Genomic DNA, 55456 nt, shown 5'->3' on the forward strand with positions numbered 1-55456 from the left:
AGGCGAAGGTGGACGCGCACTTCGACCGGATAGCCGAGCTGGCGATGAGGTCGTGGCAGGAGCGCGGTGGTGACGCGGCGGCCAGGATCGCGGACCTCACCCGGCAGAACAACCTGCTGCGCCAGGCGAACCAGCAGCTGCGCAAGCGGCAGATCGCGGAACGCCGGGTGCTCGTCGACCGGGTCGAGGAGACCCGCGACGAGCTGGACCAGCTCAGCGCGCGGTGGAACGCCGCCGTCGACGAGATCAACAACCGCTACCAGCACGACAGCAAGGAGCTGCAGGCCCTGCAGAACACCAAGCTGATCCGGTGGAGCCAGCCGCTGCGCTCGGTCTACGGCCGGATCCGGAGGTCCGGCTCGTGACCGACACGGCCTACGACGCCGAGGTCCCCCCGAGAGTCTCGATCGTGCTGGTGTCCTACGGCGGTCGCAGCATGCTCAACGCCTGCCTCTACCTGGTCGCCGAGCACACGCCGCTGCCGCACGAGGTCATCGTGGTGGACAGCGGTTCCAAGGACGGCACGGACCAGTGGGTCGCCGAGCACATGCGCGGCGCCCGCGGCCACGTGGTCGGCCGCAACATCGGCTTCGGCTCGGGCTGCAACCTCGGTGTGGTCGACGCCCGCGCGCCGTACGTGCTGTTCCTCAACGCGGACGTCGAGGTCGGCCCCGGCTGGCTCGAACCGCTGGTGGACGTGCTCGACACGCAGGAGCACGTCGCCGCGGTCGCGCCGATCATGCGCGACCAGACCGGTGCGATCCAGGAGTACGGGTCCGTCGTCGGCGCGGACGGCTGGTGCCGCGCGTGGGGCGACGGCGCGCCGCTGGTGAACCAGGACGCGCTGTTCCCGCACGCCGTCGACTACGCGTCGGCCGCGTGCCTGCTGGTGCGGCGGCGGGCGTTCAACGCCGTCGGCGGGTTCTCCACCGAGTACGACACCGCCTACTTCGAGGACGTCGACCTGGCTTTCCTGCTGCGGCGGGCGGGGTGGGACGTGGCGGTCGACCCGCGCAGCACCGTGGTGCACCAGCGGCACGGCTCGTCGGACGGCTCGACGGCCAAGGACCTGATGGAGCTCAACCGCAGCACCTTCCTGCGCCGCTGGGGTTCCACGCTCGCCGGGCGGCCGATGCTGCCCGCCCCGGACAAGGGCTCGCACACGTTCTACTACGCCCGCGACATCCTGGCCGACGCCCGGATCCTGGTCGTGGACGACCGGGTGCCCAACGCCGACCGCGGCAGCGGGGACCCGCGCACGCAACGGCTCCTGGAGACGTTGGCCGCGCCCGACCGCCGGGTCACGTTCCTCGCCAGGGACATCCTGCGGGCCGAGGCCTACGCGCCCGCGCTGCTGGAGCTGGGCGTGGAAGCGGTGTGGCAGCACGCGAACCCGTTCCAGGTGCTGCGCGAACGCGCCGGGCTGTACGACGTCGTGATCGTCATGCGGCCGCACAACTACTCGTGGATCGCCGAGGCCGTGGCGGAGAGCCAGCCGCAGGCGGTCAAGGTCTACGACTCGGAGTCGCTGTTCTTCCGCCGCGCCGAGCAGTACGTCGGCGTCGCGAAGACCGCGGCCGAGCGGGAGAGGCTGCGCCGCGAGGCGGACGAGCAGCGCGAGGTCGAGGAGGCCGCGTTCCGCTGGGCCGACGTCGGCGTGTGCGTGACGGAGGTGGAGGCCGAGTGGGCGGCGAAGATCGCGCCCGACGCGTCGATCCGCGTCGCGGGCTACCCGGTGGACATCGCCGACCAGGTGCCCGGTCTCGGTGAGCGCGACGGGATCGCGTTCTTCGGCGGGTTCATGGGCGGTGCGGGCAGTCCGAACGAGGTCGCCGTGCTGGAGCTGGTCGACGAGGTGCTGCCCGCGCTGTGGCGCGAGCACCCCGGCCTCAAGCTGGCCGTCGTCGGCGCCGACCCGACCCCTTCGGTGCGGGCGCTGGAGTCCGACCTGGTCGACGTCGTCGGCCGGGTGCCGAACCCGGCGTGGTGGCTCGGGCGGCTGCGGGTCCAGGTCGTGCCGATGCGCCTGGGCGCCGGGATCAAGCTGAAGTTCCTCGACTCCATGGCCGCCGGGCTGCCGTTCGTGACGACCCCGGTCGGCGCGGAAGGCCTGCGGCTGGGCGACCTGACGAAGCACCTCGTCGGCACGTCCAACGCGGAGCTGGTCGAGCTCACCAGCGCGTTGCTGTCCGACGACGCGCTGTGGACCGACGTGCAGCAGGAGCTGCTGGGGATCGCGCGGAACTGGTTCTCCCGCACGGCGTTCCGCAACGAGATCGACGAGGTCCTCGCCGACTGCGGCGTCGTGCCGACCGGGGTCGTGCGGACCCGCTGAACGCGGAAGCGGCGCCCCACCCGGATCGGGTGGGGCGCCGCTTCGCGGGACCGGTCAGCTCGTGGCCGGGTACTTGTCCAGCTGGCGCTTGAGCAGCGCGTCGAACGCCGCCTTCACCGCGGCCTCGTCGGCGCCGTAGGCCTCGACGCGCACCACGAACTCCTTGCTGATGTAGTGCGCGCGGTAGGTCGCGGTCGTGTTGAACGCCGTGATCGGCAGGTGCCGGACGGGCACGTTCTTCGCGCTCGTCGGCAGCAGCTCGAACTGCGCGGACTGGTACAGGTTCTCGACCGCCGTCAGCGTGGCGGCGGGGTTGTTGCTCTTGAACGCCCAGATCCCCTGCGACAGCTTGGCCGCCTCGTCCTGGCCGACCGCGAACCGCACGTCGGTCACGCCGGACTGCTGGAGCAGCTGCGCTTCCTCGAACGTCGGCACCTTCGCGACCAGCGCGTCGGCGATGTCCAGCGTCTTGAACTGGTTCGTCTTGCCCTGCACCTCGACGAACGGCCCGTCCGGCGTCTTGCGCACCGGCGGCGGGGACGGCGGGGTGCTGGAGGTCGGCGGCGGGGTGGAGCTGGTGCTCTGGCCGCCCGCGTTGTTGCTGCTGTTGCCGCGCCCCCACAGGAAGTACGCGCCGACGCCACCGCCCACGAGCAGCAGCACCACCAGGACGATCGCGATGATCTTGCCCTTGCCACCACCGCTGTCGCTGTCGGTGAACACCTCGGGGCCCTGGACGTTCGCCCAGACGTTGCCGTCGGAACCGTCCGACGACCCCCACGGCGGGGCGGACGCGTCCTGCCACGCGGGTGCGGGCGGCTGCTGCGGGAAGATCTGCGCCGGGAAGCCGCCGCTGGGCGTCCCGGTCGGCACGACCTGGGTGCGCTCGCTGTCGTTGGGCTGGACCGGCCGCACGAACTGGGTGCGCTCGGAGTCCGGGTTCCCCGAGGACGGTGGCTGCGCCGGGGTGGTGCCCGGCCGCACGACCTGGGTCTTCTCGGCGTCACCCGGCTGCACGACCTGGGTCGCCTCGGACGGCTCGGTCTGGCCCCACCGGAACGGGGGCGGGAACGGGCCGGGAGGCGGCTGCGGCGGTTGTTGCTGCTGCTGAGGGGCCCCGCCGGGTAGTGCTTGCGCGGCGGTGGCAAGGACTTCATCGCGGCGAAGACGGTAGTCGTCCGCGGAGATCTGCCCTGCTGCCAGCGCTCGATCGAGCTGTTGCAGGTCCTCTTGCCAGGACATCTGGCCCCTTCCACGTAGCGATAGCAGAGGCCATTGTTACCGAGCCCGTCCTGCTACTCACATCGAATGCCCTACATCGCAATCATGTTGGTGTCCGGAGGCGGTCTCAATTGGCGGCCGAGCCGTCAACCAGCCTTGATCACCAGACTGATGCGGTAGAGCTGATCTTCTGATCCCACGAGTACAACGCCATCTTCGACTCCCGGTCGCGCGACGGCGTTCCAGCCCCCGCGTCCGGTGCCGCGAGTGGTGCTCGCCACATCGGCACGGGGCACGTCCACCGCACCACCGCCGACCACCTCGCTGCTCCCGTCGACCACCAGGACGCAGTCGGCGGCCTCCCCGTCGAGCACCGCCCAGCCTGCGATCTTGCTGTTGCCCACCACCGGTCCGGTCTCCACCGCACCGGCCGTCCTGGAGACGCCCGACGGACCGGGCAGCTCCTTGACGCGGCTCATGTCGACCAGCGAGCCGAGCTCGTACCGACCGCACCCCAGCGTGAAGTCGTCCGAGAACGGGTAGGCCTTCATCGAGCGCAGCACCGGCAGGACCTTCGTGCTCCAGTTCATCGAGTCGATGACCGCGCGCGCGTCGACCCGCATGGCCACCGCGAGCATCGGTTGCCGGGGGTAGTTCTCCCGCACCGCCGTCGCCTGCGCGCTGCCCACCGCGTACGTCATCACGGCCACGGTGAGAGCGAGCGGCACGACATGGTGCCGCGCGAGCCTGGGTCCGCGCAACACCAGCAGCACCAGCAAAGCACAGGCGCCCAGCAGCGCCACCATCGCGTAGCGCGGACCGAGCGCCTCGGCGGTGCCCAGCCGCGACCGGCTGAACCCGACCATGATCGCCACCAGCACGACGTGGAACGCGAGCGCGAACCAGCCCGAGTCGTCCACAGTGGACTGAGCGGGTCGGGCACCCTTCTTCGGCAGGGCTTGGAACACGACGAACGCGAACACGGCCGCGGTGAGCGTGCCGGTCGCGAACGCCACGTCCGTGCTGCGCGCCGCCCACACCTGGCCGAGCATCGCGAGTGCCGTGCCGAGCATCGTGTCCACGCCGACGAGCGTCGACGACGGGTAGCCCGGCTGGCGCGACGGCAGCAGCCAGAGCGCCAGCGTGAGCACGCCGAAACCGATCGGCAGCACGAAGCGCCACAGCTCGTCGCGGCGCAGCCACGCCATCATCGCCAGCGAGACCCAGATCGGGAACGCGGCGCCGTGGCCGAAGCAGCCGATCACGCCGAACACGACGGCCACCGCGGTGTTGCCGCGGTGCGCGAACCGCAGCGCCAGCACCGCGGGCACGATGCCGACCAGCCAGTGCACACCGCTCATGCCCATGCCGAAGAACTCGAGCGCGCTGGAGGAGAACAGCAGCGCGGACAGGCACGCGATCACGGCGACGCGGGCGTTCCCGGTCAGCCGGGCGGGGAGCATCGACACCAGGGTCGCGAACAGCACCAGCACCAGCGCGACGCTGAACAGGCCGAGCGCCTGGTTGGCCGCGTCGAAGAGCTTGGCGTCCAACCAGAAGACCGGCCCGACCAGCGCGATCGGGTGTTCGTTGTACAGCTTGAACAACGCGAGCGGCCGCAGGACCCCGTCGTCGCCGGTGACCTTCGCGAGGATCGCCCAGTAGTCGTTGAAGTTCATCTTCGGCGAGCGGATCGCCTCGGCCGTGGCCAGCAGGACCGGGATGGGGACGAGCAGCCAGAGGAGCGCGCGCGGCGCCCGTGGAGCCCGGTCCACCGGACGGAGCACTTCCGTCCGCTGGTCTTCGACCGCCGTCATCAACCGACCCGGACCGTTCCGAGCACCTTCTGCACGAACTCGTTGAACTTCTTCGCCACGTCCTGGTCCGGGATCGTGCTGGGCCCCGCGGTGGCGACGCGGACCGTGACCGGGCCCGAGGTGTAGATGCCGCGGTACATGAACTGGTCGGACACCGCGAGCTTCATCAGCGACACCGACTCCGGCACGTCGATCTGCTCCACAGTGGACATCCCCGCCGCGACCTGGTTGTCCACCAGCGTCGAGGAGAGCTTCTTCGCCGAGTCCGCGTCCTTGGCCACGTACACCGCCACCGCGTACGCCAGACCGCTGTCGGTGCTCGACTTGTCGTAGATCTTGTCGACGCCCGCGGCCTCCAGCGCCTTGACGTCCTTGTCCGACAGGATCTTCGCGTCCTTGGCCTTCGCCAGCGTGTACTCGCCGTTCTTCGCGTTCGCCTTGCCGGGCGGCTCCGGCACCGCGGCCAGGTTCGCGGGCGGACCGGGCGGCGTGGCCGACGACGACGCGGCCGTGCTCGACGCGGCCGTGGTCGTGTCGCCCATGCCGCCGTTGAGGCCGAACCAGAACACGCCGCCGCCGATCACGACGAACGCCAGCACACCGATCAGCACGTACACGGCGACCTTCGGGCTCTTGCCCGAACCCGAGTCGAACACCTCCGGCCCGTGCATCCCCGGCATCCCGCGCGGCGGGCTCTGCTCGCCCCACGGCGGCGGCGTCTGCTGGGGCCCGAACTGCTGCGGTCCGGTGGGAAACCCGACCGGCCGCACCTTCTGCGTCTGCTCGGGGTCGGAGAACTGGTTGGTCCGAATGATCCCGGTCTGCTCCGGGTCGGACGGCTGGCTGGCCTGCCACCGCATGGGTGCAGGTCCTCCGCCGGACGCCGCGGCAAGTAGCTCGTCGCGACGTGACCGATGCTGGTCCGGGGTGATCCGCCCGGCGGCCAGCGCCTCGTCCAGAGCGCTCAGCTCTTCCTGCCAGCCCATCTGAAAACCCTCTCGGCGATCTGTCCGCGACACCGCGCGGACGGGCCCGTGTTGTGGCCGTTCGGAACCAAGTCCATCAAGTGGCCAAGCCGAGTGAGCGTATCTTGATCCGCCCTCCGCACACAGACCAGCCGGTCCAGCAAACCCGCAGGTGAAGCGGGCTACCACCGGACGACTTCGGCAAGGCGCCGCGGACGCCGCGGCCTGGCGCGCAACGGGGCAAGAGCGAGCTCTCCGACGGGGCTTGCGCCAGCGTCGGTCGCCCGGTCGACCTCGGAGCTCGCGTACGGCTGAGCAGTCGGTCGATCGGGTGGACGGCACCCAGGCGCTGGACCACCGGCTTGTCGCAGGACTAGCCGCGACAAGCCGGTGGTGTGTAGTGGTCCGCACGCGCCGATCGGAGAAACCTGTTCCAGGTGAACGGGGGGAATGCCAGGATCTCGCCGTGCTTGTTCCGTGAATTGCGCACCAAGGCTGAATTGTTCGCCATTGCGACCTCCACGCAGTCACCGGTCGCGTTGCTGGCCGAACTCTTCCGCCAAGAACTGTCCGGAACCTCCGCCGCGTATCGTTCCACCGTTGTCCCCCTCCGTTTGGCCGTCACCGTTCCGGATGGGCTTCCCGGTACGACGTGACCAGTGCTGCAACGGTAGGCAGGCACAACCCGGCCATGCGTCAGCCGCGCTCCTCTGCTCCCCGTGGCTGCGGATCGCTCCAAGACAAACGTATGACGCCTTAGACGGCCTTTCTACCGCCGGGAGGGGGAGCGTCGATAGAAGTGACAAGGGTTGCGGTTACTAGTGGTGAGTATGCCGGACTGCGTTGTGCCGATCGGTAGAGCGGTCTAGTCCTTTTGCTGTGACCGCAAATCTGCGGTGGGCGGGTTGTCAGGTCGGTAGTTCGGCGATCAACCGGTCGATGGTGGCGTCGAACTGGTCGCCCGCGATCGACAAACCCTCCAGTGTCACGAAGTACTCGACGTACTGACTGGCGGTCTGGGGCTCGTTCTCGAGGAGGATGTCGCGCGTGGCCTGCTCGATCTGCACCACGTAGTCGGTGTTCTCGTAGTCGTCCGGCAGGAACTCGAGTACCGAGAAGGAGTTCTCCATACCTGGGCGAACGCCGATGCTGAACGGGAGTACGTGGATGTCCACCGACGGGTACCTGCTCACTTCCTTCAGGTGGAGGAGCTGTTCCCGCATTACCGTAGCTCCACCTATTTGCCGCCGAAGCGTCGATTCGTCCAGGACGAAGGAGAACCGGGGCCCGTTCTCCCTGGTGAGCAGATGCTGACGTTGCATTCGCACTTCGACTCTGGACTGGGTGACCTCAGGGTCGGTTTCGTACGAGTCGAACATCGCTTCAGCGTATTCCCTGGTCTGCAGCAGGCCGGGAATGAAGAGGAACTGGAACTGGCGAACCAGGGATGCGGACTCCTGAAATCCCAGGAACTGGATGAAGTCGGGCTTCAAGTGGTTCTTGTACTTGTCCCACCACGAGCTCTTCTTGCTCGACCTGGCCATGTCCAGTAGTTCATTAGTCTTTTTTGCATCAGTTACCTTGTATTGCCCGAGCAATGCCTTCAGGTCGGTGATTCCGATTCCGACGGCGCCGGTCTCAATTCTGATGATTTTCGAGGCTGACCATTCTAGTAAATCTGCCACCTCCTTTTGCGTGAGACCCGCGTGCTCGCGCGCGCGACGGAGTTCGGCCCGAAGCTTGCGCTGCTGCGCTACTGGGTTGAGCTGGTGTGTCATGCCGACCCTCCTGTCGACCGCCAGCTGCCTGTGTGCCACATAGCTACTTGGCACCTGACAGCTATGGACGTAGCAGACAGCGAGCATCTATCGTGCTTACTAACACAACGTAGCGTGTCGGTCCAGCTGCTCCCACTCCGGCCCCTCTCACTCCGGTTCCTCCACTTGATCTTCAGCTCTCCACCTGATCTTCAGATCGTCGGATCCCCCGTGCTTGATCGGAGTTGCTCATGCGCGTCTGGCGAAAGCGCTCTCCGGAGCCGCAGGTGGAGAAGAAAGTCGTCTTGATCGTGGTCCGGACCCTCACCTGCTGCGATCGGGTGCGCGACATCCTCCCCCTGTGCGACTCGGACCGCAGGCTGGAGATCCACTGGGTGGTGGAGCCCGGTTCGGCCTACAGGGACGGGGTCGACGACTACCTCAAGAACTTGGACGTCAGGCTGCTGAGGTGGGCGCAGGCGCGGAGGCGCAGGTTCGACCTGATCCTGGCCGCCCACGTCGACCGGAGGCTGGGAAGGCTGCGCGGTCCGATCTTCGTCTTCCCGCACGGTGCGGGCTTCAACCGAATCCTCCCCAAGCGCACCAAGAGCGTTGTCGAGCCGGTCGGGCTGTCCCGACACGAACACCGCACCTTGCTCGGCAGGCTCGTCGCCTCCGTCGTGGGGCTCTCCCACCCGGATCAGAAAGCGCAACTCGCCAACGCGGTACCCGGAGCGGAGCACCGCAGCCGCGTCATCGGCGACCCGACCTTCGACCGGATCACGGCAAACATGCCGCTGCGGGAGGAGTTCCGCCGCGGCCTTGGTGTGGCCCCCTGGCAGCGACTGGTCGTGGTGACTTCCACCTGGGGGGACCACTGCCTGGTCAAGAGCCCCGGCCTCGTCGACCAGTTGCTGTCGCAGCTCCCCCAGGACGAGTTCAAGGTCGCTCTGGTGCTGCACCCCAACGTCTGGCGGCTTCACGGGGAGGCGACTGTGCGGGCGCACTTCCGCGATGCCCTGGACAGCGGACTGCTGTTGCTCAAGCACGACGACGGATGGCAGGTCGGGATCGTCGCGGGTGACATCTGCATCGGGGACCACGGGAGCGTGGCATTTTACGCCGCTGCGCTCGGACGGCCGTTCCTCAAAGCCGTCGCTGCTCCCGCCGACCTGCTGCGGGAGTCGCCGACCGCGCGGTTCATCGAGGCCGCGACACCGGTCGACCGCGACTCGGACCTACACCAGCAGATCCTCGGAGCCATGTCACGGCACGACCCGGCCGAACTCATCGCCATCACGGCGAAGTCGCTGGGTCTGTCAGGGGACAACGGGGTGACTTTCCAGCGCACGGTGTACGAACTGCTGGACCTCACTCCGCCCGCCCTGCCGCGGGTGCTGCGCTACAAGGCTCCCCAGCCGATCATCGGCGATGAGATGGTCTCGGTGCTGCTCACCCTCGATGTGTCCGCGACGAACGCGAACGCGGGCCGGGTCGACATCCGGCGCTACCCGGTGATCCTCGAACGCCACCACCCTCCTGATGACCGCCGCGACTACGTGTTGCTGGGCAAGGACACCGAGGTCGACACCCGACTGCGGCAGAGCGCCGAGATCGTGGTGTCCGCGGTGCGACTGGGCGAGCAGGAAGCCCTGGGGTGGATGAAGGCAAGACTGGAGTCCACCGGCGTCAAACTCCTGGTAGCGGCCCTTTCCGACACGAGGTGCGTGCTCCGGCTGCGGGACGGTCCGCTCTTCGAGGCGAACACCACGCCCCTCACCGCGAGCGGCACCTCACCGCCGGATCCGTGGATCACAGCGGCGGCGGTCTACGCGTGGTTGGTCGAGGGCGGGACCTTCGACCAACCGGTGGACCTCGTCATCAGGCTGACCGACTCACCGATGCGCGACATCGGGATCTCCGTCACGACGCTCTTTGGAAGCGCTCTCACACCTTAGGTCCCCAGCCCTCCACCCCGGATCCAGCCGCTCACCTCGTGCACGCGTGGATTCCCGGATTCCCGGTACAACTCCAGCAGGCGTTGGGCCGAATCGCGGAACAGACCGACATCCTGACCGCGTCGGGCCACCACCACGAGGACTTCCAACGCCTGCGCTTCCTTGATCGGCTGGCGCCTTTCCCTGGTGGTGGTGATCGCCGAGTCGAGAACCACTCGTGCGTCGGCATCCCGCTTGAGCGCCTCGTAGGCAGAGCCGAGGACGATCTTCGTCCGGGCGACGGCCATCTCGTCGTTCAACGCTTCGGACGTGTCCAAGGCGGCGTCGAGCACTTCCACGGCGTCAGCGGAGTTGCCGCTTCGCACGAGCACCTCGCCCAGGTGGTAGTTCTGCATGGCGATCGCCCGGCTGTCGTCGAGCTCCTCGCTGATCGCCCGCGCTTCCCGGAAGTTGTTCGCGGCTTCGGCGAACCGGCGCTGATCGCGGTGGAGCAGACCGAAGGATTCGAGTACCGCGGCTTGCGCCCGTGAACTTGCGGATTCTTTCGCGGCGGACCATGCCACGTCGAGCTCTTTGTTCGCCTGGGGAAGCTGCCCGAGTTCAAGATGTGCTCGTGCGAGGTGGTTGTGCATGCGCGCGAGTGCGACGGTGTTGTGGCTGCGCGCGGCGGCCAGTGCTCCCAGCTCGTGCGCCTCCAACCAGTCGGTGAAGAGTTTTCGGCCGTGGTAAAAAGCCCACAGCGCTTCGCACAGCTGCCAGGTGACGTCGTCCCAATTGTTCTGCGCCGCCACTCGCACGGCCGCGAGGAGATTCGCCCGTTCCGTTTCGAACCACGCCATTCCGCTGGCCGCCGTGAACGGTGTGCGCCAATTGGTCAAATCGTGTTCTGCAAGTCGCCATCGCGTCGCACCGAGCACTGCGTAGTCGGCGGCCGCCGCTCCGAGCAGGTACCATTTTGTTATCCTGTTCAACGTCGCCGAGCGGTCTTCCTGCGTTTCGCCTTCTTCGGCTTTGCGCTGGGCGTGGAGTCGGACGAGGTCGTGCAGCCGGTAGCGTTCTCCGCCCATCTCTTCGAGGAGGTTCGCCTCACCGAGTTCGACCAGGGCGTCGTCGACTTCGTCGATGGTCATGGCCGCGGCGGCGGAAACCACCTGAGGACCGAAATCGAGCCCTGGGTGGACGCCGAGGACTCGGTAGACCCGTCGTGCCGATTCCGGGAGGTCCTGGAACGCGAGGTCGAAAACCCTGTTCACGCGCTGACCGCCTTCCGGTGAAAGCCTTTCGAGCCGCAGGTTGTCGTCGGACAGGTAGCGGACCAGCCGGGACACCGTCCAGTGGCGGCGTCGCACCAGTCGGGCGCCCGCCACGCGCAGCGCGACCGGAAGTCCCGCGCAAAGACGGATCAATTCGTGAAGGGCTTCGGGATCGGAGTCCACCTGCTCGGGCGGCAGCATCCGCGCGACCAAGGCCGAGCTGTCCAACGGCGTAAGCGGATGCAGCTCCACCATCACAGCGCCGTCCATCACCAGCCCACTAAGTCTGTTTCGGCTGGTCACCAACACCACGCTGCCAGCGGACCCGGGTATCAGCGGACGCACTTCGGCGGCTTGGCCGACGTCGTCGAGCATGATCAGCACGCGGGTCTCGGCGGTTTTCGTGCGGAACAGCGCCGCTCGTTCAGGCAGGTCGATCGGGATGAACTGCTCGTGCACGCCCAGCGCCCGCAAGAATGCGGCCAGCACGTCGCTCACGCCCACTCCGCCGTGGTGCCGGTAGGCGGACAGGTCGGCGTAGAGCTGGCCGCCTTCGAACCGATCGCGGTGCTTGTGGGCCCAATGGACGCCGATGGCCGTCTTGCCCACACCGCTCATCCCGCTGAGCACGAGCACCACAGGGCGCGACTCAGACGTTCGGCCTTCGACTGATCGGGTCAACCTGTGCAGTTCGTGCGTGCGGTTGACGAACTCGTGCGGTGTCGGTGGAAGCTGCTTCGGAACGGACGCGGGTGCGGTGGTAGGCGTTGTCACGGTCACCTCTCCGATGACTTGCGCCTGAATTACGCTACCCGCAACACCGCTCGATACGCCATTGTGGACGGTACTTGACCACGCGGACCTGGCACGACGACGAGCATCGTTTTCCGGTTCGCTCGCGTCCATCCGCTCACCCCCTGGCAAAGCCACCGCTTCGCGGCACCTCTAGCTTCGCCGGAGAGCTGCTCAGCCGCAACGAAACCTACGGCATCCGCACCCCAGTCCTCTGAGATGCACAGATGGCCTGCGACGGCCACTCCATCGGCGCCCCACCGATGACTGAGCGTGAGGCGTATCGACGTGATCGGATCGATGCCCAACGGTGACCATTATGTCGCAGATCAATCACGGCACGTGTGTTTATCGGTCAAGTTCGACAAATGTTACACAAAGTAAATTCGAGAAATTTTCACCCCAATAGTGGTGCAAAGAACATGGTTAGCGTGTTTATGACCCATGGTCAATCCGCTGGACCCTCTTGGATCACCAGTTGAGATCCGCTAGGTTGCCCCGTGTCGTCCGGAGCCGGGGTCCGTCCCGGTCGGGTGCGCGGGTGTCGGGGGATGGGCGCGCGTTCGGGACCGGTTGGGCTGGGGAGATCATGGTCGCCTTTTCGGCGCGCGGGTCGGTTGTGCTCGCGCTGGTCGTGGTGCTCGGTGGTGGGGCGTCCGCCGCCGCCGTGGGGCAGGAGCCCGGTGGGCGGGCTGACCTGGCGGTGAGCGCGGTCGTCGAGGACAAGCAGTTCGACGTCGGGGCAGAGGTGCCGGTGACGGTGACCATCAAGAACGTCGGCACGGCGGACGCGACGGTGGTCAAGGCCTCGATCGCGTCGAAGTCGGGGTCCGGGTTCGTGGTGGACGCGGCGCAGTGGGGTGACCTCGGCTCGGGCGGGACGATCGCGTCCGGTACCAGTCGGACGGTGAAGCTGACCGGGGTCACGCAGAAGTGGCAGAACGACAACCCGGTGGTGCGGGTGGCCGTCCAGTCAGCCGACGACGCCGAGCCCGCCAACGACTTCGCGGACTTCACGGTCCGCTACCTGCCGACCGGCACCAAGAGCGAGGTCGGCGGGTACGTGTTCGGCGACCGCAACGGCAACGGCGTGCCCGACTCGGGCGAGGGTTTCGCCGGGGTGCGGGTGCGGCTGGGGTCGAAGGAGCTGAACAGCGACGCGCTGACCGACGAGAAGGGGCACTTCACGTTCGGCGAGCGGCCGGCCCAGGAGTACTCGCTGACCGTGACCGGCGTGCCCGAGGGCTGGCTGTTCACGGGGTCGCGCACCATCGTGGTCGACGGGACGCCGGCGAGCGCGGACGTGCGGTTCGCGGCGGTGCGGCCGTTGCGCGAGTCGCTCACGGCGAAGGCGGAGTTCACCAAGGCCGAGTACGCGCCGGGCGCGAAGGCGACCGTGCGGGTCGCGCTGGCCAACACCGGCGCGAACGCGCTGACCGGGATCACCGCGGCCTGCACCGGCGAAGGGCCGCAGCTGGCGGTCGCGTCGTGGGGCGAGCTGGGCACCGGCGCCGCGATCGGCGCTGGCGAGACCAGGACGTTCGAGGTCGACGGGACCGTGCCCACCACCGCGTTGGAGCTCGGCTCGGTCGGCCTGTCGTGCGACTTCGGCGCCGACCGCGCGTTCCCCGGCAGCCTGCCCACGGCGTCGGCCACCGCGAAGGTCGCGAACCCGCAGTCGAGCACGCCGCCCGCGTCGAGCACCACGCCGACGTCGAGCAGCACCACCGCACCGACCAGCACGACGGACTCGAGCACGCCGCCGCCCGTCGCGGACACGCCGGACGGTCCGCTGGCGAGCACCGGTGCGAGCGTCCTGGGCATCTCGGTCCTCGGCCTGCTGGCGCTGGTCGCCGGTGCCGTCGCCGTGCTGTTCGCCCGCAGGCGCAAGTCCGCCTAGACGGTCACCGGGTGGTCCGCCCGCGGGCGGACCACCCGTGCGGATGAGTAGCGGTACTCAAGACAAAGGCCCTGGTGGCGCGGGAAAATGGGCCATGGCAACCACCAAGAAGGGCACGCCGAACACGACGGCGTTCTACGTGCAAGCCGTGATCTCGTTCGCCGTCTCGCTCGGGGCCGTCGGCCTCGGTCTGGTCTACCTGCCCGTCGACGGGTGGGTGCGCGCGTTCCTGGCGCTCGGCCTGCTGTTCACGGTCACGTCGGCGTTCACGCTGGCCAAGTGCATCCGCGACCGCCAGGAGGAGGGGTACCTCGTCAACCGGGTCGACCAGGCCCGGTTGGAGAAGCTCCTGGCCCAGCACGACCCGTTCAAGGTGGACGCGGTCTGACGCGTCAGTTCTTCTTGGTCATCAGGGTCGGGCCGAGGATGCGGCGCGCGATGCGCCGGGCCGTGCTGCGCGGCTTCGCGGGCGCCTGAGCGGGCTTCGGGGCTTGCGCGGCGGGAGCCTGCGGGGCCTGGGTCTGCGGAGCTTGGGGTTGCTGAGCCGGCGCCTGTGGAGCCTGGGGTTGCGGTGCGACAGGTGCCTGCGGTGCGACGGGGGCCGCTTGGACCTGGGGTGCCACCGGGATGTGCGGCGGCGAGGGCTGGACCTGCAACGACGGGGGCAGCGGAGGCGCCGGGGGCATCTGCGGAGGCCCGGACTGGACCGGCGGTGACGCGGGGAACGGCTGGTAGTCCTCTGGCATCGGGACCGCGGGCTGGAACAGCGATCCGGGCGCCGACGGCGGGTACGCGGCCGGGGCCGGTGCCGGTGTGACTGGTTGGAACTTCACCGTCGCGTCGCTGTGGAACTTGACCGTCGGATCGTTCCTGGGCGTGAACTGCTGGTGCTCCTGGCTCAACGTCACCCCTCGGATTCTGCCGGCTGCAACGCGTGGACTTCCAGGGGGAAGAGACCTGGACGACACGCGGACGGCATCGGGTGGGTACGGCTCGACCGGGTCGGCCGAGCCGGTCCACATCGTTGTCCGGATCAGACGAGCGTCGCGTCGAGCGTGATCGTCGTGCCCGCGAGCGCCTGGCTGACCGGGCAGTTCTTCTTCGCGCCCTCAGCGGCCTCGGCGAAGGCGGCGGCGTCCAGGCCGGGCACGGAGGCGTGCACGGTCAGGTGGATGCCGGTGATGCCGGTGCCGGGCTGGAAGGTCACCTCGGCCGAGGTGTCGACCGAGGTCGGCGGGGTGCCCGCCTGGGCGAGGCCGTGCGACAGCGCCATCGAGTAGCACGACGAGTGCGCCGCGGCGATCAGCTCTTCCGGGCTGGTCTTGCCGTTGGCGGCCTCGGCGCGGGAGGGCCAGCTGACGTCGTAGGTGCCGACGCCGGAGGACTCGAGCGTCACAGCGCCCTTGCCCTCCAACAGGTTGCCTTCCCAGTGCGTGGTCGCCTTGCGCGTGGTGGCCATCTGAAAGCTCCGTCTCGAAGAGGGTTCCTCAGTACGGACCAAACCTAACCGCGATGGCTTCCGCGCGGCGGTTGAGGGGGGGCTCGCCCCGACCATGATGGTGACCACGCGGGGGGTTGAGGGGGCTTGCCCCCTCACCGGGGTCTGGGGGTTGGCCCCCCAGTGTGATTCGAAAGCAAGAAGGCGAGTGCTCATTGCGAGCACTCGCCTTCATTGCTGCAGAGCGGACGACGAGATTCGAACTCGCGACCCTCACCTTGGCAAGGTGATGCGCTACCAGCTGCGCCACGTCCGCACCGGTGTTCTTTGGTGCGAGGTAACTATAACCCAGGTTCAAACCGCGTTTCGACCGGGGGTCCCGTCACCCTCGAACAGCGCGTCCACCTCGGCCAACCGCTCCGTCGACCACCGCCACTCCCACAGCGGGCGCACCTTCGCGACGACCTCGGGCGTCAGCCGGTGCGCCACGTCGTCGCGCAGCTCCCAGTCGTCGAACACGTGCTCGTAGAAGCTCACCATGATCGCGTTGGAGAGGAACTGCTCCGGCTGCTGGAAGCACCACAGCGCGAACCCGTAGACGCGGCGCAGGGTCTCCTCGTCGCCCGCGCGGTGCGCTTCGAGGGCGAGGTGCCACAGTTCGCCGAAGTACACGTGGCACGACCACGACTCGCGGTCGACGACGGCGCTCAGCTCGGGGACAAGAGCTGCAGCTTTCGATCGCCAGTCGGCCACACGGCGGAAGATTACCGGTTCGCGGACCCGCTTCCGACGACCCCGAGGTCACCTGACGCCGAGCCGTGACCGCGTCGTCACCGGCGGTAGGGCAATCCGGTGCGTCCGAATGGCTCACGACGACCGGCTGGTATTCAGTACCGGGTATCTCGCGTGGCCGGGGTGCGGGACCGGTTTGTGGCATGTTGACCTGGGAGCACGTGGGCGCTGGGAGGTGTCGGGTCGGATGGCCGAGGACGCTGACGGCACCGAGGTCGACCGGGAACTCCTCGCCAGGGTTCGCGCCGGGGAGGACGCCGCGTACGGTGAGCTGTTCTCGCGGCACGCGGACGCCGTGCGGAGGTTCTCGCTGCGGCACGTCCGCGAGCCCGCCGAGGCCGACGACCTGACCGCCGAGGCGTTCTTCCGGGTCCTCCAGGCGATCCGCCGCGGCACGGGCCCCACCGACCACGTCCGCACGTACCTGCTGACCGTCGCGCGCCGGGTGGCGTGGGAGTGGAGCGGGCGCCGCCGTGACGTCCCGGTGGACGACGAGGAGCTGAACAGGCGGGTCGAGCCGTACGCGGACGCCACCGCGCAGCGCGCCGAGTACTCGCTGATCGGCCGCGCGTTCACCAGCCTCCCCGAACGCTGGCGCACGGTCCTGTGGCAGGTCGAGGTCGAGGGCGAACGGCCGTCCGCGGTCGCGCCGCTGTTCGGGCTCAGCGCCAACGCCATGTCCGCGCTCGCCCGCCGGGCCCGTGAAGGCCTGCGCGCGGCCTACCTCCAGGCGCACCTGGCCGAGGACAACGGCGCCGAGTCGTGCTCGTCGGTGCTGTCGAAGCTCGGCGCGTACACGGCGGGTGGCGTCCAGGGCGCCGAGCAGCGCCGGATCCGCAAGCACCTCCAGACCTGCGCGCGCTGCAACGCCCTGCACTCCGAACTGGCCGAGGTCTGCTCCACGTTGCGCGCGCACGCCGGGATGCTCGGCGTCCCGGTCGCCGCGACCGCGCTGGTCGGCGCCCAGGTCGCCTCGGTCGCCGTCGCGGGCAAGGCCGCGCTGCTCGGCGGTCGGATCAAGTTCGTGCTCGCAGGGGTCGCGTCGGCGGCGGCCGTCGGCCTGTTCAGCCTGCTCGCGGGCCTGTTCACGAACGCGCCGGGACCCGGCCTGATCCGGGCCGACCAGGACGCGCCGCACGGCCTGCAGCTGATCATCACGACCAGCGCCACCACGACGTCGAGCGTGCCCAGCGGCGCACTGGTCGCGATGCCGCCGAGCACCGAGCAGCCGCGCAACCAGGAGGTCGCCGCGCCTCCGCCCCCGCCGAACCGGGTCGGCGGCTGGAGCCCGACGGCCACCACGGACCAGAAGTCGGGCGCGGGCACCGACGACGCGCCCGCGGGCAGCGGGGACGCGGTCACCGAGGGGACCGGGGCGTCCGAGGCGACGTGGACGAGCCACGAGAGCAACGTCGTCCGGGTCACCTCGGAGACGCCGACCACCACGACCGAGTCCACCAAGTCGCTCAACAGCTCGTCGAGCACGTCGCCGTCCAGCGGTTCGCCGACGCCCACCACGGTGATCATCCGACCGACCGCCGTCCCGTCCTACCCCGGCGGCCCGACCTACCTGAGCTCCTACCGCCCGACGTGACTCCCTGCCACGAGGGCGCCCCGGTGGTTCACCCGTCGGGTGCAACGATCACCGGGTACCGTTGTCCCACGCTGAGTGATCGCTCGTGAGGCCTAGGAGACGGTGATGACGCGGCTGGTGCGCGGTGCGGACGGCCGGATGTGGACGGTGCGCAGCCGGATCGAATGGCGCAACCCGTCCCCGGACGGCGATTTCGAGCACGACGTGAGCGGTGGCCAGGGCCCCGGCGTGATGATGATGCTCATCGTCATCGTCATGGGCGTCATCCTCGTGTCGTGGACGCCGGAGCAGGTCGTCGTGCCCGCGTGGCTGATCCTCGCGTTGATCATCCTGTTCCTGTTCTTCCCGGTCAGGTGGTCGCTGCGCAGGCCGTGGACGCTGGTCGCGGAGTCGAAGGCGACGCCGGACGAGCAGCCGCCGGAGCTGTGGATGGGCCAGGTCCGCGGTGTGCTCACGGTGCGCCAGGAGGCCTCCAAGGTGTCCCGGAACATCGAGATGTACTCGCTCCCCGACGTCGAGGGGCCGCTGCAACCGGTCGACTGATCGGCGTTCGCGGGTGACACTGGGCGGGTGCCGGAACTACCAGAGGTCGAGGCGCTGGCCCACCACCTGCGCGAACACGCCGTCGGCCGGACGGTGCACCGGGTGGACGTCGCGTCCCTCCAGGTGCTGAAGACGTTCGACCCGCCGTGGACGGCGCTGGTCGGCCGCCCCGTCACGGGCGCGGGCAGGCACGGCAAGCACCTGGACCTGGACTGCGACGGGATCCACCTGATCGTGCACCTGGCCCGCGCGGGCTGGCTGCGCTGGTCGGACACCCTGTCCGCACCCCCGCCCAAACCCGGCCGCGGCCCGCTAGCCCTGCGCGTCCACCTCGGCCCACCCGGCGACGGCCCCGGCTTCGACCTCACCGAGGCGGGCACCAAGAAGGGCCTCGCGGCCTGGATCGTCCGCGACCCGGCCGAGGTCCCCAGCATCGCCCGCCTCGGCCCGGACGCCCTGAGCCTGTCCCGCGACGACCTGGCCTCGCTGTTCGACGGCCGCGGCGAACGCCTGAAGACCGCGCTCACCGACCAGACCCTGCTCGCCGGCATCGGCAACGCCTACTCCGACGAGATCATGCACGCCGCCAAGCTCTCCCCGTACGCCACCGCCGGCAAGCTCACCGACGACGCCCTCGACCGCCTCCACGACGCCGTCACCACCGTCCTCACCGACGCCGTCACCCGCTCCGTCGGCCAATCCGCCGCCCGCCTCAAAGGCGAAAAACGCTCCGGCCTCCGCGTCCACGCCCGCACCGGCCTCCCCTGCCCGGTCTGCGGCGACACCGTCCGCGAAGTCTCCTTCGCCGACCGCAACTTCCAGTACTGCCCAACCTGCCAAACCGGCGGCAAACCCCTGGCGGACCGTCGGATGTCACGGCTGCTGAAGTAGCGCTTCCGGTTCGGCGATCATCACCCCGTCCAGGTGTTGCCGAACCCCTGCGCTGCCCCAGTCCCGTCATCCCGGACCTGAACACCGACTCCGAGGAGCCCAAGGCTTCACCCATCGTGTCCGGAGGTCTTGGCTGCTGCGGACCTTCCCCTGCCCGACCGACCAACTCCCGCCGGGCGTGCCGACTTGTCCACAACCCCACCGGTTGTCCACAAGCAAGATCCACACCGCCCAATCCGGCTTCACCCTCGGTAGACTGGCCTCGGGGCCGTCCCCCGGTGAGGGTGGGGGACTGTTAGGGGTATGGCGCCTGGTCGGCGATTTATGCGTTGTTTCGACGTGGGCAGCGCCGGTGTCTGGTGGGTGATCCTGACCGCGCCGCAGCCGGTGGCGCCGGTGCGGACGGGCTGCTTGCCTGGGATGTCAGCGTGGACTCCGCGATCGCGGTGGTCGGCCCAGGAACCGCCTGGACCGTGTGCTTGGTGGACAAGGCGTGTACGTCCGAAGCCAACCGGGAGCACCTTCGTCATTGCGGGATCAAGGCGGCCAGGACGTGCATCGCAGGGCCAAGGGATCGAAGAGCGACCTGTGAAGCGGTATGCGGCATCGACCGACTCAAGCGCCACCGCGCGGTAGCCACTCACTACGACAAGCTCGCCGCGCGCTACGAAGCCACCGTGCACGTCGCCGCGACCTCAACTGCCTGAGGACTTCTTCCGCAGTGCGTCCGGCTTGTGCACGGCGTCCTTGCCGGTCTTGTCGCTGCGAACCCGGTACTGCGGCTCGTCCTCGGACGCGCGCACAGTGCGGCCGGCGGCTTCGGTGTCGTCGGTGATCTCCTCGACCACTTCGCCCTGCACGCGCTGCCCGTGGCTGGACCAGGAGACCTTGTCGCCTTCTTTCATGGGCTGAGTGTCGGTCGGGCCCGTCAGTCCCGCACGATGATCACTTCCAGTGTGCGCGGGCCGTGCACGCCCTCCACGCGGTTCAGTTCGATGTCGCTCGTGGCCGACGGGCCGCTGATGAAGGTCAGGGGGCGTACCGGGTCCAGGCGTGCCAACGCTTCCGGCACGCTGGCCGCTACCTGGGACGCGAACACCACGCACAGGTGGTAGTCCGGGAGGAGGGTCAGTACTCGGCGGCCTTGGGTGGTGCCGGCGTCGAGGACGATGGTGCCGGTGTCGGCGATGGCGACCGCACAACCCGTCAGGACGCCGTCGGCACCGTCCAGTGCGTCGATCCCCAACGGTGGTGAGTCCGGCAGCCAGGTCACCGAGGGGACCAGCCATGGCGGTGGGAGGTCGACGGGGGCGACGATGCGGCGGGTGCCGAGGAGGGAGGCGATCAGCGCGACCAGGTCGTCGGCGGGGACTTGGTGCACGGTGGCGCGGTAGTCGGCGACGCGTTCGGCGAACAGGTCCAACGAGCCGGTGCCGGTGTGGTGGTAGGCGCGGGGGACGACGACGGGGGCTGGGCGGTCGCCGAGGGCGGAGCGGATGCGGGCGAGGACTTCGGTGCGGGCGTCAGCCACGGTTTTCCTTCCACCACGCGCGGAACGACTGCTTCGGGGGGACGGGGGCGTCGCGGGACGACGTCCAGGCGGCGCCGGGGCCCGGTAGGCGGGTGATGCGGCCGTTGCGGCCGAGGAGGCGGGCGAAGGAGGCGAGCTTCTGGGCGCGTTCGTAGCGGCTGGGGGAGGAGAAGACCCAGGCGGCGGCGGACATGGCGATGGACTCGGGGGTGCGGCCGCGGGCGGTGACCGAGGAGGCGCGCAGGTGGGTGAGGACCTCGGGGATGTTGATGCGCACGGGGCAGACCTCGTAGCAGGCGCCGCACAGCGAGGAGGCGAACGGCAGCGACGCGGCCTGCTTGTCGTGCGGGTCGTCCACCAGCTGCGGTGTGAGGATCGCGCCGATCGGGCCCGGGTACACCGAGCCGTAGGACTCGCCGCCGGTGCGCTCGTAGACCGGGCAGACGTTGAGGCAGGCCGAGCACCTGATGCAGCGCAGCGCCTGCCTGCCGACGGTGTCGGCGAGCGTGGCCGTGCGGCCGTTGTCGAGCAGCACCAGGTGGAACGCCTGCGGCCCGTCGCCGGGCGTGACACCGGTCCAGACCGAGGTGTACGGGTTCATCCGCTCGGCCGTGGACGAGCGGGGGAGCAGCTGGAGGAACACCTCCAGGTCGGCCCACGTCGGCACGAGCTTCTCGATGCCCATGACCGTGATCAGGGTTTCCGGCAGCGTGAGGCACATCCGGCCGTTGCCCTCGGACTCCAGCACGACGATGGACCCGGTGTCGGCGACCGCGAAGTTCGCCCCGGAGACCGCGACGCGCGCCGAGAGGAACTTGCGCCGCAGGTGCGCCCGCGCGGCCTCGGCCAGCACGCGGGGCTCGTCGGTCAGGCCCTCGGGCACGTCCGGCATCTCGCGCTGGAAGATCTCGCGGATCTCCGAGCGGTTGCGGTGGATCGCGGGCACCAGGATGTGCGACGGCCGGTCGTTGCCGAGCTGCACGATGAGCTCGGCCAGGTCGGTCTCGATCGCGGTGACGCCACCGGCCTCCAGCGCCTCGTTCAGCCCGATCTCGGCGGTGGCCATGGACTTGACCTTGACCACCTCGTCGGCCCCGGTCTCGCGGACCAGCCGCAGCACGATCTCGTTCGCCTCGGCCGCGTCGCGGGCCCAGTGCACGACGCCGCCGCGCTCGGTGACCGACTTCTCCAGCCGTTCCAGGTACACGTCGAGGTTGGTCAGCACCTCGTCCTTGAGCGCCTGGCCCGCCAGCCGCAGCTCCTCCCAGTCGGTCATCTCCCCGACCGCCGACGCGCGCCTGCCGCGGATCGTGCCGGTGGCCTTGCGCAGGTTGCTGCGCAGCTGGGTGTCGGCGAGCGCGGTGCGGGCGGCGTCCGGGAACTTCGGACTGCCCAGCCACGTCACCGGGTTGCGGGTGACCACGGGTCCTCCTCGGTGCTCGCCAGGATCTCGGCCAGGTGCACGGTGCGCACGCCGGTGCGGAGTCGGGACAGGCCGCCGCCGATGTGCATGAGGCACGAGTTGTCGCCCGCGGTCAGCACCTCGGACCCGGTGTCCAGCACGTGCCGCATCTTGTCGGACAGCATCGCGGTCGACGTGTCGGCGTTCTTCAACGCGAACGTCCCGCCGAACCCGCAGCACGACTCGGCGTCCGGCAGCGCCACGAGGTCGAGCCCGCGCACGGCCCTGAGCAGCGACAACGGCTTGTCGCCGACGCCGAGCATGCGCAGCGAGTGGCACGTCGGGTGGTAGGTCACGCGGTGCGGGAAGTACGCGCCGACATCCGTCACGCCGAGCACGTCGACCAGGAACTCCGACAGCTCGTAGGTCGGAGCGGGTGTCGTGCCGAGCTGCGGGTGGATGTCGCGGACCATCCCCGTGCACGACCCGGAGGGCGCGATCACGGCGTCGTAGCCCGCGAACGTCCGCTCGTACGAGCCCGCGAGCCCGCGCGCGTGGTCGGGGTAGCCGGTGTTGAAGTGCATCTGCCCGCAGCACGTCTGGTCCAGCGGGAACTCCACCGAACAGCCGAGCCGCTCCAGGAGGGTGACGACCGCTCGCGCGGTGGCCGGGTACAGCGTGTCGGTGACGCAGGTGGCGAACAACGCGACTTTGGGCGACTCAACGACGGCCTTCTGCACTCCGCCACTTTTGCCGCTAGGTCATCGGATGTCTACCCGAACCGGTGGACCGTACGGGCGTTGAGGACCTGAGGCCCTTGCCGAGAGGGCACCCGACGGAACAGCATGGTCCCTGTGGGTGACCTGTTGGCCGAGCGGACAGTGCTCGGCGTCATCGCGACCTTGGCCGTCCTCGGCCTCTTCGTGATGCTGTGCCGTGCTCGCCGGGTCAGTACTTCCGTCGAGGACGCCGTGATGGACATGCTGCACCGCATGTCCAAGGCGTCCGCCGACCTGCGCGAAGGACTGACGGAGGAGGCCGCGAACAAGGCCACCCCCCACCTGCGCGAGATGCTGAGGTGCGTCGCGGTCGGGATCACCGACAACGAGGGCACGCTGCTGTCGTGGGACGGCGGGGCGAACGACCACTACGAGTTCCTGCGCGAGTACATCGAACGCGCGATCACCGAGGGTCACAAGGAGCACGTCGAGCACCGCAAGCTCGGCTGCGAGCTGCCCGGCCCGTGCTCGCTGCACAGCGCCGTCGTGGTGCCGCTGGTCGTCGAGAACGACGTCGCGGGCACCCTGATCGTGATCAGCGGGGTGGCGAACAAGCGCCAGATCCGGATGGCCGAGGAGACCGCCCGCTTCGTCTCGACGCAGCTGGAGCTGGAGGTCCTGCAGAAGTCCCGGCAGGCCTTGGCGCAGGCCGAGGTGAAGGCGCTGCGCGCGCAGATCTCGCCGCACTTCGTCTACAACGCCCTCAACACCATCTCGTCGCTGATCCGCACCGACCCGGCCCACGCCCGTGAACTGCTCCAGGAGTTCGCCGAGTTCACCCGGTACTCGTTCCGCACCGACGGCTTCTTCACCACGCTGGCCGACGAGCTCACCAACATCCACCGCTACCTGACCATCGAGCAGGCCCGCTACGGCCCCCGCCTCAACGTTCGGCTGCGGATCGCCCCCGAGGTGCTCCAGGTCGTGCTGCCGTTCCTGGTGCTGCAACCGCTGGTGGAGAACGCCGTCCGGCACGGCATCGCCAAGAAGCCGGGTGGCGGCCTGCTGACGATCATCGCCGAGGACAACGGCGCCGAGGCGCTCATCAGCGTCGAGGACGACGGCGTCGGCATGGACCCGGACCGGCTGTTCGACGACCTCAAGGACGCCCACCAGACCGGCGCCCACGTCGGCCTCGGCAACATCAACGACCGCATGCGCGCCGTGTTCGGCGACGAGTACGCCCTGGTCGTCGAGACCGCGCCGGACGCCGGGATGAAGATCATCCTCAAGATCCCCAAGTACAGCCGCGGCGTCCGCACCAACCTCACCCTGGTGCAGCCCTCCATGGAGGACACCAGCGAGCAGCCGGTCATCCGCGCCTGACCCGCAGGCAGTTCGCTCGGTATGGCCGTGGGCCCGGTGGAGCGACTGGCGTCCGCCCGTTGTTCCGGGAGGGGCGGCAGGATGTGCCGCCTCCCCAGCTTCTCGACGGCGGGTTCCGATCCGCCGCGGGCTTCTTCCGCAGCCGCTAGCGGATGAGGTTGTCGAAGAACGTCCAGCTCGCCACGAAGGCGCCCGCTCCTGCGAGCACGGCCAGCGGGACCGACTGGGTGCCCGCGTGGAACAGCCAGCCCCCGCTCACCGCGCAGATTCCGCTGATCAGCACGAGCAGGGTCGTGCGCACGCTGAAGTGGCTGGACTCGTCATCGTTCTTCGGCGGCCTGGGCATGCGGCGGCTCCTCGGGGCGTCGGGTGGGGTGCCCATGGGTTCTAGGGCCGGAATGCCGGATCCCCCCCCAATTCGCACGACTGGACTGCCGCTCGAGAAAATCTTGAAATCGAGTGGGGGGAGGCGCTTTCAGGGCGCCTAGAACCTGGGACATGACCGCCGGTCAACCTCCGCAGCCGCATCCCAGGGGAGAGATCATGACCCGAGATCAGCAGCCGGGTACCCCCGGAGACGGCGAAACCGCACCCCATTTGCAGATGTTGTCGGACGAGGAGTTAGGCGAGGCCCTGAACGGGATGTCCACCAGTGAAGTGGTGGGCCGCACCGAGGAGTTCCTGCTGGGCGAACGGGCGGTCAAGCTCGTCGACTCGGAGCAGGTCGCGCAACTGGACGCCGATAGGCGGCTGGTCGAGTTGCTGGAGTCGACCGGCTTCGAAGGGGTGCGTTTCGACAAAGCGTTCCGCAAGCTGTCCCAGAGGCTGATGAGCTACGCGTACCCGGTCATCGGCTCGTGGGTGCACAGCGGGGCGATCTTCCGCGAGTGCCTGAGGTACCGGACCCGGATCGACCCGCCCGCCGCCCAGGCCGCCTCGGAGTGGAGTCGTGCCGAGCGCGAGGACGCGGTGGTCGACTCGATCGTCCTGGGTGTCGACTTCTTCCGCGACTACGCCCTGCGCAAGCGCAAGTGGGACCACCGCCGCGGTGCCGCGCTGACCACCTACTTCGTGGGCGCCTGCGTGTGCTGCTTCAGCAAGGTGTGCAACGACAGGTGGAAGAAGAAGCAGCTCGACGAGGCCTTCATCCGTTCCGCTCCGCGCTTCGAGGCCGACGTGGTGGACGACACCTCCGAGCTGGTCAACGCCCTCCCCGACACCGGCTTGGACATCGCGACCCTGGTCGCGGTTCGCGACCAGGCCGCTCGTACCTGGCCGAGGATCGCTGACGAGCAGGTCCGGGAGGCGCTCGTCCTGCACATGGGTGGCATGACGCAGGCCGCCGCGGCCGTCGAGGTGGGCTTGACGCCGAAGGCACTTGAGCGCCGGTTGCACACCCAGCGGGGAAAGCTTTCACCACCGATCATTTCGAACGATTTCGAGGACGAGGGGCGGGCCCGATGACCTTCTACAGCGGCAACGACATGCATCGCGCCGCCCTCCAGCCCCCGCCTGACGACTTCGACGACATGTTCGACAGCTTGCTGGAGCAGTCCAGCCTCGGTACTCCGAACTCCTTGGCCGTCCAGGCGATGACTCAGGAGGAGATCGCCGAATCGATGCAGAACCAGGTGGAGGCCCGTGACCTCGGAGGCGGCGGACTGGAGGCCGACTCGGATGTCGACGACATCCTGCTCGACCTGGTGCGGTCGACCGCGTTGCCGAACGAGTCGGAAGCACCCGGCGGCAAGCCGGCCGACGACGGGGTGCCGGTGAACCCACCGTCCAGGCCGGTTTTCGTCAGCAGCGGTCTGGGCGATGGGAGGACCAGGGCGGCGATGCTGATGTACCTGGCGGGTACCGAGGTGTTCGCCTACGTGCGCAGGGACGTGGCCCGGTCGATCCTGGACATCGCGTTCCGAAGCGCTTGCGGTCACACCACGATCTTGGTGCTGCTCGCCAGCAGCGCGGCTGGTCGCAGCGGTATCGCCGACGAGGTCGCCGATCACCTCCGGTGTTCCGACGTGATCGACGGGATGGACTGGGGGCACCTGCCGTTGACGCGAGATCACGTGGGTGAACGGCCGGCGGCTGAACTGTGCTCGCTCTTGGACCAGGAGAACGAGGTGGTGCAGAGCGGAACATCATGGGGGCACCGACTGGCGTCCAGGGCACGTGGGTGCGCGCACCGGCCGGTGCGCTGGTGGCGGCGGGATCAGGCCGGGTTACCACCTGTAGTGAAAAGGGACACGCTCGACGATCTGGTCGAGGTCATCGAGCAGTTCGTGAGGCGCTGGTCGACGGGGAGGTCTGCTCCGGCTGATCCCTCCACCGGGCAACCCGCTCGGACGACCAGTTCGATATCCGCGTTGTCCGGCGCCTTGTTGGGGCTTCTGCACGAAGGGCCCAAGAACCACACGCTCCTGGTGGCGTCCGGTCGGTTGCGCCTCGGTTTGCCGGACCTGACTCGTGCCGGTGTGTGCCAAGAGCTGCACGTGCTGTCCAGGTCCGGGCTGATCCACCCGACCGGGAGGATCTACGCGAGTCCGCTGAAGACCCGCTACCAGCTCACCGATTGCGGCAAGGACACCTTCCAGCGGTGGCTGTTGGACAAACCGGACTGCGACCGGGGCGACGTGGTGCTGAGACTCCTGCACACGACTTCGTTCACCTCCGAGCAGTGCGCCAGGCTCATCGCCATGTCCACGGCCGTCGAGATGGACACGGATCAGGCCGACGTGATCACGAGGTGGGTGAGCAGGAACGTCGAGGGGCGGCTGGTGCCGCGCAAGGCCGGGCACGTCGTGCTGATGAACCTGATCAGATCGGGGCGGAGGTGATGGGGACGCGGCTGGACGAGGACCGGTGGTCCTCACCAGGTGGCGACGACCAGTGTCATCACGACCATGACCGCGCACACGCACCACGCGATCCACATCCAGTACACGCTCATCGGCTTCGGCCCGTCGGCGTTCTGCCGTCCCCGCTCGTCCCACCACTCGACGTAGCGCTCCAGCCAGCGGAGCGGGTTGAACGTCATGGTGACCTCGCGGTAGGTAGCCGGTTCCCGATGCTAACCCGCGCGAACTCCCGGTCGCCGCACGTAGGGTCGGAGCCATGAGCAGCGTGACGGACAAGATCGCGGCGCGTCTTCCCAAGATCGTCGGCGACCGGGGCGAGCGCCCGCCGGTCGTCGCCGCCGTGCGGTTGCACGGCGTGATCACCCCGACGCCGACGCCGGTGGCCCGCAACTCGATCAGCCTGCAGAACCTGGAGACCGCGCTGACCCGCGCGTTCGACCACGATCGGCTGGTCGCGGTGGCGCTGCTGATCAACTCGCCCGGTGGGGCGCCGACGCAGTCGGCGCTGGTGGCGGAGCGGATCCGGGAGCTGGCGGCGAAGAAGAAGGTGCCGGTGCTCGCGTTCTGCGAGGACCTGGCCGCCTCGGGCGGGTACTGGCTGGCGTGCGCGGGTGACGAGATCTACGCGCACGGGACGTCCATGGTCGGGTCGATCGGCGTGGTCAGCGCGGGTTTCGGGCTGAACGGGCTGATCGCGAAGTACGGCGTCGAGCGGCGGGTGTACACGGCCGGGGCGAACAAGGTGCGGCTCGACCCGTTCCAGCCGGAGAAGCCGGAGGACGTGGAGTGGCTGAAGGGGCTGCACCTGCAGCTGCACGGCCAGTTCATCGACTGGGTGAAGGAGCGCCGCGGCGGGAAGCTCACCGCGACCGACGACGAGCTGTTCACCGGTGAGGTCTGGACCGGGGTGAAGGCGCTCGAACTGGGGCTGGTCGACGGCCTCGGGACGGTTCGCAGCGTGGTCGCGGAGCGGTTCCCGGACGCCGAGATCAGCATCGCCGAACCCAAGAAGAACCTGCTGGCGAAGCTCGGGCTGTCCGGCGCGACCACCCGATCGGGGGACTTCGTGCTCGACGGTCTGGCCGCGCTGGAGGAACGTGCTCGCTGGTCGCGATTCGGATTGTGAGATCAAGGTTCTCCAACGGCCGGTCGGTGGCGTAGACACGACCCCTCGCGGATGGGCAAGATGCGCACACAGTGAGTACCCATGACAACGCCGGCCTCCTCGTCCTGGCGGTGGACGACGAGGCGCCCGGTCTGAGCGAGATCAAGTTCCTGCTGGAGAGCAGCCCGCACATCCGCCGTGTGCTGACCGCCTTCGACGCCGCCGAGGCGCTGCGCATACTGCGCGGCGACTACGACGAGGAAGTGATGCAGCGGTCGAAGGACGGGCGTCCTCCGGTGGACGCGGTCTTCGCGGACATCAACATGCCCGGACTCAGCGGCACCGACCTCGCCAGGGTGCTGAACGCCTTCCGCGCGCCGCCCGCGCTGGTCTTCGTGACCGGCGTGGAGCACTCGGAGGCCGTGGTGGCGTTCGAGGTCGGAGCCCTGGACTTCGTCACGAAGCCGATCAACGACGACCGGGTGAACAAGGCGATCGCGCGGGTGGTCGACCGGGTCAACCAGACGCCCGCCGTCGCCCCGGAGAGCCAGCCCGCCTACGTCGAGCCGACCGACGAGGAGGTCATCCCGGTCGAGCTCGGCGGCACGATCAAGCTCGTGCCGCGCGCCACCGTCCGGTTCGTCGAGGCGCAGGGCGACTACGCTCGCCTGCACACCGCCGAGGGCAGCCACCTGGTGCGGATCCCGCTGGCGCAGCTCGAGGAGCGCTGGGCCAACGCGGGCTTCGTCCGCATCCACCGCTCGTACCTGGTGGCGCTGCCCCTGGTCAGCGAGCTGCGGATGACGTCGAACGGCTACGCGGTCGTCATCGGCAGCGGTGCGGACGCGAAGGAGCTGCCGGTGAGCCGAAGGCACACGCGCGAGCTGAAGGAGCGCATCGTGCGTCCTCCGAAGAGCAGTTGGGGATGACGAGGAACGACATGGGGTCGGGTCCTCCGGGTCAACCGGACCAGCCGCAGCCGGGTGAGCGGGACGCCTGGTTGGCGGTGTCGGGCCGCAAGCAGCGGCGGCGCCGGGTGGTGCTGGCCGACAGCAAGGGCCGTGGTCGGGCGATGCGCACGATCATCGAGCTCGAGGAGCAGACCAGCGTCGGGGAGAAGCTGGTCCGCGACCTGATCAACACCCAGCTGCGGACGGCGTTCCTGCTGGGCGCGGGCACGTTGCTGGTCCTGTGCGCGATGCCCGCGCTGTTCCTGTGGGTCCCCGCGGTCTCCGAGGTGCAGCTCGCGGGCGTCCGGCTGCCGTGGATCATGCTCGCCCTGCTGCCGTTCCCGGCCTTCTACGGCATCGGGTACTGGTTCCGCCGCACCGCCGAGCGCCACGAGCGCGACTTCGTGAACATGGTCGACCGCTGACATGACCAAGGACCTGTGGAGCCTGACCGGTGTCGTGGTGGTCGCGGTCGTCACGTTCCTGCTCGGCTTCGTGGGGTCCCGGCGCGCGAACACCACCCCCGACTTCCTGGTCGCCCGCCGCGCGGTGCCGTCGACCCGCAACGCCGCCGCGATCTCCGGCGAGTACCTGTCCGCGGCGTCGTTCCTCGGGGTCGCGGGCCTGGTGCTCAAGGACGGCATCGACGCCCTCTGGTACCCGATCGGCTTCACGGCCGGCTACCTGGCGCTGATGCTGTTCGTCGCCGCGCCGCTGCGCCGGTCCGGCGCGTACACGCTGCCCGACTTCGCCGAGGCCCGGCTGGGGTCGGCGGGTCTGCGACACGTCTGCACGTTCTTCGTGGTGTGCATCGGCGTGCTGTACCTGGTGCCGCAGCTGCAGAGCGCGGGCCTGACGCTGAACACGATCACCGGCCTGCCCGCGTGGCTGGGCGGCGCGGTCGTCACGGCCATCGTGGTGATCAACGTGCTCGGCGGCGGGATGCGCGCGATCACGCTGGTGCAGGCCTTCCAGTACTGGGGCAAGCTGTTCGCGATCGCCGCGCCGACGTTCATCCTGTTCACCGTGTTCCTGGCGGGCCCGAACACCGGCGCGCAGCGGATCGACGACGGCGGGCTGCTGCGGTTCACCAAGGACATCACCTTCACCACCAGCGAGCCCGTGCGGGTCCAGGTCCCGGAGGGGATGAACCTGGAGGTCGACGGCGTCGTGAACGGCACGGCCGTCGACGGCATGGTGCTCTGGAACAAGGGGCTGTACACGCTCGGCGCCGAGACGACGCTGAGCGTCAGGGCGGGCACGGCGGTCCCGGTCGTCGACGGGGCGCCGAACACGAACGAGAGCTGGCTGAAACCGCAGCAGAACGGGCTTTCCGGCCTGTTCGAGACGTACTCGCTGATCTTCGCGACGTTCCTCGGCACCATGGGCCTGCCGCACGTGCTGGTCCGCTTCTACACGAACCCGGACGGCACGGCGGCCCGCCGGACGGCGCTGCACGTGCTGTACCTGCTCGGCCTGTTCTACATCTTCCCCACCGTGCTGGGCGTGGTGTCGCGCCAGTTCCTGCCGCAGCTGCTGGTCACCGGCAAGACGGACGCCGCCGTGCTGATGCTGCCGAACACGATGATGCCCAACCTCGGCGGCCAGATCCTCGGCGCGATCGTGGCGGCGGGCGCGTTCGCCGCGTTCCTGTCGACGTCGTCGGGCCTGGTGGTGAGCGTGGCGGGGGTGGTGTCGACGGACATCCTGCCGGGCAAGGTGCGGGACTTCCGGTGGGCGACGGTGCTGACCGGCGCGGTCGCGATCGGGCTCGCGCTGGTCCTGCCGCGCGGCGACGCGTCGCTCACGGTGGCGATGTCGTTCGCGCTGGCCGCGTCCACGTTCTGCCCGATGCTGGTGCTGGGCATCTGGTGGCGCGGTCTCACCTGGGTGGGCGCGGTGTGCGGCCTCGTCGCGGGGGGTGGTCTGGTGATCCTGTCCCAGATCACGACCGTGATCAGCAGCTACACCGGGCACTGGGCGCCGTCGGTGGCGTCGCAGCCGGCGCTGGTGACGGTGCCGGTCGCGTTCATCACGATGATCGTCGTGAGCAAGGGCACGAGCCGCCGCCGCCCGGACGACGTGAGCCAGATCCTGCTGCGCCTGCACGCCCCGGACCCGCTGGGCTTCATCCGCGACCGGGACGTGGCCAGGTTCGGGTCGGTCGAGGAGCGGGCGCGGCTGGACGCGAAGCACCGCGGCGCGGGCCCCTACCGTCCGCTCGCGTAACGCCCGAAGGTGACGAAAGTCTCGAACGGGTGAACCGTCGTGTATCGATCTGGTTAACGGTGAGGTTTGTCCGCTAAAGGGCACTTCACCTCGGCGTCTGTACCGCTCATCGCATCACTCGACTGCTGGGCGCAATGCCCCCATCGGGGTCTTACTCCGAGTAGCCGCGCGTCTCTACGGTGCACCGCGTACCTGAAAGCACTCAGGAGGCATTACGTGCCCGTCACGTTGCTGACACCTACGACACGCATGCGAGGAGGGGACTGTGAGCACTGCTGAGCACCCCCCGGCTGAGACGAATCCCGTTGACGAACACAACTGGGTCGAGGTCCAGAACAGCCCCGAGTTCGTCGAGCTGCGTCGCAGGCTGCGCAGCTTCGTGTTCCCGATGGCGGGCCTCTTCCTGGTCTGGTACCTGCTCTACGTCCTGCTGGCGGACTACGCGCACGGCTTCATGTCGACCAAGGTCCTCGGCAACATCAACGTCGGCCTGATCTTCGGCCTCCTCCAGTTCGTGTCGACGTTCGCGATCACGACGCTGTACGTGCGCCACGCCAACAAGAACCTCGACCCGGCGGCCGAGCAGATCCGCACCAAGCTCGAAGGTGGCCACGCGTGAACAACAACAACGCGGTGCTGAACATCAGCATCTTCGCCGTCTTCGTCGCGATCACGCTGGTCGTCGTCATCCGGGCGAGCCGCAACCAGAAGACCGCCGCCGACTACCTCGCGGCGGGCCGTGCGTTCACCGGCCCGCAGAACGGCATCGCCATCGCGGGCGACTACCTGTCGGCGGCCTCGTTCCTGGGCATCGCGGGTGCCATCGCGGTCAACGGCTACGACGGCTTCCTCTACTCCATCGGCTTCCTGGTGGCCTGGCTCGTCGCGCTGCTGCTGGTCGCGGAACTGCTCCGCAACACCGGCAAGTACACGATGGGCGACGTGCTCGCGTTCCGGATGCGGCAGCGCCCGGTGCGCGCCGCGGCCGCGACGTCGACGATGGCCGTGTCCTTCTTCTACCTGCTGGCCCAGATGGCGGGCGCCGGTGGCCTCGTGGCCCTGCTGCTCGGCATCACCGGCAAGGGCGGCCAGGCGCTCGTCATCGCCGTGGTCGGCGGGCTGATGATCGCGTACGTGCTGATCGGCGGCATGAAGGGCACCACCTGGGTGCAGATCATCAAGGCCGTGCTGCTGATCATCGGCGCCGGCGTGATGACCCTCTGGGTGCTCGGCAAGTACGGCTTCAACCTGTCCGCGCTGCTCGGCGCGGCCGTGGACAACGCCCCGAAGGCGGGCGAGAAGATCCTCGGCCCCGGCCTCCAGTACGGCGCGACCGGCACCTCGAAGCTCGACTTCCTGTCGCTGGGCCTCGCGCTGGTGCTCGGCACCGCCGGTCTCCCGCACATCCTGATGCGCTTCTACACGGTCCCGACCGCGAAGGAAGCCCGCCGCTCCGTGGTGTGGGCGATCTGGCTGATCGGCATCTTCTACCTGTTCACGCTGGTCCTCGGCTACGGCGCCGGTGCGCTGGTGGGCCCGGACAAGATCAACGCGGCACCCGGCAAGGTGAACTCGGCGGCTCCGCTGCTCGCCGAGGCCCTCGGCGGCCCGGTCCTGCTCGGCCTGATCGCCGCGGTCGCGTTCGCCACGATCCTCGCGGTGGTGGCCGGTCTGACGATCACCGCGTCGGCGTCGTTCGCGCACGACATCTACGCGAACATCATCAAGAAGGGGAAGCTGGAGGACAAGAACGCGGAGGTGAGGGTCGCCCGCATCACCGCGGTGGTGATCGGCGTCGTGGCCATCGGCGGCGGCATCGCGGCCAACGGCCAGAACATCGCGTTCCTCGTCGCGCTCGCGTTCGCGGTCGCCGCGTCCGCGAACCTGCCGACGATCCTCTACTCCCTGTTCTGGAAGCGGTTCAACACCGCGGGCGCGCTCTGGAGCATCTACGGCGGCCTGTCGCTGACGATCCTGCTGATCGTGCTGTCGCCCGCGGTGTCCGGCAAGGCGACCTCGATGTTCCCGACCGCCGACTTCGACGTCTTCCCGCTGTCGAACCCCGGCATCGTGTCCATCCCGGTCTCGTTCCTGCTGGGCTACCTCGGCACGGTGCTGTCGAAGGAGAAGGACCCCGGCAAGTACGCCGAGATGGAGGTGCGCGCCCTCACCGGCGTCGGCGCCGAGAAGGCGACCGTCCACTAGGCACGCGCGAGACGACCGCGAGAGCCCCCACCGAGATCCTCCGGTGGGGGCTCTCGCGGTCGCGGGTTCCCGGCGCACCCCTCCGACGCCGGAACCCTCCCCCGGAACGAGGGTCCACCGGCGACCTTCAAGAAAACTCAAAAGCCGGTGCAACCGCGTTCCGCACAAGTGCGTAGGTGGGCTGTGCGACGCGACGACGAGTTCTCCCAGTTCTTCACGGGCCGGTTCGAGCAGGCCCGGCGCTCCGCGTACGCCTTGTGCGGCAACTGGTCCGAGGCGGAGGAGATCGCCCAGCACGCGTTCGTGAAGGTCTACGCGAAGTGGCCGAGGGTCCGCCGGGACAGCGCCGACGCGTACCTCCAGACGGTCATGACCCGGATCTTCCTCGACGCGCGGCGGCGGGTCCGCGGTCGCGAGCGGTCGGTGGCCGAGCCGCCGGACGTGGTGTCCCACGACCCGGTCGCGCCCGAACGGCACGGGCTGGTGCTGGCGTTGCAGCAGGTCCCGCCGCGGCAGCGGGCCGCGCTCGTGCTGCGGTTCGTGCTCGACCTCTCCGTCGAGCAGGCCGCGCGGGCGATGGGCTGCTCGACCGGGACCGTGAAGAGCCAGACCGCCCGCGGCCTCGACGCCCTGCGCGCCGCCTACCTGACCACCGACACCGCGGAGCGTGCCTGATGCCCGACATCGAAGAGGAGCTGCGGGCGATGGCCGACGTGACCGCGCCGCCCTCCACCACCGCCCTCGACGACGTGCTGCGCCGCGGCAGGCGCCGGGTGTACGCGCTGCGCGCCGGGGCCGTCGCGGGTGTCGTCGCCGTCGTCGCGGGCGCCGGGTTCACCGCGTTCGCGCTGCGCTCGGTCCCGACGTCCGCGCCGCCCGCCGACGGTCCGGTCGACGGACCCGTCGTCACGAGCACGACCACCCCCTCGGGACCGCCTGCCTGGTGGCCCGTGGTCGCCCTGCCCCCGCAGACGCCGTACGGCACCTGGCAGCCTGCCTCGTCCGCACCGCCCGGACCGGGGCGCGAGGTCCTGGCGGTCCCGCAGTGCGACTCGCACTGGGACGAGCAGGTGGTGGTCGACCTCGGGAGGGACACCGTGACGCCGACGGCGGCGGAGCGGTTCGACAGGGCGATCGACGAGGTCGCCGGGGTCGCGGTGCCGGGCGAACCGCAGACCGCCACCCTGGGGACGGACCCGGCGCAGCCCACCCACCACCGCTGGGTCGACGTGACCGACGCGGGCGGGACCGGCAGCCTGACGATCAGCGAGGGCCGCTACTCCGGCACACCGCTGGAGGCAGCCGACCGGGAGGCGTTCCTCTCCGGCAACTGCGCGCCGCCGCACCGGCAGGTCAGGGACGACGGCACCGTGCTCCAGTACAGCTCGGTCATCCCGTCCGAGCCGTTCCAGTCGTTGACGCAGCGGATGCGGGTCTACCGGTCCAACGGGCACGTCGTGGAGATCGTGCAGCGCAACTTCGGCACCCGCGACCTCCGGGTGAACGACGCCGACGGGTCGTTCGAGCGCCTGGGCCAGGGCCGGGCGACGCTGCCGTTCAGCGACAGGCAGTTCACGGCGGTCGGGGAGGAAGTCGCCTCCGTGGTGTGGTGAGCCGCGGAGCACCTGGGGGTCATGGCGTCGGGCGGGTTCCTCACGCTCGCCCGACGCCGTGTCGTGGCACCATCTACACCGTGACCGTGCCAAACGTTGAAGTGTCGGACGTCCCGGTGGAGCTGCCCGAGGGCAAGGTGCTGCTCGACGTGCGCGAGGACGACGAGTGGGCCGCCGGGCACGCGCCCGACGCGCTGCACATCCCGATGAGCGAGTTGGCGAGCAGGCTGGAGGAGCTGCCCGCCGACAGCGAGTTCTACGTGGTCTGCCGCATGGGCGGCCGGTCGGCCCGCGTCACCCAGTACCTGAACCAGAACGGCTGGGACGCGGTGAACGTCGACGGCGGCATGCAGCAGTGGGCGACGCAGGGGCGCCCGCTGGTGGGCGGCGTCGGTGGCGCGGAGCCCGAGGTCATCTGATCATGCAACCGCTGCAGCCGCTGCGCGTGGACTGGGTGGCGACCCCGCCTCCCGGTGCCTACCGGCGTCGGCAGCCGCGGTACCTGCCCCGCTACCTCGGCCCGCCGTCGTACCCGGTGCCGCCGAGGTGGGGGTTCCCGCTGCTCGCGTGGCGGTGGCCGACGTCGGTCATGGGCGACGCGACGGTGCCGGTCTCGGTCGACCAGGTCCGCGGCCGCGGTCGTGCGGCGGCGAACGCGCTCGGGCTCGCGGCCGTCACGTCGGTCTGGGCCGCGGGCAGCGAGATCTGGCGGTACGTCCTGCTGATGCTCAGCCGGTTCGGCGCGCTGTCGCCGACCACGGTCGGGCTGTCCGACGCGATGGTCGTGTCGTCGTCGATCGTCGCGTGGGTCGCGGCGGCTCTGGCGATCGTGCTGACGCTGCTGTGGTTGCGCCGAGCCCGCGACGCGGCGGCCGACGCCGTCGGGTACGCCCCGTCCCGCTCGGACCTCCAGGTCCTCATCGGCCTGGTCGTGCCCGGCATGAACCTGGTCGTCCCCGGCTCGGTCGCCGCCGAGCTGGAGCACGCCGCCCTGCGCGAACCCGTCGACAAGCGCCCGAACCCGTCCCGGATCGTCCGGATCTGGTGGGCCCTGTGGGTCGCGACGGCGTTGTTCGTCGCGTTCACGCTGCTCTGGTCGCTGCGCTCCAGCGTGCAGGCCCTCGCTGACGGCGTGCTGCTGCACGCGTTCTCGGACCTGCTCGCCGCGTCGGTGGCGATCACGACGGCCGTGCTGGTCCGCCGGATCACCACCCTGCTGCTGCCCGTCGACCCGTCGGCGGTGCGGTTCATGCGCGTGGTGGGCGTCAAGGACGCCCCGGAGCCGCCCCTGCGCGCCCACCGCTACGCCGGTTCCGCCCGCTGATCCAGTTCGTCCTCCAGCCACAGCACCTTCACCTGCGCGTGCCGCGAGCAGAACCGCACCGCTCGCGCGACCGACTCGTGCAACCCGAACATCGTCTTCCGCGACTCCGGATCACGCCGGTAGATGACCACGTCGGTCTTGTCGCCGTCGGCTATCTCCATGCCGTAGGCGAACACGGCCAGCTCGTCGTCGACGGACACCAGTGCGAAAAGGCTTGCCTCCATGGGAAGTACTGTCCACACGGGACATCCACACGATCCGGTGAAGCGATGTGGAAATCCCGTCGGTGGATTTCCCGTCGCCATAATCGGCTGATGCCACGACGCCCGCCGTTTCGCCGTCGCCGCCTGGGGCACCGGTTCCAGGCGATGCGGCTGAAGGCGAAGATGACCCTCGACGACGCCTGCGCCGCCCTGGACAAGACCCGCAGCACCCTGCACCGGTTGGAGCAGGGCGAGACCAAGGCCGACATCCACCTGGTCAGGTCGATGATGGACCTCTACGACCAGTACGACCCCGACCTCGTCGAACAGACCCGCCGCGCCAACAAACCGGGCTGGTGGGTTGCTTATGGCATCCAGGACCTCGGGTACATCGATGTCGAGACCGAAGCTTCTCTGGTGCGCGAACTGGCGTTGGTCAGCATCCCCGGTCTGCTCCAGACCGAGGAATACATGCGGGCCTTCTTCGACGTGCACCACCGGCAGCGGTCGAGTTTCCAGTTCGAGAACCAGGTAGCTGTGCGGTTGATCCGGCAGTTGCGGCTGACGGACTCGGAAGATCCGTTGGAACTGGTCGCGTTGATCGACGAGGCCGTCCTGCGCAAGGAGGTCGGTGGAGTGGATGTGATGCGCAGGCAGTTGCGCCATCTGCTGCTCGCCAACATGTTGCCGACGGTCAAGCTCCAGGTGCTGCCCAACCACATCGGTGCGCATGACGGGATGATGGGGGCCTTCACCCTTCTGCGCTTTCCGGAGACGAAAGACCCCGAAGTGCTCTACATCGAGTACGCCACTGGCTCCCTGCACATCGAGGACTTTGGCGAGGTCAAGGAGGCTAAACTCAAGTTCGAGCACTTGGCCTCCAAGGCAATGGACTCCGAAGAGTCGATCGCGCTTATCGAGCGGGTGCTCGCCGAGCAGTACAGCCCAGAGTGAAAGAGGCGATCGCTGTGTCCACTGTGGACTTCACCGGCGTGGTGTGGCGCAAGAGCAGTCGCAGCGGTAACGGCAACAACGGGAACTGCGTCGAGGTGTCCTACACCGGTCCGGTGGTGGGTGTGCGGGACTCCAAGAACACCGAGGCCGGGATTCTGACGTTCCCCGAGTCCGCGTGGGCGGCGTTCCTGGCGTTCAGCTCGTAGCGAGCGGCAGTTCGTGCAGGCCGCGGATGACGAACTCCGCGCGCCTGCGCGGTTCCGCGGCCAGCTCGGCCCCCGGCAGCTTGCGCACCAGCGCGCCCAGCGCCGCCTCGACCTCGATGCGCGCCAGCGGCGCCCCGAGGCAGTAGTGGATCCCGGCGCCGAAACCCAGGTGCTGGTTGGGGAAGCGGCCGATGTCCAGCGCGTCGGGTGAGGCGAACACCAGCGGGTCGCGGGCGGCGGCGCCCAGCAGTGCGGCGATCTTGTCGCCGGGCTCCAGCTTGTAGCCGGCGATCTCGACCTCGGCGGTCGCCGTGCGCTCGAACAGCTGCAACGGCGAGTCGTAGCGGATCAGCTCCTCGGCGGCCGTGGGCATCAGCGACGGGTCGGCGATCAGCCTGCGCCACTGGTCGGGGTGGCGCATGAGGGCGAGGACGCCGTTGCCGATGACGTTGACGGTGGCCTCGTGGCCCGCCATGAGCAGCAGCACGGCGGTGGCGACCAGCTCGTCCTCGGTGAGCCGCCCGCCGTCGGTGTCGGTGACGGCGACGAGGTCGCTGACCAGGTCGTTGCCGGGCTGCCCGCGGCGCAGGGCGACCAGTTCGCGCAGGTAGGCGACGAACTCGCCCGCCGCGCGCTCGGCGGCGTCCCTCTTCTCCTGGGGCAGGCCGAACTCGTACATCTTCACGATCGCGTTCGACCACGGCTGGAGCAGCGCGCGTTCCGAACCGGGCACGCCCAGCAGCTCGGCGATCACCTCGACGGGCAGCGGCGCGGCGACGTGGGCCAGCAGGTCGGCGGACCCGTGTTCGGCGATCTTCGCGCGGAGCTCGTCGACCAGCCGGTCGGAGAGGTCCGCGATCCAGGGTCTGAGCCGTTCGACGTGCCCGCGGCCGAACGCCGCCGCGACCAGCCTGCGCAGCCTGCCGTGCGTCGGGGGCTCGTTCTCCAGCAGCGAGTTGCGGTGCAGGAGGTTGAACGACGTGAACGCCTCGACCGGCTTCACGTCCGACCAGAGCCTGCCGAGCGAGCGGTGCCGCAGCACCGCCGAACCGGCCGCGTGCGACAGGGTGACGGCGACGCCCAGGCCCTCGTGCCAGTGCACCTCGCCGCGTTCGCGCAGCGCGGCGAACGCGGGGTAGGGATCGGCGATGAACGCCGGATCCTGCTGGTCGAACGGGGCACCGGTCACGAGGTGAACGCTATGTCGCCAATCGGCCGTTAGTCCACGCAATGTGCTTGTCAGCTCAAATAGTTATCGAGTGATTCATGGAACAACAGTTGCCCTTCAGCCCCAGGTCACGGACAGTTTCTGCTCGTGTCTCCTCTCGTAGTCGCCCACCGCGGCGCCTCAGCGCACCGGGCCGAGCTCACCTTCGCGGCCTACGAGCTCGCGATCGAACAAGGGGCGGACGGGATCGAGTGCGACGTGCGGCTGACCGCCGACGGCCACCTGGTCTGCATCCACGACGACGTCGTGGACCGCACCTCGTCGGGCACCGGCCGGGTCAGCGAGATGACCCTGGCCCAGCTGTCCGAGCTGGACTTCGGCAGCTGGCGCGACGGCGAGCCGCAGCGCGTGCTGACGTTCGACGCCCTGCTGGAGCTGGTCGTCGCCTCCAGGCCGGACCTCACGGTGTTCGTGGAGTCCAAGCACCCCGCGCGCTTCCCCGGCCGGATCGAGTCGAAGGTGGCCGCGACGCTCGGCCGGTTCGGCCTGTCCAGGCCCGCGACCAAGGACGACGCGCGGGTGGTGCTGATGTCGTTCTCCACGCTCGCCGTGCGCAAGCTGCGCGAGTACGCGCCGCGCCTGCCGACCGTGCAGCTCATCGAGAAGATGGGGGAGCAGGGGCGCGACGGGTGGCTGCCGCCGTGGGCCGACTACACCGGCCCCGACGTGGAGCTGCTGCGGGTGGACCCCGGTTACGTCGAGCGCAGCCGCGCGCAGGGGCACGACACGTACGTCTGGACCGTCGACACGGCCGAGGACGTCGAGCTGTGCCGCGACCTCGGGGTGCGGTTCCTCGCCACGAACTCGCCCATCAGGACCCGCGGCTACCTGTCCGCGATCCGCGAGACCGCCGCCCAACTGGGATGAGCAGGTCGCGGTCGGATAACTTTGCGCCCTGACTGCGAGCGCGAGGAGGGCCAACGGTGGCCAAGCGGACGGCCGTGAAGAACGCTGCGAAGCCGACTGACGGGATCAACCCCCGCCAGCCGTGCCCGTGCGGCTCCGGCAAGAGGTACAAGGCCTGCCACGGCTCCGAAGGCGGACCCGGCGACGTGATGGTGTCGCGCCCGTTCGAGGGACTGGCCGCGGAGTGCGAGCTGATCGCGCTGCGCGAGTTCGTGCCGTCGGCGACGGTGAAGCTGCCGCTGGCCAAGGGCGACCGCGAGATCACGCTGGCCACGGTGCTGCCGATGGCGGCGGCAGGCCTGGTCCGCGGCGACGGGACGGCGTTCGTCGGCCTCCAGGTGCAGATCAGGTCCGGTGACATCAGCCGCGACCTGGCCCGCGCCATCCGGTGGGCCGAGGACGCCGAGACCGGCGAGGCGCTGTCCGTCGTCGGCCCCGACAACGGCGAGAACCCCGGCCGTCTCCAGGACGTCCTGGACGTGGACGCCGAGCTGAGCCCCGAGCTGCACGACGACTTCGCGTGGTGGATGCCGCCGGACAACCAGCCCACCGGCGAGGTGGCGCTGTCCCTCGAACGGGCGAACTCGGCGATCCTGCCGACCGCGCGCGTGGACGCCCCCGGCGTGAAGGCGGCCTACTGGGTCGACGCGGGCGACAAGGCGCACCTGCGCTGGGTCCGCCCGGAGGCCGAGGAGAAGCTGCTCAACGCCATGGCGCGGCTGCACGTGCGCGGTGAGCTGGACCTCGGCGAGGGCTCCCGCTACGCGGGCTCGTTCCGCGCGCACGGCCTGGTCGTGCCGGTGTGGGACCTCGACCGCGAGATGCACGCCACCGAGTGGGCCGGTCCGGCCGAGGCACTGGGCAAGCGCTTGCTGGACGCGCTGGCCAGCGTCGAGGACGAGCCGATCACCGACGCCGAGCGGCGGGCCCGCGAGGGTCTGCGCGGCCGTCAGATCACCCTGCGCTAGGAGGTCCCTCGGGGAGCGGGAAGCCGCTCCCCGAGGTTGTCCACAACGTTGTCCACAGGGGATGTGGATAGATGATCCTGCACATCAGCGATCCCGCGGAGTGGGCCGCCGCCCGCGAACGCGGTGAGATCCGGCCGGACTCGCTCGCCGAGGTCGGGTTCGTGCACTGCTCGGACCCCGGCAGCGTCCACCTGCCCGCGAACCTGTTCTACGCGGGCCGCACCGACCTGTTGCTGCTGGTGGTCGACCCGGCCGGGCTGCCGGTGCGCTGGGAGCCCGGCAACCCCGAGCACCCGACGGGCGTGTGGTTCCCGCACGTGTACGGACCGGTACCGGTGGATTCGGTCGTGCGCGTCCTGGACTTCCCGCCCGACGCCGACGGTGTGCTGAGGCTCCCGAAGTCATTTTGAGCCGCCAGGCAACCAAGGACGTTCCACAGGCGTGGGGGTTGCGTGGCATTCGCGGAAGCGGGCGTGATTTCCGACCTACCCCGAAAGTGGCAACCGTTCCCCCGACTCGGGCGTGTGCGTGTCGTCGACAGTCGTGGGGGCTGTCGGGAACAGGGGCGTGCCGTGGTCGCACCAGCGCATTTCGGAGTCGTGGGGGACGGCACCGGATGGATGGCGGGCCTCGGCGGGGAGCGGGCCGCCGTGGAGGACTTCGCCGAGTTCGTGCGCGTGTCGTTGCCGGGACTGCTCAGGTACGGCCACGCGCTGACCGGCAACCCCCACGACGCCGCGGACCTCGTGCAGGGTGTGCTGGAGAAGGTCGGGTCGCGGTGGCAGGCGGTGCTGGGCAAGGGCCCGGACCCGCTGGCCTACGTGCGGCGGTCCATGGCGAACGGCCACGTCAGCCGGTGGCGGCGGTTCCGCCGGGAGAACCTGGTGGCCGAGTTCCCGGACTCGGCGGCCTCGCCCCAGTTCGACCGGCTGGAGCACGAGCCGCTGTGGCAGGCGATGCGGGAGCTGCCGCCGCGCCAGCGCGCGGTCGTCGTGCTGAGGTTCTACGAGGGCCTGTCCGAGGCCGAGATCGCGGCCTCGCTCGGTGTCACGAAGGGCACGGTCAAGAGCCAGAACAGCAAGGCCATGGCCACGCTGCGGGCGAAGCTGGGCGGATTCGCGGACGGGAGGGAGTGACGGTGGACCTCGACGACGAGCTGCGCAGGTTGTTCCGGGACGAACGGCTCGACATCCAGGTCAGGTCGGGTGCCGACCAGGCCGTCGTGACCGGTGCGCGCAGGGTGCGGCGCAAGCGGATGATGCTGGCCAGCGCGGGCGGCACGTTCGCCGTGGCGGCGCTGGTGGCAGGCGGCATCGCGCTGGCGGGTGTCGGCGGCGGCGTCTCGATGGAGCCCGCCGGACCCGTGCTCACCACGACGACGAGCAGCCGCCCGGCCCAGGAGGAGTCCTCCCCCAAGAACCCGCAGGCGCCGACGAGCGGACAGGTCGGCTACGGCAAGCTGCACCTCGGCATGAGCGAGGCGGACGCCCTCGCCACCGGCCTGCTCACCCCCGGCCCGGACGACCCGGACGGGTGCCACATCTACTTCAGCGACACGCAGCCGAACATCTCCACCCCGGTGGTCATCTCACCGGTGAAGGGGGTCGTGCGGATCACGCTGCCGGACTACGCGAAGACCTCGATGGGCATCAGCGTGGGGGCGACGGTCGCCGACGTGAAGATGCGCTACCCGGCCGCCGTCGAATACGACGAGGGATTCAGCTTCACCACCGACAACCCGTTCCCGTGGCTCTACCAGTTCATCGTCGAGAACGGCCGGAAAACCCATTCGCTGACCGACCGGGTGACCACCGTGCGCATGCAGCTGACGACCGCCGAATGCGCGTTGACCTGACGCCGGAACGGCGCCCGCCCCTTTCGGGGAGGACGCCGTCCGATGGCGCTCGGGTGAGCGGTCGGGTCGTCAGAGGACGCCACCGGCCGCGCGGGGCGCGCCCGAGTCGGCCTCCTCGCCGACGGACTCGCGCACCAGGAAGTTCTCCACGTGGAACAGGTTGCCCTCGGCGCGGTCGATCACGGTGAGCAGCGTGCTCATCGACGCGACCTCCTCCACCTGCTCCTTGAGGAACCACTGGAGGAACTGCTCGCCGATGTAGTCGCCCTCGTCGCGGGCCGTCTTCGCGAGCACGACGATCTGCTCGGTGACGTCCTTCTCCTGCTGGAGCGCGAGCGCGACCGGCTCGCGCGCGGCGGCGAAGTCCGTGCGCACGTCGTCGACACCGGGAATGGTCACCGGGAGGCCGTTGTCCATGAGGTACTGCACGATCATCATGGCGTGGTTGCGCTCTTCGAGCGCCTGCTTGTAGAAGTGCGACGCCAGCCTGGGCAGGTCGGCCGAGTCGTACCAGACCGCCACGGCGATGTACTGCTGCGAGGCGGTGAACTCGTTGCGCACCTGGGCCTGCAGCAACTGGTGGAACTTGTTCGTCTTCGTGCCGATTTTCTTCACGTTGAGTGCCATCCTGCGACCGTAACGCAAATAGGGCTAGAATGCATTTGAGGTAAGGCTTCGGTGCGTTTGGTGAGGATTGCCGAAGAAAGCTTAGGCAAACCTACGAATGGTGTCGGACAAACGCTTGCGCGGCGTGGACCGGATGTCGCCACCCGATCCGCGCCACGCCACCGCGACGACGATCTCAGGTCAGCGCGGCCCTGTCGATGGGGCAGGACATGCACCGCGGGCCGCCGCGACCGGAACCCAGCTCCGAGCCGCTGATCCGCAGCACCTCGACACCCGCGTCCTCCAGCCGGGCGTTCGTCTCCACGTTCCGCTCGTAGGCCACGACCAGGCCGGGACCCACGGCGAGCGTGTTGTTGCCGTCGTCCCACTGCTCGCGCTCGGCGGTCACGGGGTCGAGGCCGGTGTCGATCACCCGCAGCCGCTCGATGCCCATCGCCTCGGCCGCCGCCTCCAGGAACGGCACCGGGCCGTCCACGACCACACCGCCGCTGCCGTCGGAGCGCACCGGGTAGGCGGACAGGGTGTTGCGCACCGCCGGGTACATGACCACGGCGTCGCGGTCGACCATCGTGCACACGGTGTCCAGGTGCATCGTGGCGCGCTCCTGCACGATCGGCACCGCCAGCACGGTGTGCGCCAGGCCGTCGGCCAGCGCGGACCGGGCGAACGACTCCGCGCCCGCGGGCGTGGTCCGCTCGCCGACGCCGATGGCCAGCACGCCGGGCGCCAGCAGCAGCACGTCGCCGCCCTCGACGGGCGCCGAGTGCGCGCCGTACGCGCGGCCGGTCTTGCGGAAGCGCGAGTGGTAGGCGTAGATCAGGTCCGTCAGCGCCGTCTCGCGGTCGCGCGCGGGCAGCGCCAGCGACGTGATCGCGACCCGGTCGCCCACCCACACCGACGAGTCGCGGGTGAACAGCAGGTTCGGCAGCGGGTCGACCGCGAAGTCGATCGGGTGGTGCATCTTGCGCACCAGCGACGCGCCCTCCGCGGCGGGCAGCTCCTCGAACGTCATGCCCGTCATCAGCGCCTGCGCCAACGGCTCCGCGGCAAGCGTCGACAGGTGCGAGCGCAGCGCGTCGGCCAGGTCGATGCCCAGCCGCCGCTCGTTGACCGCGCTGTGGATGCCCGAGATCCGGGCCCGCTGGTCGGTCAGAGCCTCGACCAGCAGGTCCGACAGCAGCAGCACCTCGGCGCCGCGCGCGGTGAGCACCTCGGCGAACGCGTCGTGCTCCTCCTGGGCGCGCGCCAGCCACGGCACGCCGTCGAACAGCAACTGGTCGTTGTTGCGCGGCGTGAGCCTCTTGAGCTCGTTGCCCGGCCGGTGCAGCAGCACCGTCCGCAGTGGTCCGACCTCGCTCTCCACCCTGGGGGCGGGGCGGGGTGAGCCGACGATGGCTTCCGTCTCAGCGATGTGCGCAGTCACATTTCGGAGGGTAGCCCGTTCGCGGAGAAATAATCTGCTGGAAGTGGCCTAAATTGCGTGAAGTCGATCGTAAGAATGCCTCTTGGTAGCGAATCGTTCAGCAATTAGTCCAGTCGACCGGCGAATCGTTGCGCGCGGTTACGGCAACCACGACACGTGGCCGCGGAGCAGCGTGTAGCCGACGAAAGCGGCCACGTCGAGCAGTGTGTGCGCCAGCACCAGGACCCACAACCGGTTGGTCCGCTGCCAGACCCGGCCGAATACCAGGCCCATCACGACGTTGCCGAGGAAACCGCCGAAGCCCTGGTAGAGGTGGTAGGAGCCGCGCAGCACCGACGACGCGACCAGCGCCTTGTTCTCCGACCAGCCGAACTGCCGGAACCGGGTCAGCAGGTAGCCGACGACCAGCGCCTCCTCGGCCCACGCGTTGCCCGCCGCGGCCAGGATCAGCACGATCGTGCGCCACCACGTCTCGTCGAGCACCGACGGCTGCACCTGGAGGTTGAGGCCGAGGTTGTAGGCGATCAGGTAGAACACCAGGCCGGGGATGCCGATCACCGCGGCCAGCCCGACGCTGCCCAGCGCGTCCGGGCCGATCCGGGTGCGGTCGAGACCGATCATCCGCAGCTTGATGCCGCCGCGCCACAGCAGGTACAGCCCGAGCCCGCCCCACGCCGCGAGCTGCAGCACGCTGAGCAGCTGGGCGACGAGGTCCAGCAGGTCGAAGCGGGCCTGCGGGACGTTGAGCGCGACCGACTGCTGGTTCAGCGGCACGGGTTGCAGGAGGCTGTCGAGCAGCCGGACCAGGCTGTGCAGTCCGGAAAGACCGAGGGTCACGCTGAAGACGATCAGCAACTCGACCTGGTAGCCGCGGTGCTGCTCCTGCGGGAGCTGCTCGGGGAACTCAGGGCGTTGGGGTGCCAGCCAGTTCACCAGTGCAAGCTAGCCCGACCGGTGTGTCGACGCTGTTGCGCCGTCACGCCGTGCCGCTCTGGGCCTGTCCCGTCTGGGCGAGGAACGGGCAGCCGACGAGCCTGCGCAGCTCCACCGACAGCTCCTTCGCCGACTCCACCGGTCGGGAGAACGCGATCCGCACGTCGTGGTCGGTGTCCGGCGCCTCGACCCGCAGCCGCAACCCGAACCGGTCGAGGCCGAGCGGCCGGACGTGACCGCCCCGCAGCTCCTCCGGCAGGTGCTTCGCGAGCATCGACACCACGTCCCGGTGCGAGAGCTCCAGGTGCCGCAGCCAGTGGTCCTCGTGCGCGCAGAACGGGTCCGGCGTCGCGGCGGCGAACTGCTCGGGCCGCAGCGAGCTCGTGCCCTCGGCGTCGGCGATCACCATCGAGGCGGGGGTGAGCCGCAGCACCGTGGCGCCGTGGCCCGCGTCCAGCAGCCGGGGGTCGGCGCGCTGGTCCACAACGGACAGCACCTCGTCGCGCGCCTCCTGGCCGTCGAGCGCGCGCAGCCACCCGGTGATCCACAGCAGCCCGCGGACGGGCTCGCGCAGCTGCACTGGGGCGTGGTCGGCGACCTCCAGCATCGCCGTCACCTCGGCCCTGGGCGCCTGCCACGCCGACGCCACCAACGGGTGGTCGTCGGCCATCAGCAGCATCGCGTTCCCGCTCGGGTGCACGTGGTGCAGCAGCGGGGTGATCCGCGCGCCCTCGGAGGTGTCACCCGTGGAGGGCAGCAGTGCGGCGCGGCCGCCCCTGGCGGCGATCGTGCGGGCGCGCTCGGCCGCGTGCGGGGCCGGCGGTCGTCGGTGCTCGGTCACCGCTCACCTCCTTAGGTTAGGTGAGCCTAACTTGGAATTGCCTGGAGACGGAAGTCCTTCACCCGTCGTAACCTCTTTCCCGTCAGGCGGAGGTGGCCTGTGGCCGTGCCGAACAAGCCGTCCACCGAAGGAGCGGCGCGCTACGACAAGTGGACCCAGCAATGCCTCGACCGCGCAAGTCGAAGGGCTCTGACCTGGGTCTACGTCGGTGTGCTCGCGTTCGTCGGCCAGCTCGTGCTGGTGTTCCGGGTGGGCACGTCGTCGGTCCTCCCGGTCGTCCTGCTGGCCGTTTCGGCCGTCGTCTTCGCCTTCGCCCTCCGCCGACGTCCACCCATTGGGATGATCCTGGCCGACGAGCCGTGGAACCAGGTCCAGATCCGCTGGGACGGCAGGCTGGTCGTCGTCTCCGGCACCCGCCCGGTCGTCCTGGCCGTCCAGGGCATCGGCCCCGTGCTGCGCGGCCGCGTCCGCCGCCACCGCCGCGCCTGGCTCGTCGACCCCGACGACCGGGGGAACACGGTCATCGCGTTCCGCGGCGTCCCGAAGCTGTTCCACGCCAAGGTGCTGACGCGGGTGTTTGGTTGATCAACGCCATGGGGTATCTGTAGAGGTGATGAGCACCGCGGAGACGATCAGCGACGAGTGGACGACCCGCTGCATGGCGCGCGCCGACCACCGCGCCCTGGGCTACCTGTCCATGGCGGTCGGCGCGGCCCTGCTCGTCGTCACCCTGTGGATCGCGCTGGACTCCAAGTGGGTCTTCATCCTGCTGCCGTTCTGCGTCGAGCTGGCCGTCCCCGGCCTGCGCCACCTCTTCGGCCGCTCCAAGGTCCAACGCCTCATCCGCGACCACACCTGGCACGCCGTCGAAGCCACCTTCGTCCCCGGCCGCGCCCGCATCGGCCGCCACGCCTACCTGGAGATGCCCGGCTCCGACCGCACCTACCTGCGCGTCTCGGAGATGCCCGAACGCGTCCGCGACCACGTCCGCAAGACCGGCCGCCTCTGGATGGCGGGCCCCGACGCCACCGGCCGCACGGCCGTGATCACCGAGCAGTGCCTCTACCTCATCCTCGGCCGCATCGTGATCCGCTGACGTCCTGCCCGCCGGTACGACCCCCGGTCAGCGCCCGACGGGAATGCCCGACTGCTCGGCCCAGGTGGCCACGTCCTCCCGGCGCAGAGCGGTGGCGAGCAGGTCGGGGAAGCGGTCCGGGGTGCAGGCGAAGGCGGGGGCGCCGAGCGCGGTGAGCTTGGCGGCCAGCTCGTGGTCGTAGGCGGGGGTGCCGCTGTCGGAGAGGGCGAGCAGGACGACGAGGGTGACGCCGCTGGCGACGAGCTCGCGGACCCGGCGTTGCAGCTCGTGGGCGACACCGCCCTCGTAGAGGTCGCTGATGAGGACCATGACGGTGTCGGTCGGTCTGGTGACCAGCGACTGGCCGTAGGCGACCGCGCGGTTGATGTCGGTGCCGCCGCCCAGCTGCGTGGAGAACAGCAGGTCGACCGGGTCGTCCAGGGTCTCGGTGAGGTCGGCGACCTCGGTGTCGAAGACGACCAGCTTGGTGTCGATGGACTTCAGGGACGCGAGCGAGGCGCCCATGACGGCCGAGTAGACGACGGACTCGGCCATGGAGCCGGACTGGTCGACGAGCAGGACCACGTCCCGCAGCGCGGCCGAGCGGTTGCGGCGCTTGCGGCCCAGCAGGTTCTCGACGACGAGGGTGCGCTGCTCCGGTTGGTAGTGGCGGAGGTTGGCCTTGATCGTCGTCGGCCAGTCCACATCGGACGGTCGAGGGCGGCGGGTGCGCCGACCGTGGTCGACGGCGCCGCGGACGGCCGCCACGAGGCGGTCGGCGAGCCTGCGCTCGATGTCCTCGACGACCTTGCGCACCACGGCCCGCGCGGTGTCGCGGGTGCGGGCGGGGATCGCGGAGGACAGCGACACCAGGGTGCCGACGAGGCTGACGTCCGGTTCGACGCTCGACAGCAGCTCGGGTTCGAGCAGCAGCTGGCGCAGACCGAGCTTGTCGACGGCGTCCCGCTGCATCACCTGCACCACGGACGTGGGGAAGTACTTGCGCACGTCGCCCAGCCATCGGTGCAGTACCGGCGCGCTGGAACCGAGCCCCGCGCTGCGCTTGCCCTCGGACCCGCCACCACCCGTGCCCTCCGGGGGCGCGCCACCGCCGTACAGGCCGGTCAGCGCGCCGTCGCGCCGCTGGTCGTCCTCGCTCAGCCCGCCGACGCACTCGGCCGCCGGGCCGAGCAGCAGCCGCCACCGCCGCGCCCGCTCCGAGTCCTGCGCCACGACCTCGGTCATCCGCCCACCCCCGCCAGCAGGGCACGCACGTGCCCCGACAACCGCTCCGCCATCGCCTCGTCCCACTCGCCCGCGACCGCCGGGCTCCCCGGCGACCCCAGCACGCGTTCGCCGAGCAACCGCCGTTCCGCCGCGCTGAAGTCGCTGATCGCCCTGCGCAGCAACGGCAGCGCGTCGTCGAAGTCCGCGGGCGCCAACCCCGACAGCCACTCGTCGACCAGGTCGAACAGCCGCGCGTCGGCCGCCAGCAGCGCCGCCGACCCGCGCAGGAACCCCGACACGAACGCCGTCGCCCCGCTCGCCGTGCCGCCGTTCCACGACGTCGCCCGGTGCAGCCGGGTAGCCACCGCCGCCGTGTCCAGGTCGCCCGACTCCCACAGCAGCCTGGTCGCCCGGCCGGTCGGCAGGCCGTGCGCGTCCGGCATCCCCACCAGCGACAGCAGCGCCCGCCGCCACGTCGCCTGGTGCTCCTCGTCCGCGGCCAGCCGCACCGCGTCGTCCGCCCCGTTCACCGCGGCCAGCGCCCGTTCGGCGGTGTGGTCGTCCACGCCCCGGCAGGCCAGCGGCAACCCGACCGCGCCGCGGGCCAGCAGCCCGTGCAGCGCCACCCGCAGCAGCTCCGGGTCCGTGCCGCGGACCGAGCCGTACCGGACCGTCGTGGCCAGGTCGGGCAGCGCGCCCAGCAGTTCCACCGCGTCCGTCGCGGCCGCCGCGCACCGGTCCAGCGCGCTGCGCGCCGCGAGCACGGAGACCGGCAGCTCGCAGCCGACCGCCTCGGACAGCACCTCCGCCGCCACGGCCACCCGGTCGGCGGCCGCCGCCCGCTGCCGCAGCACCCGGTCCGCCGCCGCCTCGACCGTCGTGCCGTGCCGGGCGGCGCCCGCCAGCGACACGGCGAAGCCGGGGTCCCAGCGGAGCTGCCACGCCTCGGCGAACGTGCCCAGCGTCCGCGTCCGGTCCGGCCTGCCCCACGGCACGCCCAGCACCGCCAGCCTGCGCAGCAGCTTCGACCGCTCCCGGTCGTTGTCCTTGCGCAGGTCCAGCCGGATCTGCTTGCCCTCCAGGCTCGGCGGGAACTTCAGCCTGCGCTGCGACCGGGCCAGGTCCGCGGCGAGCGGTGAGGTCGGCACACCCGCGCCGACCTCGCCCAGGCGCTCACCGATCACCAGCTTCTCGTGCACCAGCCGCAGGTGGACCTCGTCGCCGCCGCAGAGCACGGCCAACGCGGCCTCGCTGATCTCCGACAGCCCCGGCGACGGCCTGCCGCGCAACGCCGCCAGCGTCTCCGCCAGCCGCACGGCCTCGACCGCGTTCGCCGTGGACGCGGGCAGGTCCTCCTCCCGCAGCACCGAGCACGCGCGGGCGAACCAGCGCGGCACCGAGTCGCCCCGGTCCGCGCACTCCCACAGGTGGGCGTACCAGCCGGGGGAGTCGACGCCCGCGCCGTAGCCCGACGACGTCGCCAGCCGCCCGTGGCTCCACGGCACCCAGGTGCCCGACACCTTCCGCCTCGGCAGCCCCTTGAGCAGCGCCGCGTCCGCCGTCGAGGGCGGCAGCACGCGCAGCGCGGGCACGTGCCACGCCCCGCACACCACCGCGACCGGCCCCTCGGTCTCCTTCAGCGCCTTGCGCAGCGACTGCCGCATGAACGCCTCGCGCCGCAGCGTCCGGTCGTCCACCTGGTCGGCGAACTCCTCGCGCAGCGCCCCCATCGCCTCCGCGACCGCGGCGGCCAGGTCGCGGGGATCGGCGCTGCCGAGCTGGATTCCCGTGGGGTGCTCGACGACGTCCTCCCACCAGCGCTCGGGGTCGTCGAACCCGGCCGCTTCCGCGAGCACGCCCAACGGGTCGAGCACCGCGCGCGGCCCGGACTCCGCACCGGACTCCTCACCGGGCTCCCCGCCGCGTTCCTCTCGGGGTTCCTCGCCGAGCGACGCGGAGGCGGGCAGGTCGAAGAACCGCACCGGGACGCCGTTGTCGTGCGCCCACGTCATCGCCCGCCACTCCGGGGAGAACTCGGCGAACGGCCAGAACGCGGCCGACGACGGCTCCGCCTCGTCGTGCAGCAGCAGGGCGACCGGCGGCATGAGCGACGGCAGGTGCTCCAGCAGCGCGTCGCCCTCCGGCGGGCCCTCGATCAGCACGACCTCGGGGCGCACGGCCGCCAGCGCGGCCGCGACCATGCGGGCCGAGCCGGGGCCGTGGTGCCGGATGCCGAGCAGCACCACCCGGTCCGGCAGTGCCCGGTCCCGCCGGACCTGGTCGCGAGGGGCCATCAGGCGCCGCTCACCGAGTAGCCGGACGTGTCCAGGTCCTGGCACGCCCGGTACAGGTCGCGCCACTGGACGCGCTCCTTGACCACGGCCTCCAGGTACTCCCGCCACACCGCGCTGTCGGACACCCGGTCCTTGACCACCGCGCCGAGCAGCCCGGACGCCAGCTCGTCCGCGCCGAGCGTCCCGTCGCCGAAGTGACCGGCCTGCGCCATGCCGCCCGCGATCACCGAGATCGCCTCCGCCGTCGACAGGCTGCCGCTCGGCGACTTCAGCTGGGTGCGGCCGTCCACGGTGGACCCGTTGCGCAGCTCGCGGAAGATCCGCACGACCCGGCGCACCTCGTCCAGCGCCGGCGGCTCGGCGGGCAGCTGCAACGCCCGGCCGAGCTGGCCCGCCCGCGACGACACGATCCGCACCTCGTCGTCCTCGGTCGCGGGCGGCGGCAGCACGACGGTGTTGAACCGGCGGGCCAGCGCCGACGACATCTGGTTCACGCCGCGGTCGCGGTCGTTCGCCGTCGCGATCACGGTGAACCCCGGCACGGCCTGGATGTGCAGGTTCAGCTCAGGTACCGGCAGCGCCTTCTCGGACAGGATCGTGATGAACGAGTCCTGCACCTCGGCGGGCATCCGGCTCAGCTCCTCGACCCGCGCCACCGCGCCGGTCCGCATCGCGCGCAGCACCGGGCTCGGCACCAGCGCCGCCTCGCTCGGCCCCTCCGCGATCAGCCGCGCGTAGTTCCAGCCGTACCGCACGGACTCCTCGCTGGTGCCCGCGGTGCCCTGCACGACGAGCGTCGAGTCGCCGCTCACGGCCGCCGCGAGGTGTTCGGACAGCCACGACTTCGCGGTGCCCGGCACGCCCACCAGCAGCAGCGCGCGGTCGGTCACCAGCGTGCCGACGGCGACCTCCACCAGCCGCCTGCTGCCCACGTACTTCGGCGTGATCACGGTGCCGTCCGGCAGCGTGCCGCCCAGCACGTAGGTCACCACCGCCTGCGGCGACATCCGCCACCGGGGAGGGCGGGGGCGGTCGTCCGCGGCGGCCAGGGCCGCGAGCTCGGCGGCGTACTGCTGTTCCGCGGCGGGCCGCAGCACGGTCTCGGTCGTCACAGGACGGGTCCCTTCCGGTCGAAAGCCTGGGTCAGTCGCATGCGCAGCCGCAGCACGTCGAGCTCCGTCGAGTGCTCCGGCCACCGCTCGGTGATCCGCGCCCAGCTCGCGCCGAGCACCTCCGCGTCACCCCTCGCCAGCAACACGGCGGGCGGGCGGCCCGCGCGCCACCGGGGGTCGCGCATCTCGGCGTAGCGGTCGAGCAGGGCGGCGGTCGACTCCGCCGACCACGGCGCGGGCAGCTGCGAGCACGCGTGGTCGAGCAGGTCGTAGTTCCACTGGTGCGACACCGCGATCACGGTCCGCGCGGACAGCTCGGCGGGCAGCGCCGCCAGCATCTCCAGCTGTTCCATGCCGGTCAGCGTCTGCGTCGCCGCCACCGCCCACGGGCTCGCGTCGACCGCCCGCAGCAGCCGCTGCACCACCCCGCGCAGCAGCGCCGCCGCCCACGGTCCACGTGACAGCACGGCCGCCGCGCCCTCGTCGTCGGTCGACAGCCGGTTCGTCCAGTGCGACGGCGGCACGCTCGCCGCCGCCGCCCGCAACCGGCCCGCCACCCCGGACTCGGAACCGTCCTTCAGCAGGTCGCGCGACTCCTCGGGGCTGGTCAGCGCCTCCGCCCACAGCTCGTCGGACTGCACGTCGAACCCGTCCGTCGTCAGCCACAGACCGCGGTGCAGCCGTTCGGCGGCCCGTTCGGCCAGCGCGGACCCCGGCAACGCCCGCAGCAGCCGCAACGCCTCGTCGTGCACGCCGATCGCCCGGTCGTCCAGCGCCGTTTCCAGCAGCGGCTCGTCCTCGGCGCACAGCCCGGTCTCCAACGCGCTCACCAGCACCTGCCGGTCCGCGGCCCGCCGCTGCACCTCGAACTGCTCGGCCAGGAACTCCCGCGTCCCCACCGGATCCGCCCGGCGGGACCGCCGCAACGCCGCCAACCGCTGCGACCCCGGCAGGTCCAGCACCTCGTCCAGGTCCACCAGGTCCGCCGACACCCCGGACCCCGTCGCCCACGCCCACCCGGTCCGCGTCCCCGCCAACCACCGCCCGCGCGACCCGAGCACCGCCGCCACCGCCGACCGCAGCCCCGGATGCGTCGTCCCCAGCACCAGCAGCTCCGGCAGCGCCCGGTGCTCCGCCACCTCACCCGCCGCCCGCGCCTTGCCGCACCACTCGGTCAGCAGCACCTGGTCGTCGGCCGCCACGATCTGCGCGAACACGTCCCGCGCCGCCTCCCCGACCACCCGCTCGTCCACCCGCGGCGCCACCGCCAACCCACCCACGTCCACCACCACCGGCAACGCCGCCCCGAACCCGGCGACCCCCAACGCCGCGCAGTCGTCCAACAACACCCCCGGCTCCACCCCGCTTCGATGGGCGCCGACCAGCAACCGCCGCACCACCTCGTCCCACTCCTCCCGCACGCTCATACCGCCCCTCCGACCGCGCTCGGGAAGCCGTGCAGCCGACGCGTGCGGGACGAGCCGGCGTCGGTGGCACGGCGAGCCGGCACCGCCGCGCCGACACCGGCCTCGTGACCACCGGTCGCCCCCGTGCGGCTGTCCGGCGCCCTGGTGGTCGTGGGCGCGGCCCAGCTGGTGCGGTCGACCAGCACCCGCGCGCTGGCGGGCAGCCACCAGGTCCCGCGACTCGCGGTGAATGCGGTGCTCATGCCGCGCCTCCGATGGAAGGACGGATGCCGAGCAGCCGGAACCCGCGCGGCGCCACGGCTTCCGTGTCTTGGTGAGCCGGTACTCGTGCGTCGAAGAGGCCAACCACCTCGTGGCCGGTAGCGCTGTGCCGAGTACGGCTGTCCAGCACATCGGTAGACGTGGGTGCGGCCCAGCACGTGCGGTCGACCAGCACCCGCGCGCCGGCGGGCATGGTGCCGGCGGGCAACAACCAGGTCGTGCGGTTCCGAGCGAATGTGCTCATGCCGCGCCTCCGATGGAAGGACGGATGCCGAGCAGCCGGAACCCGCGCGGCGCCACCGCTTCGGCGTCGTGGTGAGTCGGTGACTCGTGCGCTGAAGGTGTCGACCGCCTCGTGGCTGGTAGCGCTCTGTCGAGCGCGGCTGTCCAGCATGTCGGTAGGCGTGGGTGCGGCCCAGCAGGTGCGGTCGACCAGCACCCTCGCGCCGGAGAGCTTGGTGCCACCGGACAACCACCAAGTCGTGCGGCTCCCGGTGAATGCGGTGCTCATGCCGCGCCTCCGGAGGAAGGGCGGATGCCGAGTAGCCGGAACGCGCGCGGCGCCACGGCTTCCGTGTCTTGGTGAGCCGGTACTCGTGCGTCGAAGGCGCCGACCACTTCGTGGCCGGTAGCGCTCTGCCGAGTGCGGTTGTCCGGCACGTCGGTGGTCGTGGGCGCGACTTGTTCGGTGCGGCTGGTCGGTACCAGGGTGGTCGCGGGCGTGATCCTCCTGGAGCGGTCGGTCGGCACGGTCGTCACGGCACGCCCGGTGCGGCTGACCAGCACCCGCGTCCCCGCGGGCCGGGTGCCGACCAGTAGGCGCCAGGTCGTGTGGTTGCGCTTGACCGTCGCGCTCACGCGGACACCTCGGGCTGGCAGGTCGCGGGCGCGGTCAGGGCGACCGGGACGGTTCGGCGGCCGTGGCGGGGGAGCAGGGAGCGGGTGGTGGTCCGCTTCGGCGTGCACCCCGGCCGCTGCCCGCCCGCCAGCAGCCGCTGCACGATCTCGTCCCACTCGGTCCGGGCGTTCACGCGATGTCCTCCGATGACTTGCCCAACGGGCAGTAAGTGGTCTTGGGGCGAGGTCATCCGACGACCTCGGGGGCCTTGCCGGGTTCGGCGACGGCGCCGACGCGGAGGTCGTGGCCGTCCCAGAGGCCCCAGGCGTCGAACGGTTCGCCGCCGGTGATGGCCAGGGCGCGGTCGAGGGCGGCGTCGCCGCGGACGGGCAGTGCCCGCTGTCCGACGTCGACCAGGAACCGGACGTCGGCGGTCGGGCGCACGGCGGCGCAGCCCAGCGGGTGCACGCGCTGCCACGGGTCCGCGCGCAGGGCCG

General features: G+C 70.2%; 60 protein-coding genes and 1 tRNA gene (2 of these 61 only partly in view). 30 read left to right on the top strand and 31 right to left on the bottom strand.

Translation table 11 applies throughout. The features are described from left to right. Nucleotides 1–365: the final stretch of a polysaccharide pyruvyl transferase family protein gene (locus CLV43_RS01045; RefSeq protein WP_106185051.1), read on the top strand. The gene continues 1117 nt to the left of window position 1, outside the view; 365 of the gene's 1482 nt are visible here — the last part of the coding sequence; the start codon falls outside the window, past its left edge; it ends in the stop codon at nt 363–365. Further along, the gene (locus tag CLV43_RS01050) at nt 362–2335 is read left to right on the top strand and encodes a glycosyltransferase (protein WP_106185052.1); all 1974 of its coding nucleotides are present in this window, start codon (nt 362–364) and stop codon (nt 2333–2335) included. The genes CLV43_RS01045 and CLV43_RS01050 overlap by 4 nt, the downstream gene beginning before the upstream one ends. Before the next feature lie 54 nt (nt 2336–2389). Here the strand turns inward: CLV43_RS01050 and CLV43_RS01055 are convergent, their stop codons facing one another. The 5 genes from CLV43_RS01055 to CLV43_RS01075 all read right to left on the bottom strand — a co-directional run bounded on the left by CLV43_RS01055 (nt 2390) and on the right by CLV43_RS01075 (nt 8116). Then, complete coding sequence (locus tag CLV43_RS01055) at nt 2390–3577, bottom strand: hypothetical protein (RefSeq protein WP_146174601.1); 1188 nt, start codon at nt 3575–3577, stop codon at nt 2390–2392. A gap of 125 nt (nt 3578–3702) precedes the next feature. Next, the gene (locus CLV43_RS01060; protein WP_106185054.1) at nt 3703–5373 is read right to left on the bottom strand and encodes a hypothetical protein; all 1671 of its coding nucleotides are present in this window, start codon (nt 5371–5373) and stop codon (nt 3703–3705) included. Continuing rightward, nucleotides 5373–6359, bottom strand: a complete 987-nt coding sequence (locus CLV43_RS01065; protein ID WP_146174602.1) for a DUF1707 domain-containing protein — start codon at nt 6357–6359, stop codon at nt 5373–5375. The genes CLV43_RS01060 and CLV43_RS01065 overlap by 1 nt, the downstream gene beginning before the upstream one ends. Nucleotides 6360–6711: 352 nt before the next feature. Further along, complete coding sequence (locus CLV43_RS50405) at nt 6712–7020, bottom strand: DUF397 domain-containing protein (RefSeq protein ID WP_425445709.1); 309 nt, start codon at nt 7018–7020, stop codon at nt 6712–6714. A 226-nt stretch (nt 7021–7246) separates the two neighbouring features. Beyond that, nucleotides 7247–8116, bottom strand: coding sequence for a helix-turn-helix domain-containing protein (locus CLV43_RS01075; protein WP_170155657.1), 870 nt, complete (start codon nt 8114–8116; stop codon nt 7247–7249). Between the two features lie 266 nt (nt 8117–8382). On the opposite strand from CLV43_RS01075, the gene CLV43_RS01080 reads away from it, so the two are divergent. Further along, nucleotides 8383–10053, top strand: coding sequence for a hypothetical protein (locus CLV43_RS01080; protein ID WP_106185058.1), 1671 nt, complete (start codon nt 8383–8385; stop codon nt 10051–10053). Here CLV43_RS01080 and CLV43_RS01085 read toward each other — a convergent pair. Beyond that, the gene (locus CLV43_RS01085) at nt 10050–11945 is read right to left on the bottom strand and encodes a tetratricopeptide repeat protein (RefSeq protein ID WP_170155658.1); all 1896 of its coding nucleotides are present in this window, start codon (nt 11943–11945) and stop codon (nt 10050–10052) included. The genes CLV43_RS01080 and CLV43_RS01085 overlap by 4 nt on opposite strands. A gap of 742 nt (nt 11946–12687) precedes the next feature. Here CLV43_RS01085 and CLV43_RS01090 point away from each other — a divergent pair. After that, nucleotides 12688–13998 (top strand): SdrD B-like domain-containing protein, encoded by a 1311-nt coding sequence (locus CLV43_RS01090; RefSeq protein WP_146174603.1) that lies wholly within the window; start codon nt 12688–12690, stop codon nt 13996–13998. 94 nt (nt 13999–14092) lie between these two features. Further along, nucleotides 14093–14386 (top strand): YiaA/YiaB family inner membrane protein, encoded by a 294-nt coding sequence (locus tag CLV43_RS01095; protein WP_106185061.1) that lies wholly within the window; start codon nt 14093–14095, stop codon nt 14384–14386. A gap of 4 nt (nt 14387–14390) precedes the next feature. On the opposite strand, the gene CLV43_RS01100 is transcribed toward CLV43_RS01095, so the two are convergent. From CLV43_RS01100 to CLV43_RS01115, 4 genes are all read right to left on the bottom strand, one after another. After that, nucleotides 14391–14906 carry a hypothetical protein gene (locus tag CLV43_RS01100; protein ID WP_106185062.1) on the bottom strand — a complete coding sequence of 172 codons (516 nt, stop codon included), beginning with the start codon at nt 14904–14906 and terminating at the stop codon, nt 14391–14393. 125 nt (nt 14907–15031) lie between these two features. Next, nucleotides 15032–15457 carry an OsmC family protein gene (locus tag CLV43_RS01105; protein ID WP_106185063.1) on the bottom strand — a complete coding sequence of 142 codons (426 nt, stop codon included), beginning with the start codon at nt 15455–15457 and terminating at the stop codon, nt 15032–15034. Nucleotides 15458–15679: 222 nt separating this feature from the next. Beyond that, nucleotides 15680–15752, bottom strand: a tRNA-Gly gene (locus CLV43_RS01110). A 38-nt stretch (nt 15753–15790) separates the two neighbouring features. Next, on the bottom strand, nt 15791–16189 hold the full coding sequence (locus CLV43_RS01115; RefSeq protein WP_106185064.1) for a DUF7674 family protein: 399 nt from the start codon (nt 16187–16189) through the stop codon (nt 15791–15793). A gap of 226 nt (nt 16190–16415) precedes the next feature. Here CLV43_RS01115 and CLV43_RS01120 point away from each other — a divergent pair, with 226 nt between their 5' ends. The 3 genes from CLV43_RS01120 to CLV43_RS01130 all read left to right on the top strand — a co-directional run bounded on the left by CLV43_RS01120 (nt 16416) and on the right by CLV43_RS01130 (nt 19256). Then, nucleotides 16416–17822, top strand: coding sequence for a sigma-70 family RNA polymerase sigma factor (locus tag CLV43_RS01120; protein ID WP_106185065.1), 1407 nt, complete (start codon nt 16416–16418; stop codon nt 17820–17822). 105 nt (nt 17823–17927) lie between these two features. Further along, entirely contained in the window at nt 17928–18365 is a 438-nt protein-coding gene (locus CLV43_RS01125; protein ID WP_106185066.1) for a DUF983 domain-containing protein, read from the top strand. Nucleotides 18366–18392: 27 nt separating this feature from the next. Continuing rightward, complete coding sequence (locus tag CLV43_RS01130; RefSeq protein WP_106185067.1) at nt 18393–19256, top strand: Fpg/Nei family DNA glycosylase; 864 nt, start codon at nt 18393–18395, stop codon at nt 19254–19256. A 695-nt stretch (nt 19257–19951) separates the two neighbouring features. Here the strand turns inward: CLV43_RS01130 and CLV43_RS01135 are convergent. Genes CLV43_RS01135 through CLV43_RS01150 form a run of 4 tightly spaced genes read right to left on the bottom strand, consistent with a single transcriptional unit; the run spans nt 19952 to nt 22929 of the window. After that, entirely contained in the window at nt 19952–20161 is a 210-nt protein-coding gene (locus tag CLV43_RS01135) for a hypervirulence associated TUDOR domain-containing protein (RefSeq protein ID WP_106185068.1), read from the bottom strand. Between the two features lie 23 nt (nt 20162–20184). Further along, nucleotides 20185–20787 (bottom strand): LutC/YkgG family protein, encoded by a 603-nt coding sequence (locus tag CLV43_RS01140; RefSeq protein WP_106185069.1) that lies wholly within the window; start codon nt 20785–20787, stop codon nt 20185–20187. Continuing rightward, nucleotides 20780–22210, bottom strand: coding sequence for a LutB/LldF family L-lactate oxidation iron-sulfur protein (locus tag CLV43_RS01145; protein WP_106185070.1), 1431 nt, complete (start codon nt 22208–22210; stop codon nt 20780–20782). The genes CLV43_RS01140 and CLV43_RS01145 overlap by 8 nt, the downstream gene beginning before the upstream one ends. After that, nucleotides 22189–22929, bottom strand: coding sequence for a (Fe-S)-binding protein (locus CLV43_RS01150; protein ID WP_106185071.1), 741 nt, complete (start codon nt 22927–22929; stop codon nt 22189–22191). The genes CLV43_RS01145 and CLV43_RS01150 overlap by 22 nt, the downstream gene beginning before the upstream one ends. A gap of 105 nt (nt 22930–23034) precedes the next feature. On the opposite strand from CLV43_RS01150, the gene CLV43_RS01155 reads away from it, so the two are divergent. Continuing rightward, nucleotides 23035–24294: a sensor histidine kinase gene (locus CLV43_RS01155; protein WP_106185072.1), complete on the top strand. Its 1260-nt coding sequence runs from the start codon at nt 23035–23037 to the stop codon at nt 24292–24294. A gap of 145 nt (nt 24295–24439) precedes the next feature. Here CLV43_RS01155 and CLV43_RS01160 read toward each other — a convergent pair whose 3' ends face one another. Then, nucleotides 24440–24640, bottom strand: a complete 201-nt coding sequence (locus CLV43_RS01160; RefSeq protein ID WP_106185073.1) for a hypothetical protein — start codon at nt 24638–24640, stop codon at nt 24440–24442. Nucleotides 24641–24792: 152 nt separating this feature from the next. Here CLV43_RS01160 and CLV43_RS01165 point away from each other — a divergent pair, with 152 nt between their 5' ends. Both CLV43_RS01165 and CLV43_RS01170 read left to right on the top strand, forming a co-directional pair. Beyond that, complete coding sequence (locus CLV43_RS01165) at nt 24793–25758, top strand: RNA polymerase sigma factor (protein WP_146174604.1); 966 nt, start codon at nt 24793–24795, stop codon at nt 25756–25758. Continuing rightward, the gene (locus tag CLV43_RS01170) at nt 25755–27134 is read left to right on the top strand and encodes a hypothetical protein (RefSeq protein ID WP_106185075.1); all 1380 of its coding nucleotides are present in this window, start codon (nt 25755–25757) and stop codon (nt 27132–27134) included. The genes CLV43_RS01165 and CLV43_RS01170 overlap by 4 nt, the downstream gene beginning before the upstream one ends. A 32-nt stretch (nt 27135–27166) precedes the next feature. On the opposite strand, the gene CLV43_RS47560 is transcribed toward CLV43_RS01170, so the two are convergent. Then, the gene (locus tag CLV43_RS47560; RefSeq protein ID WP_170155659.1) at nt 27167–27334 is read right to left on the bottom strand and encodes a hypothetical protein; all 168 of its coding nucleotides are present in this window, start codon (nt 27332–27334) and stop codon (nt 27167–27169) included. Nucleotides 27335–27411: 77 nt separating this feature from the next. On the opposite strand from CLV43_RS47560, the gene CLV43_RS01175 reads away from it, so the two are divergent. The 10 genes from CLV43_RS01175 (at nt 27412) to CLV43_RS01220 (ending at nt 36581) form a co-directional block, all read left to right on the top strand. Then, a complete protein-coding gene (locus tag CLV43_RS01175) occupies nt 27412–28281 on the top strand; it encodes a S49 family peptidase (protein ID WP_106185076.1) in 870 nt (289 codons plus the stop codon). 71 nt (nt 28282–28352) lie between these two features. Continuing rightward, nucleotides 28353–29189 carry a LytR/AlgR family response regulator transcription factor gene (locus CLV43_RS01180; RefSeq protein ID WP_106185077.1) on the top strand — a complete coding sequence of 279 codons (837 nt, stop codon included), beginning with the start codon at nt 28353–28355 and terminating at the stop codon, nt 29187–29189. After that, nucleotides 29186–29635 (top strand): hypothetical protein, encoded by a 450-nt coding sequence (locus CLV43_RS01185; RefSeq protein ID WP_211304190.1) that lies wholly within the window; start codon nt 29186–29188, stop codon nt 29633–29635. The genes CLV43_RS01180 and CLV43_RS01185 overlap by 4 nt, the downstream gene beginning before the upstream one ends. 1 nt (nt 29636) lies before the next feature. Continuing rightward, the gene (locus tag CLV43_RS01190; protein WP_106185078.1) at nt 29637–31439 is read left to right on the top strand and encodes a sodium/solute symporter; all 1803 of its coding nucleotides are present in this window, start codon (nt 29637–29639) and stop codon (nt 31437–31439) included. 265 nt (nt 31440–31704) lie between these two features. Further along, nucleotides 31705–32058 carry a DUF485 domain-containing protein gene (locus CLV43_RS01195; RefSeq protein WP_106185079.1) on the top strand — a complete coding sequence of 118 codons (354 nt, stop codon included), beginning with the start codon at nt 31705–31707 and terminating at the stop codon, nt 32056–32058. Continuing rightward, the gene (locus CLV43_RS01200) at nt 32055–33644 is read left to right on the top strand and encodes a solute symporter family protein (RefSeq protein ID WP_106185080.1); all 1590 of its coding nucleotides are present in this window, start codon (nt 32055–32057) and stop codon (nt 33642–33644) included. Before CLV43_RS01195 ends, CLV43_RS01200 begins: the two co-directional genes overlap by 4 nt. Nucleotides 33645–33827: 183 nt before the next feature. Beyond that, nucleotides 33828–34319, top strand: coding sequence for a SigE family RNA polymerase sigma factor (locus tag CLV43_RS01205; protein WP_106185081.1), 492 nt, complete (start codon nt 33828–33830; stop codon nt 34317–34319). Then, on the top strand, nt 34319–35257 hold the full coding sequence (locus tag CLV43_RS01210) for a hypothetical protein (protein WP_106185082.1): 939 nt from the start codon (nt 34319–34321) through the stop codon (nt 35255–35257). The genes CLV43_RS01205 and CLV43_RS01210 overlap by 1 nt, the downstream gene beginning before the upstream one ends. Before the next feature lie 80 nt (nt 35258–35337). Beyond that, nucleotides 35338–35676, top strand: a complete 339-nt coding sequence (locus tag CLV43_RS01215; protein ID WP_106185083.1) for a rhodanese-like domain-containing protein — start codon at nt 35338–35340, stop codon at nt 35674–35676. A gap of 2 nt (nt 35677–35678) precedes the next feature. Continuing rightward, nucleotides 35679–36581 (top strand): DUF4328 domain-containing protein, encoded by a 903-nt coding sequence (locus CLV43_RS01220; protein ID WP_106185084.1) that lies wholly within the window; start codon nt 35679–35681, stop codon nt 36579–36581. Here the strand turns inward: CLV43_RS01220 and CLV43_RS01225 are convergent. Then, nucleotides 36560–36805, bottom strand: a complete 246-nt coding sequence (locus CLV43_RS01225) for a hypothetical protein (RefSeq protein ID WP_106185085.1) — start codon at nt 36803–36805, stop codon at nt 36560–36562. The genes CLV43_RS01220 and CLV43_RS01225 overlap by 22 nt on opposite strands. Nucleotides 36806–36895: 90 nt before the next feature. Between CLV43_RS01225 and CLV43_RS01230 the strand changes: the two genes are divergently transcribed. Then, a complete protein-coding gene (locus CLV43_RS01230; RefSeq protein WP_106185086.1) occupies nt 36896–37738 on the top strand; it encodes a helix-turn-helix domain-containing protein in 843 nt (280 codons plus the stop codon). Between the two features lie 14 nt (nt 37739–37752). Then, nucleotides 37753–37944, top strand: a complete 192-nt coding sequence (locus CLV43_RS01235; protein WP_425445710.1) for a DUF397 domain-containing protein — start codon at nt 37753–37755, stop codon at nt 37942–37944. On the opposite strand, the gene CLV43_RS01240 is transcribed toward CLV43_RS01235, so the two are convergent. Continuing rightward, nucleotides 37934–39133: a cytochrome P450 gene (locus CLV43_RS01240; RefSeq protein ID WP_106185087.1), complete on the bottom strand. Its 1200-nt coding sequence runs from the start codon at nt 39131–39133 to the stop codon at nt 37934–37936. The genes CLV43_RS01235 and CLV43_RS01240 overlap by 11 nt on opposite strands. Nucleotides 39134–39259: 126 nt before the next feature. On the opposite strand from CLV43_RS01240, the gene CLV43_RS01245 reads away from it, so the two are divergent. The 5 genes from CLV43_RS01245 (at nt 39260) to CLV43_RS01265 (ending at nt 42901) form a co-directional block, all read left to right on the top strand. Continuing rightward, nucleotides 39260–40039, top strand: coding sequence for a glycerophosphodiester phosphodiesterase (locus tag CLV43_RS01245; RefSeq protein WP_211304191.1), 780 nt, complete (start codon nt 39260–39262; stop codon nt 40037–40039). A gap of 56 nt (nt 40040–40095) precedes the next feature. Further along, nucleotides 40096–41046, top strand: a complete 951-nt coding sequence (locus CLV43_RS01250; protein WP_106185089.1) for a DUF5926 family protein — start codon at nt 40096–40098, stop codon at nt 41044–41046. A gap of 71 nt (nt 41047–41117) precedes the next feature. Beyond that, nucleotides 41118–41456, top strand: coding sequence for a DUF952 domain-containing protein (locus CLV43_RS01255; protein ID WP_106185090.1), 339 nt, complete (start codon nt 41118–41120; stop codon nt 41454–41456). Between the two features lie 210 nt (nt 41457–41666). Next, nucleotides 41667–42182 (top strand): SigE family RNA polymerase sigma factor, encoded by a 516-nt coding sequence (locus CLV43_RS01260; RefSeq protein ID WP_106185896.1) that lies wholly within the window; start codon nt 41667–41669, stop codon nt 42180–42182. A 2-nt stretch (nt 42183–42184) separates the two neighbouring features. Continuing rightward, nucleotides 42185–42901, top strand: coding sequence for a hypothetical protein (locus CLV43_RS01265; RefSeq protein ID WP_146174605.1), 717 nt, complete (start codon nt 42185–42187; stop codon nt 42899–42901). A gap of 69 nt (nt 42902–42970) precedes the next feature. Here the strand turns inward: CLV43_RS01265 and CLV43_RS01270 are convergent, their stop codons facing one another. From CLV43_RS01270 to CLV43_RS01285, 4 genes are all read right to left on the bottom strand, one after another. Then, nucleotides 42971–43528 (bottom strand): ferritin, encoded by a 558-nt coding sequence (locus tag CLV43_RS01270; protein WP_106185092.1) that lies wholly within the window; start codon nt 43526–43528, stop codon nt 42971–42973. A gap of 175 nt (nt 43529–43703) precedes the next feature. Next, the gene (locus tag CLV43_RS01275; protein WP_245886054.1) at nt 43704–44951 is read right to left on the bottom strand and encodes an arginine deiminase; all 1248 of its coding nucleotides are present in this window, start codon (nt 44949–44951) and stop codon (nt 43704–43706) included. A 138-nt stretch (nt 44952–45089) separates the two neighbouring features. Beyond that, a complete protein-coding gene (locus CLV43_RS01280) occupies nt 45090–45884 on the bottom strand; it encodes a CPBP family intramembrane glutamic endopeptidase (RefSeq protein ID WP_106185094.1) in 795 nt (264 codons plus the stop codon). A gap of 43 nt (nt 45885–45927) precedes the next feature. Next, nucleotides 45928–46725, bottom strand: coding sequence for a DUF2470 domain-containing protein (locus CLV43_RS01285; RefSeq protein ID WP_106185095.1), 798 nt, complete (start codon nt 46723–46725; stop codon nt 45928–45930). 99 nt (nt 46726–46824) lie between these two features. On the opposite strand from CLV43_RS01285, the gene CLV43_RS47565 reads away from it, so the two are divergent. Beyond that, on the top strand, nt 46825–47310 hold the full coding sequence (locus tag CLV43_RS47565) for a hypothetical protein (protein ID WP_106185096.1): 486 nt from the start codon (nt 46825–46827) through the stop codon (nt 47308–47310). 28 nt (nt 47311–47338) lie between these two features. Next, nucleotides 47339–47821, top strand: coding sequence for a hypothetical protein (locus CLV43_RS46935; RefSeq protein WP_146174607.1), 483 nt, complete (start codon nt 47339–47341; stop codon nt 47819–47821). A gap of 27 nt (nt 47822–47848) precedes the next feature. On the opposite strand, the gene CLV43_RS01300 is transcribed toward CLV43_RS46935, so the two are convergent. The 9 genes in view from CLV43_RS01300 to CLV43_RS01330 are tightly spaced (at most 53 nt apart) and all read right to left on the bottom strand, a layout consistent with a single transcriptional unit that may run on beyond the window. Further along, nucleotides 47849–49045: a VWA domain-containing protein gene (locus CLV43_RS01300; protein ID WP_106185897.1), complete on the bottom strand. Its 1197-nt coding sequence runs from the start codon at nt 49043–49045 to the stop codon at nt 47849–47851. Continuing rightward, the gene (locus CLV43_RS01305) at nt 49042–51321 is read right to left on the bottom strand and encodes a DUF5682 family protein (protein WP_106185097.1); all 2280 of its coding nucleotides are present in this window, start codon (nt 51319–51321) and stop codon (nt 49042–49044) included. Before CLV43_RS01305 ends, CLV43_RS01300 begins: the two co-directional genes overlap by 4 nt. Beyond that, nucleotides 51321–52433 (bottom strand): ATP-binding protein, encoded by a 1113-nt coding sequence (locus CLV43_RS01310; protein WP_211304192.1) that lies wholly within the window; start codon nt 52431–52433, stop codon nt 51321–51323. The genes CLV43_RS01305 and CLV43_RS01310 overlap by 1 nt, the downstream gene beginning before the upstream one ends. After that, nucleotides 52430–53860 (bottom strand): DUF5691 domain-containing protein, encoded by a 1431-nt coding sequence (locus tag CLV43_RS01315; protein WP_146174608.1) that lies wholly within the window; start codon nt 53858–53860, stop codon nt 52430–52432. The genes CLV43_RS01310 and CLV43_RS01315 overlap by 4 nt, the downstream gene beginning before the upstream one ends. After that, a complete protein-coding gene (locus CLV43_RS01320; protein ID WP_106185100.1) occupies nt 53857–54102 on the bottom strand; it encodes a hypothetical protein in 246 nt (81 codons plus the stop codon). Before CLV43_RS01320 ends, CLV43_RS01315 begins: the two co-directional genes overlap by 4 nt. Further along, complete coding sequence (locus CLV43_RS46940; protein ID WP_146174609.1) at nt 54099–54632, bottom strand: hypothetical protein; 534 nt, start codon at nt 54630–54632, stop codon at nt 54099–54101. The genes CLV43_RS01320 and CLV43_RS46940 overlap by 4 nt, the downstream gene beginning before the upstream one ends. Next, the gene (locus tag CLV43_RS01325; RefSeq protein WP_106185101.1) at nt 54629–54979 is read right to left on the bottom strand and encodes a hypothetical protein; all 351 of its coding nucleotides are present in this window, start codon (nt 54977–54979) and stop codon (nt 54629–54631) included. The genes CLV43_RS46940 and CLV43_RS01325 overlap by 4 nt, the downstream gene beginning before the upstream one ends. Beyond that, entirely contained in the window at nt 54976–55152 is a 177-nt protein-coding gene (locus tag CLV43_RS47570; RefSeq protein ID WP_170155660.1) for a hypothetical protein, read from the bottom strand. The genes CLV43_RS01325 and CLV43_RS47570 overlap by 4 nt, the downstream gene beginning before the upstream one ends. A 53-nt stretch (nt 55153–55205) precedes the next feature. Continuing rightward, nucleotides 55206–55456 carry the final stretch of an SWIM zinc finger family protein gene (locus tag CLV43_RS01330; protein ID WP_106185102.1) on the bottom strand. The gene runs 1036 nt beyond the window's last position, so only the last 251 of its 1287 coding nucleotides appear in the window; its start codon lies beyond the right edge, outside the window; the stop codon is at nt 55206–55208.

It is taken from the genome of Umezawaea tangerina (assembly GCF_003002815.1).
GTDB lineage: Bacteria > Actinomycetota > Actinomycetes > Mycobacteriales > Pseudonocardiaceae > Umezawaea > Umezawaea tangerina.

Coding starts and splice junctions, on each gene's coding strand:
- CLV43_RS01170 (WP_106185075.1), top strand. CDS start 25,755: ATGACCTTCTACAGCGGCAACGACATGCATCGCGCCGCCCTCCAGCCC.
- CLV43_RS01125 (WP_106185066.1), top strand. CDS start 17,928: ATGACGCGGCTGGTGCGCGGTGCGGACGGCCGGATGTGGACGGTGCGC.
- CLV43_RS01135 (WP_106185068.1), bottom strand. CDS start 20,161: ATGAAAGAAGGCGACAAGGTCTCCTGGTCCAGCCACGGGCAGCGCGTG.
- CLV43_RS01220 (WP_106185084.1), top strand. CDS start 35,679: ATGCAACCGCTGCAGCCGCTGCGCGTGGACTGGGTGGCGACCCCGCCT.
- CLV43_RS01270 (WP_106185092.1), bottom strand. CDS start 43,528: ATGGCACTCAACGTGAAGAAAATCGGCACGAAGACGAACAAGTTCCAC.
- CLV43_RS01090 (WP_146174603.1), top strand. CDS start 12,688: ATGGTCGCCTTTTCGGCGCGCGGGTCGGTTGTGCTCGCGCTGGTCGTG.
- CLV43_RS01210 (WP_106185082.1), top strand. CDS start 34,319: ATGCCCGACATCGAAGAGGAGCTGCGGGCGATGGCCGACGTGACCGCG.
- CLV43_RS01175 (WP_106185076.1), top strand. CDS start 27,412: ATGAGCAGCGTGACGGACAAGATCGCGGCGCGTCTTCCCAAGATCGTC.
- CLV43_RS47560 (WP_170155659.1), bottom strand. CDS start 27,334: ATGACGTTCAACCCGCTCCGCTGGCTGGAGCGCTACGTCGAGTGGTGG.
- CLV43_RS01190 (WP_106185078.1), top strand. CDS start 29,637: ATGACCAAGGACCTGTGGAGCCTGACCGGTGTCGTGGTGGTCGCGGTC.
- CLV43_RS01185 (WP_211304190.1), top strand. CDS start 29,186: ATGACGAGGAACGACATGGGGTCGGGTCCTCCGGGTCAACCGGACCAG.
- CLV43_RS01155 (WP_106185072.1), top strand. CDS start 23,035: ATGGTCCCTGTGGGTGACCTGTTGGCCGAGCGGACAGTGCTCGGCGTC.
- CLV43_RS01255 (WP_106185090.1), top strand. CDS start 41,118: ATGATCCTGCACATCAGCGATCCCGCGGAGTGGGCCGCCGCCCGCGAA.
- CLV43_RS01060 (WP_106185054.1), bottom strand. CDS start 5,373: ATGACGGCGGTCGAAGACCAGCGGACGGAAGTGCTCCGTCCGGTGGAC.
- CLV43_RS46935 (WP_146174607.1), top strand. CDS start 47,339: ATGAGCACCGCGGAGACGATCAGCGACGAGTGGACGACCCGCTGCATG.
- CLV43_RS01120 (WP_106185065.1), top strand. CDS start 16,416: ATGGCCGAGGACGCTGACGGCACCGAGGTCGACCGGGAACTCCTCGCC.
- CLV43_RS01315 (WP_146174608.1), bottom strand. CDS start 53,860: ATGAGCGTGCGGGAGGAGTGGGACGAGGTGGTGCGGCGGTTGCTGGTC.
- CLV43_RS01300 (WP_106185897.1), bottom strand. CDS start 49,045: ATGACCGAGGTCGTGGCGCAGGACTCGGAGCGGGCGCGGCGGTGGCGG.
- CLV43_RS01160 (WP_106185073.1), bottom strand. CDS start 24,640: ATGCCCAGGCCGCCGAAGAACGATGACGAGTCCAGCCACTTCAGCGTG.
- CLV43_RS01230 (WP_106185086.1), top strand. CDS start 36,896: ATGCCACGACGCCCGCCGTTTCGCCGTCGCCGCCTGGGGCACCGGTTC.
- CLV43_RS01225 (WP_106185085.1), bottom strand. CDS start 36,805: ATGGAGGCAAGCCTTTTCGCACTGGTGTCCGTCGACGACGAGCTGGCC.
- CLV43_RS01105 (WP_106185063.1), bottom strand. CDS start 15,457: ATGGCCACCACGCGCAAGGCGACCACGCACTGGGAAGGCAACCTGTTG.
- CLV43_RS01165 (WP_146174604.1), top strand. CDS start 24,793: ATGACCGCCGGTCAACCTCCGCAGCCGCATCCCAGGGGAGAGATCATG.
- CLV43_RS01095 (WP_106185061.1), top strand. CDS start 14,093: ATGGCAACCACCAAGAAGGGCACGCCGAACACGACGGCGTTCTACGTG.
- CLV43_RS01055 (WP_146174601.1), bottom strand. CDS start 3,577: ATGTCCTGGCAAGAGGACCTGCAACAGCTCGATCGAGCGCTGGCAGCA.
- CLV43_RS01260 (WP_106185896.1), top strand. CDS start 41,667: ATGGCGGGCCTCGGCGGGGAGCGGGCCGCCGTGGAGGACTTCGCCGAG.
- CLV43_RS01320 (WP_106185100.1), bottom strand. CDS start 54,102: ATGAGCACCGCATTCACCGCGAGTCGCGGGACCTGGTGGCTGCCCGCC.
- CLV43_RS01065 (WP_146174602.1), bottom strand. CDS start 6,359: ATGGGCTGGCAGGAAGAGCTGAGCGCTCTGGACGAGGCGCTGGCCGCC.
- CLV43_RS01075 (WP_170155657.1), bottom strand. CDS start 8,116: ATGACACACCAGCTCAACCCAGTAGCGCAGCAGCGCAAGCTTCGGGCC.
- CLV43_RS01305 (WP_106185097.1), bottom strand. CDS start 51,321: ATGGCCCCTCGCGACCAGGTCCGGCGGGACCGGGCACTGCCGGACCGG.
- CLV43_RS46940 (WP_146174609.1), bottom strand. CDS start 54,632: ATGAGCACCGCATTCACCGGGAGCCGCACGACTTGGTGGTTGTCCGGT.